The 57671-nt window shown below is 46.2% G+C and carries 47 protein-coding genes (2 of these 47 cut by a window edge); 36 read left to right on the top strand and 11 right to left on the bottom strand.

Going from position 1 to position 57671, the window contains the following annotated elements:
• A protein-coding gene (locus ACFS25_RS20055; protein ID WP_381504519.1) for a GH3 auxin-responsive promoter family protein crosses the window boundary here: on the bottom strand, nucleotides 1–338 show its beginning. It extends 1165 nt beyond the left edge of the window; 338 of the gene's 1503 nt are visible here — the first part of the coding sequence; its start codon is at nucleotides 336–338; its stop codon lies off the left edge, out of view.
• Nucleotides 339–574: 236 nt separating this feature from the next.
• On the opposite strand from ACFS25_RS20055, the gene ACFS25_RS20050 reads away from it, so the two are divergent.
• From ACFS25_RS20050 to ACFS25_RS20005, 10 genes are all read left to right on the top strand, one after another.
• Entirely contained in the window at nucleotides 575–1600 is a 1026-nt protein-coding gene (locus ACFS25_RS20050; RefSeq protein ID WP_381504517.1) for a rod shape-determining protein, read from the top strand.
• Between the two features lie 37 nt (nucleotides 1601–1637).
• Nucleotides 1638–2474, top strand: coding sequence for a rod shape-determining protein MreC (gene mreC / locus ACFS25_RS20045; protein ID WP_381504516.1), 837 nt, complete (start codon nucleotides 1638–1640; stop codon nucleotides 2472–2474).
• A gap of 94 nt (nucleotides 2475–2568) precedes the next feature.
• Nucleotides 2569–3075, top strand: a complete 507-nt coding sequence (locus ACFS25_RS20040) for a hypothetical protein (RefSeq protein ID WP_381504515.1) — start codon at nucleotides 2569–2571, stop codon at nucleotides 3073–3075.
• A gap of 22 nt (nucleotides 3076–3097) precedes the next feature.
• A complete protein-coding gene (locus ACFS25_RS20035; RefSeq protein WP_381504513.1) occupies nucleotides 3098–3580 on the top strand; it encodes a GAF domain-containing protein in 483 nt (160 codons plus the stop codon).
• 99 nt (nucleotides 3581–3679) lie between these two features.
• Nucleotides 3680–4132: a DUF4890 domain-containing protein gene (locus ACFS25_RS20030; protein WP_381504511.1), complete on the top strand. Its 453-nt coding sequence runs from the start codon at nucleotides 3680–3682 to the stop codon at nucleotides 4130–4132.
• A 158-nt stretch (nucleotides 4133–4290) separates the two neighbouring features.
• Complete coding sequence (locus ACFS25_RS20025) at nucleotides 4291–5361, top strand: NHL repeat-containing protein (RefSeq protein ID WP_381504509.1); 1071 nt, start codon at nucleotides 4291–4293, stop codon at nucleotides 5359–5361.
• A 15-nt stretch (nucleotides 5362–5376) separates the two neighbouring features.
• On the top strand, nucleotides 5377–6915 hold the full coding sequence (locus ACFS25_RS20020) for a c-type cytochrome domain-containing protein (RefSeq protein ID WP_381504508.1): 1539 nt from the start codon (nucleotides 5377–5379) through the stop codon (nucleotides 6913–6915).
• 263 nt (nucleotides 6916–7178) lie between these two features.
• Nucleotides 7179–10673: a DUF1553 domain-containing protein gene (locus ACFS25_RS20015; protein WP_381504506.1), complete on the top strand. Its 3495-nt coding sequence runs from the start codon at nucleotides 7179–7181 to the stop codon at nucleotides 10671–10673.
• A 47-nt stretch (nucleotides 10674–10720) separates the two neighbouring features.
• Nucleotides 10721–12172, top strand: coding sequence for a DUF1501 domain-containing protein (locus tag ACFS25_RS20010; RefSeq protein ID WP_381504505.1), 1452 nt, complete (start codon nucleotides 10721–10723; stop codon nucleotides 12170–12172).
• A 73-nt stretch (nucleotides 12173–12245) separates the two neighbouring features.
• Nucleotides 12246–13379 carry a mechanosensitive ion channel family protein gene (locus ACFS25_RS20005; RefSeq protein ID WP_381504504.1) on the top strand — a complete coding sequence of 378 codons (1134 nt, stop codon included), beginning with the start codon at nucleotides 12246–12248 and terminating at the stop codon, nucleotides 13377–13379.
• 18 nt (nucleotides 13380–13397) lie between these two features.
• Here ACFS25_RS20005 and glpK read toward each other — a convergent pair whose 3' ends face one another.
• Nucleotides 13398–14900 carry a glycerol kinase GlpK gene (glpK, locus tag ACFS25_RS20000; RefSeq protein WP_381504502.1) on the bottom strand — a complete coding sequence of 501 codons (1503 nt, stop codon included), beginning with the start codon at nucleotides 14898–14900 and terminating at the stop codon, nucleotides 13398–13400.
• 64 nt (nucleotides 14901–14964) lie between these two features.
• A complete protein-coding gene (locus tag ACFS25_RS19995) occupies nucleotides 14965–15690 on the bottom strand; it encodes an MIP/aquaporin family protein (protein ID WP_381504500.1) in 726 nt (241 codons plus the stop codon).
• A gap of 227 nt (nucleotides 15691–15917) precedes the next feature.
• Here ACFS25_RS19995 and ACFS25_RS19990 point away from each other — a divergent pair, with 227 nt between their 5' ends.
• From ACFS25_RS19990 to purB, 19 genes are all read left to right on the top strand, one after another.
• Nucleotides 15918–16889: a zinc-dependent alcohol dehydrogenase family protein gene (locus ACFS25_RS19990; RefSeq protein WP_381504499.1), complete on the top strand. Its 972-nt coding sequence runs from the start codon at nucleotides 15918–15920 to the stop codon at nucleotides 16887–16889.
• Between the two features lie 207 nt (nucleotides 16890–17096).
• Nucleotides 17097–17807, top strand: a complete 711-nt coding sequence (locus tag ACFS25_RS19985) for a MotA/TolQ/ExbB proton channel family protein (RefSeq protein WP_381504497.1) — start codon at nucleotides 17097–17099, stop codon at nucleotides 17805–17807.
• 78 nt (nucleotides 17808–17885) lie between these two features.
• Entirely contained in the window at nucleotides 17886–18278 is a 393-nt protein-coding gene (locus ACFS25_RS19980; RefSeq protein WP_381504496.1) for an ExbD/TolR family protein, read from the top strand.
• A 167-nt stretch (nucleotides 18279–18445) separates the two neighbouring features.
• Complete coding sequence (locus ACFS25_RS19975) at nucleotides 18446–20026, top strand: FAD-dependent oxidoreductase (RefSeq protein ID WP_381504494.1); 1581 nt, start codon at nucleotides 18446–18448, stop codon at nucleotides 20024–20026.
• 55 nt (nucleotides 20027–20081) lie between these two features.
• The gene (locus tag ACFS25_RS19970; RefSeq protein ID WP_381504492.1) at nucleotides 20082–20903 is read left to right on the top strand and encodes a 3'-5' exonuclease; all 822 of its coding nucleotides are present in this window, start codon (nucleotides 20082–20084) and stop codon (nucleotides 20901–20903) included.
• 239 nt (nucleotides 20904–21142) lie between these two features.
• Nucleotides 21143–21487, top strand: coding sequence for an NADH-quinone oxidoreductase subunit NuoK (gene nuoK / locus ACFS25_RS19965; RefSeq protein WP_018620220.1), 345 nt, complete (start codon nucleotides 21143–21145; stop codon nucleotides 21485–21487).
• Between the two features lie 91 nt (nucleotides 21488–21578).
• On the top strand, nucleotides 21579–23507 hold the full coding sequence (gene nuoL, locus ACFS25_RS19960; RefSeq protein ID WP_381504490.1) for an NADH-quinone oxidoreductase subunit L: 1929 nt from the start codon (nucleotides 21579–21581) through the stop codon (nucleotides 23505–23507).
• Between the two features lie 56 nt (nucleotides 23508–23563).
• On the top strand, nucleotides 23564–25042 hold the full coding sequence (locus ACFS25_RS19955; RefSeq protein ID WP_381504488.1) for a complex I subunit 4 family protein: 1479 nt from the start codon (nucleotides 23564–23566) through the stop codon (nucleotides 25040–25042).
• A 69-nt stretch (nucleotides 25043–25111) separates the two neighbouring features.
• Nucleotides 25112–26518 (top strand): NADH-quinone oxidoreductase subunit N, encoded by a 1407-nt coding sequence (locus tag ACFS25_RS19950; RefSeq protein ID WP_381504486.1) that lies wholly within the window; start codon nucleotides 25112–25114, stop codon nucleotides 26516–26518.
• Between the two features lie 134 nt (nucleotides 26519–26652).
• Nucleotides 26653–27141, top strand: coding sequence for a GtrA family protein (locus ACFS25_RS19945; RefSeq protein ID WP_381504484.1), 489 nt, complete (start codon nucleotides 26653–26655; stop codon nucleotides 27139–27141).
• A 151-nt stretch (nucleotides 27142–27292) separates the two neighbouring features.
• Nucleotides 27293–27493, top strand: coding sequence for a hypothetical protein (locus ACFS25_RS19940; protein ID WP_381504482.1), 201 nt, complete (start codon nucleotides 27293–27295; stop codon nucleotides 27491–27493).
• A 65-nt stretch (nucleotides 27494–27558) separates the two neighbouring features.
• Nucleotides 27559–28173 (top strand): sprT domain-containing protein, encoded by a 615-nt coding sequence (locus ACFS25_RS19935; RefSeq protein WP_381504480.1) that lies wholly within the window; start codon nucleotides 27559–27561, stop codon nucleotides 28171–28173.
• Nucleotides 28174–28286: 113 nt separating this feature from the next.
• Nucleotides 28287–31628 carry a type IX secretion system sortase PorU gene (gene porU / locus ACFS25_RS19930; RefSeq protein WP_381504478.1) on the top strand — a complete coding sequence of 1114 codons (3342 nt, stop codon included), beginning with the start codon at nucleotides 28287–28289 and terminating at the stop codon, nucleotides 31626–31628.
• A gap of 116 nt (nucleotides 31629–31744) precedes the next feature.
• Nucleotides 31745–32947 carry a type IX secretion system outer membrane channel protein PorV gene (porV, locus tag ACFS25_RS19925; protein WP_381504603.1) on the top strand — a complete coding sequence of 401 codons (1203 nt, stop codon included), beginning with the start codon at nucleotides 31745–31747 and terminating at the stop codon, nucleotides 32945–32947.
• A 126-nt stretch (nucleotides 32948–33073) separates the two neighbouring features.
• Nucleotides 33074–34354 carry a M16 family metallopeptidase gene (locus tag ACFS25_RS19920; protein WP_381504476.1) on the top strand — a complete coding sequence of 427 codons (1281 nt, stop codon included), beginning with the start codon at nucleotides 33074–33076 and terminating at the stop codon, nucleotides 34352–34354.
• A 157-nt stretch (nucleotides 34355–34511) separates the two neighbouring features.
• Nucleotides 34512–35162 carry a glycerol-3-phosphate 1-O-acyltransferase PlsY gene (gene plsY / locus ACFS25_RS19915; RefSeq protein ID WP_381504474.1) on the top strand — a complete coding sequence of 217 codons (651 nt, stop codon included), beginning with the start codon at nucleotides 34512–34514 and terminating at the stop codon, nucleotides 35160–35162.
• 132 nt (nucleotides 35163–35294) lie between these two features.
• Nucleotides 35295–36656, top strand: a complete 1362-nt coding sequence (locus ACFS25_RS19910; RefSeq protein ID WP_381504601.1) for a dipeptidase — start codon at nucleotides 35295–35297, stop codon at nucleotides 36654–36656.
• Between the two features lie 56 nt (nucleotides 36657–36712).
• Nucleotides 36713–38032, top strand: coding sequence for a DUF1207 domain-containing protein (locus ACFS25_RS19905; protein WP_381504472.1), 1320 nt, complete (start codon nucleotides 36713–36715; stop codon nucleotides 38030–38032).
• A gap of 82 nt (nucleotides 38033–38114) precedes the next feature.
• Nucleotides 38115–39455, top strand: coding sequence for an adenylosuccinate lyase (purB, locus tag ACFS25_RS19900; protein ID WP_381504470.1), 1341 nt, complete (start codon nucleotides 38115–38117; stop codon nucleotides 39453–39455).
• 70 nt (nucleotides 39456–39525) lie between these two features.
• On the opposite strand, the gene proC is transcribed toward purB, so the two are convergent.
• The 7 genes from proC to ACFS25_RS19865 form a co-directional block, all read right to left on the bottom strand.
• Complete coding sequence (gene proC / locus ACFS25_RS19895) at nucleotides 39526–40329, bottom strand: pyrroline-5-carboxylate reductase (protein WP_381504468.1); 804 nt, start codon at nucleotides 40327–40329, stop codon at nucleotides 39526–39528.
• A 178-nt stretch (nucleotides 40330–40507) separates the two neighbouring features.
• Entirely contained in the window at nucleotides 40508–41644 is a 1137-nt protein-coding gene (locus ACFS25_RS19890; RefSeq protein WP_381504466.1) for a redoxin domain-containing protein, read from the bottom strand.
• Nucleotides 41641–43131: an Asp-tRNA(Asn)/Glu-tRNA(Gln) amidotransferase subunit GatB gene (gatB, locus tag ACFS25_RS19885; protein WP_381504600.1), complete on the bottom strand. Its 1491-nt coding sequence runs from the start codon at nucleotides 43129–43131 to the stop codon at nucleotides 41641–41643. Before gatB ends, ACFS25_RS19890 begins: the two co-directional genes overlap by 4 nt.
• A 96-nt stretch (nucleotides 43132–43227) precedes the next feature.
• The gene (locus ACFS25_RS19880; RefSeq protein ID WP_381504464.1) at nucleotides 43228–44064 is read right to left on the bottom strand and encodes a phytoene/squalene synthase family protein; all 837 of its coding nucleotides are present in this window, start codon (nucleotides 44062–44064) and stop codon (nucleotides 43228–43230) included.
• Nucleotides 44065–44180: 116 nt separating this feature from the next.
• On the bottom strand, nucleotides 44181–45653 hold the full coding sequence (locus tag ACFS25_RS19875; RefSeq protein ID WP_381504462.1) for a phytoene desaturase family protein: 1473 nt from the start codon (nucleotides 45651–45653) through the stop codon (nucleotides 44181–44183).
• A 334-nt stretch (nucleotides 45654–45987) separates the two neighbouring features.
• Entirely contained in the window at nucleotides 45988–46503 is a 516-nt protein-coding gene (locus ACFS25_RS19870) for an RNA polymerase sigma factor (RefSeq protein WP_381504460.1), read from the bottom strand.
• A gap of 350 nt (nucleotides 46504–46853) precedes the next feature.
• Nucleotides 46854–47822 carry a KpsF/GutQ family sugar-phosphate isomerase gene (locus ACFS25_RS19865; protein WP_381504458.1) on the bottom strand — a complete coding sequence of 323 codons (969 nt, stop codon included), beginning with the start codon at nucleotides 47820–47822 and terminating at the stop codon, nucleotides 46854–46856.
• Nucleotides 47823–47929: 107 nt separating this feature from the next.
• On the opposite strand from ACFS25_RS19865, the gene recQ reads away from it, so the two are divergent.
• From recQ to ACFS25_RS19850, 3 genes are all read left to right on the top strand, one after another.
• Nucleotides 47930–50140: a DNA helicase RecQ gene (recQ, locus tag ACFS25_RS19860; protein ID WP_381504457.1), complete on the top strand. Its 2211-nt coding sequence runs from the start codon at nucleotides 47930–47932 to the stop codon at nucleotides 50138–50140.
• Between the two features lie 130 nt (nucleotides 50141–50270).
• Nucleotides 50271–51557 (top strand): phosphoribosylamine--glycine ligase, encoded by a 1287-nt coding sequence (gene purD / locus ACFS25_RS19855; RefSeq protein ID WP_381504455.1) that lies wholly within the window; start codon nucleotides 50271–50273, stop codon nucleotides 51555–51557.
• 100 nt (nucleotides 51558–51657) lie between these two features.
• A complete protein-coding gene (locus ACFS25_RS19850; RefSeq protein ID WP_381504453.1) occupies nucleotides 51658–52854 on the top strand; it encodes a PSP1 domain-containing protein in 1197 nt (398 codons plus the stop codon).
• Nucleotides 52855–52923: 69 nt separating this feature from the next.
• Here the strand turns inward: ACFS25_RS19850 and ACFS25_RS19845 are convergent, their stop codons facing one another.
• Nucleotides 52924–53283 carry a BlaI/MecI/CopY family transcriptional regulator gene (locus tag ACFS25_RS19845; RefSeq protein ID WP_381504451.1) on the bottom strand — a complete coding sequence of 120 codons (360 nt, stop codon included), beginning with the start codon at nucleotides 53281–53283 and terminating at the stop codon, nucleotides 52924–52926.
• A gap of 110 nt (nucleotides 53284–53393) precedes the next feature.
• On the opposite strand from ACFS25_RS19845, the gene ACFS25_RS19840 reads away from it, so the two are divergent.
• The 4 genes from ACFS25_RS19840 to dnaG form a co-directional block, all read left to right on the top strand.
• A complete protein-coding gene (locus tag ACFS25_RS19840; RefSeq protein ID WP_381504450.1) occupies nucleotides 53394–53870 on the top strand; it encodes a gliding motility lipoprotein GldH in 477 nt (158 codons plus the stop codon).
• 17 nt (nucleotides 53871–53887) lie between these two features.
• Nucleotides 53888–54526, top strand: a complete 639-nt coding sequence (locus ACFS25_RS19835) for a phosphatase PAP2 family protein (protein ID WP_381504448.1) — start codon at nucleotides 53888–53890, stop codon at nucleotides 54524–54526.
• A 106-nt stretch (nucleotides 54527–54632) separates the two neighbouring features.
• Nucleotides 54633–56525 carry an amidophosphoribosyltransferase gene (locus ACFS25_RS19830; protein WP_381504446.1) on the top strand — a complete coding sequence of 631 codons (1893 nt, stop codon included), beginning with the start codon at nucleotides 54633–54635 and terminating at the stop codon, nucleotides 56523–56525.
• A 210-nt stretch (nucleotides 56526–56735) separates the two neighbouring features.
• On the top strand, nucleotides 56736–57671 hold the beginning of the coding sequence (gene dnaG, locus ACFS25_RS19825) for a DNA primase (protein ID WP_381504443.1). Its footprint extends 1143 nt past the window's final position; 936 of the gene's 2079 nt are visible here — the first part of the coding sequence; it begins with the start codon at nucleotides 56736–56738; the stop codon falls past the right edge of the window.

Here is a 57671-nt window from a genome sequence, read left to right as displayed (position 1 = left end):
TGGGTAATCGGGATGTATTTAGTGCCGGATGTAGTGCCAGAGGTTTTGGCAAAATATAGGGGTTTTCCTTTCCAGAGCACGTCTGTTCCACCCGCCAGAATTTGCTCGATGTACGGTTTTAATTCTTCATAATCCCGAACAGGAACCGCTTGCCTGAACTCCTCAACCGTCTGCACGTCTTTAAAGCGATGATCCTTACCAAAAACCGTAGCCTGGCCACCATCCATCAATCGCCGAAACCAGCGTTGTTGAGCCTCGGCGGGTTGATACATCCAGGCTTGCTGTCGTTCCACAATTAACCTGGCTAATGGCTTACTTACGACTGAACGAATTCCCATAATGGCACAAAGGTAAGGCTTATTTAAATGATGAATGATGAATGAATAAGGATGAGTAGAAAGCATTGATTTACTGAATCATTCGCTACTTGCTATGTATCATATGACTTACTGTCATCTAAAAAAAGCAATATTCTATTAGGGGGATAGGCACTGTTTGTCTTGAATAATCTATATTTTTGTGCACTATTCAATAAAACTGTACTTGTTAATAAGACGTTCTACGTCAACCTATAATGGGACTTTTCAATTTTTTAACCAGCGACATTGCTATCGACCTGGGTACAGCAAATACCTTGATCATTCACAAGGATCGGATTGTGGTAGATGAGCCGTCAATTATTGCAATGGACAAGCTCACCGGAAAAGTGCTGGCCATTGGGCATAAGGCCATGCAAATGCACGAAAAGACCAACGAAAATATTAAGACGATTCGCCCGTTAAAAGATGGCGTTATTGCCGATTTTACAGCCGCCGAACTGATGATTCGGGGTATGATTAAGATGATTGATACGGGCAACAAGTTGTTTGCGCCCTCTCACCGGATGGTCGTTTGTATACCATCGGGCATTACAGAAGTAGAAAAACGAGCCGTTAAGGATTCCTGCGAACATGCGGGAGCCAAGGAAGTCTATATGGTACACGAACCCATTGCTGCGGCTATTGGTATCGGTATCGACATTACCCAACCCAACGGTACAATGATTGTTGACATTGGGGGTGGTACAACGGAGATTGCGGTAATTGCGCTTTCCGGTATCGTTTGTGAACAGTCCGTTCGTATCGCGGGCGACGTTTTCACCCGCGACATTGTGGATTATATGCGTCGGGAACACAATTTGCTCATTGGGGAACGCTCCGCTGAGCAAATTAAGATGGAAGTTGGCTCGGCTCTGCCCGAACTCGACAACCCACCGGCAGATTACGAAATCCGGGGCCGTGATTTGATGACTGGTATTCCGAAGGAAATCAAGGTAACCTACAGCGAAATTGCCTACGCGCTCGATAAATCGATCTCCAAGATTGAAGAAGCAACGATGAAGGCTTTGGAAATTTCGCCACCGGAATTATCAGCTGATATTTATACGAATGGTATTCACCTGACTGGGGGTGGGGCTCTTCTACATGGTCTCGACAAACGGTTGGGCGCTAAAACCAAGCTGCCGATTCACGTTGCTGATGATCCGCTCAAGGCGGTCGTGAAAGGGACGGGTGAGGTGATCAAGAATCTGGAAATGTACCGATCTGTATTAATTAGTTAATGTAGTGCCGGATCGCCCGGGCGATCCGGTAATATACATGGGAGAGTTAGTTGATTTTTTTGTTCGAAGCCGGAACTTCATTTTATTCGTATTGCTGGAAGTACTTTGTTTCTACTTCATCATCAATACCAGCAATTACTGGAGTGCTACTTACTTCAATACCTCGAATCGGTATGCTGCTCAAATACTGGCATTGTCAAACGCGGCTAATGAATACGCCAGGCTTCGACAGGTCAATGCCGATCTGGCACTGGAGAACCAATTACTCAATACGCAACTGGCTAAACTGCTCCAAAGCAAACCAGCGGCTCCAGCAGAGTATCGGGCCGATTCTGCTTTTGCCGACCGGTTTAAATTTACCGTAGCCAAAGTGGTTGATAACACAACGCAGTTCGCCAACAACTATATCACAATTGATAAAGGCACCGACGATGGCATTAGACCCGGTATGGGTGTTATATCGCCAACGGGTGTGGTGGGGAAAGTGCGAGTTTGCAATCATCATTTTTCGGTCGTCACGTCCATTTTGCATTCGGAGTTTTTAGTATCATCGAAACTGCCAAAAGCGAATGAAATTGGCTCAGCCCGGTGGGACGGTGGTGACCCGCATCTAATTAAGCTGATGGATATCTCGCGTTACAAGCCCGTTAGTAAAGGCGATTCGGTGGTAACGTCGGAGTTTAATTCAACTTTTCCTCCCGGAATTTTGGTTGGTCGCGTCCGTACGATTGGTGTTCAGCCGAACCAGACGTTCCATGATATTACGCTCAATCTGGCTACCAATTTCAGCAATCTATCCTTTGTGTACGTTGTTGAAAATCGTCTGCAAGTCGAGCAGGAGCAGTTAGAAAAACAAATTGAAAACGAAAAATAGGTGCAATGTGTAGGGTCGTAAGGCATCCGTGAATGAGCAAGCAGGTAATTCATGTATTCTTTAACACTCACCCCTTACGCCATAAGACTATAAAATGACCCTGCGCGAAATTCTGTCCACGTCGTTTTTATTTTTGCTGTATCTGGCACTGCAAATCCTGCTGGTGCGAAATCTGGTTTTGTTCGATTACGCATTCTGCTTCATTTACATTGCGTGTATCCTGCTTTTACCGAATGAAATAAGCCTGACATGGCTGCTGCTTATTGGCTTCGTGACGGGCCTTATTGTCGATACGTTTTACAATACATTAGGCATGCATGCAGCCGCTACGGTGCTGATGGCCTATTGTCGACCATTGATTGTTCGATCACAAATTGATGTACCGGGTTTAGAGACAAGAATTGATTTTTCGTTGCGGGAACTAGGTATTGGTGCCTTTTTTCGATATGTGTTCATATTAGCTCTGGTTCATCACACGGCCCTCTTTTTTATCGAAGCCAGCAGTCTGACGCTGATTATTCCAACGCTAATTCGGGTGGGAGCCAGCACATTGTTTACAACCGTAAGCATTGTATTAATTCAGTTTTTTACGCGAAATTAGCGTTCATTCGAATGCTGAAAACATGGCTGAAACGCTCACACTTCCCCAAACCACAGACCGGCAGGCCATTTATGACAGCCTGATTCCACAGATAGCTGCGCTTGTTGAGGGCGAACCGGACCTAATTGCTAATCTGGCCAATATTGCGGCTGCGCTCAAAGAAGCTTTTGGTTTTTTCTGGGTTGGATTTTACCTCAAAAAAGCCAATCAATTAGTCTTGGGACCATTTCAGGGGCCAATTGCCTGTACACGCATTGCGTTTGGCAAGGGCGTTTGTGGGGCCGCATACACACGCCAGGAAACGATCCTAGTGCCAGACGTTGAGCAGTTTCCGGGGCATATTGCGTGTAGTTCAGCCTCCAAATCGGAAGTAGTGATCCCCGTGTTTGATCGTGGTGGGAACGTGACGATGGTGCTGGACGTGGATAGTGATTTAGTAAACGACTTCAATGAGATTGACGTAGCCGGGTTAGAGCAGATTGCAGGGTTGATAACGAAGCTCTGACTAAGGAGTGGGTAATTAATATGTAATTAAATTCATCCCGGTAGTTAAACCGTAGACCAGGTCGTATCGTCTTAGGTTCAGATTTAACCGCCAAGAACCATGTTTAAGAAAATCGCTCTGAGTGGATTACTGCTCTCTTTGTTCTCATTTCCTTTAGTAGCTCAACAAACGGCAACGCCCGACGCGCCTGTCCAATCCAATACCCGGATGGGCAAAAGTCGGCCTATGCAGCAGCAAATGGGCGATCCGGCCACCCGCGCAAAAAAAATGACTGATCGCATGACGAAGCAACTGGGGCTTGATCAGGCTACGTCGCAAAAAGTATATGATGTAACATTAGCCCGTGCTCAGAAGGTAGATGCAATTCAGGCCAGTTCCGATGATAATCGGGCGAAAGCACAATCTCTGAAAGCGAATGCTGATGATTTTAAGGCTAAACTAAAAGGCATTCTAACACCTGACCAGTTTACCAAACTCGAATCTATGAAAGGCCATATGCGTAATGGCCGGGGCAGACCAGATGGTGGCAGTGATGTCAAGGATCAAAACTAAACCTGAGTTAACAGATAAAAGAAGCGACCAGATGCCAAATGTTAGTTAACGTTTGGCATCTGGTCGCTTCTTCTGGCAAAGGGACAATTTGTACGGTTTGCATTTACAGTATGTCTTGCGTACTTCCTCCTTTTCCTCTGAAACTTGGTACTCGTTTCATGGCCTATTCCTTATCACGACGGTTATTTATCAGACAGGCATCGTTAGTAAGCGCGGCTAGTATTACGGTGCCGACGTTACTATCGGCTCAATCACGCAAAAGTGAACTTGATCCAACCGTGTTGGGACATAACGGTTTCCAGTATCGGGTAGTACCGGGTTGGGGAGTTTTAGACGCTGGCAAGAATCCCGTCAATGACTGCCATGAAATGGTACAGGATGCCAAAGGACGAATTATCCTGTTGACGAACGAGACAAAAAACAATATTCTGATTTACGATAAATCAGGAAAATTACTCGAAAGCTGGGGACACAGTTATCCGGGTGGGCATGGTTTGACACTTGGTGGAGAGGGTAACGATCAATATTTACTTCTTTGCGACACTGATCGCCATCAGGTTATAAAAACTGATCTGAAAGGCCGCGAATTAATGAAAATAGAGTACCCGAAGGAAACGGGAAGATATGATTATCCAGCGCAGTACAAACCAACTGAATCCGCTATCAATCCCGTCAATGGGGACATTTATGTGGCGGACGGTTACGGGTTAAATTACGTGATGCAGTATGACAAAACGGGTAAACTCATTCGCTATTGGGGTGGCAAAGGTGAGACTAACGACACCTTCGATTGCTGCCACGGTATTGTAGTTGACCACCGTGTGGCTGCTAACCCAACGCTGCTTATCACTGACCGTCGGCATAATGCGCTAAAACGGTTTACGCTCGATGGAAGATACGTATCTACTATTGCTTTGCCGGGTTCGTACGTATGCCGTCCGGTTATTCATGGGTCCACTATTTACGCAGCCGTGTTTCGCAGTACTTCCGATGCCTATCCTGATTCGGGCTACATCACAATTTTAGATAAGAATGACCGTGTTATTTCAACGCCCGGTGGCTCCGAACCGATTTATCAGGATGGCAAACTCGCCGAGCAACGCAAAGACCGTAGTAGTTCAGTCTTCCTTCATCCGCACGATGTGTCAGTCGATGAAGATGATAGTATTTACGTTGCTCAGTGGGCTTCTAAAAAAACATATCCTATCAAACTGGAGCGAGTTGCCTGATGGTGCTGCCTAACTATGAATAAGCTGATTTTATTGCAAGCTAATTCTTCATCCCCATCCGACTGGGTATTGTTTTTTGGGCATTTTCATCCGCTGATTGTTCACCTGCCTATCGGGTTTCTGCTGATTGCTGGTCTCCTCGAACTTGACCGATTAACTCGGCGCAACTCCGTTAGCCCGCATACTATCACACTAATTCTGTTTTGGTCGGCTGTCAGTGCGACGATGGCTTGTGTGTTTGGCTACATGTTGTCGTTGGGTGGAGGCTACGAGGCCGAAACGCTAAACGACCACATGTGGCAGGGTATTGGTGTCGCTGTATTTGCCTGGATTGCCTGGTCGGTGAAGTCAGAGAATTTGGGCCGTATTTTCCCCTTCGCGCAACTGATATATCTGCCAGTTTTAGGTGTGTCTTTACTTCTATTGCTGGCCGCCGGGCATCAGGGTGGTAACCTCACACATGGCTCAGATTACCTGACGCAATACATGCCTGAGTCGATTCGGACGCTGGCAGGCGTGCCACCTACCCAGAAAGAAATAAAATTCGAGCCAATCACCGATCTGAACCAAGCGATGGTTTATCAGCAGATTGTGAATCCAATTCTGCATAGCCGTTGTGTACAATGCCATAACGCCGGGAAATCGAAGGCGGGTTTGCGATTGGACACGCCTGATATGATCAAGAAGGGATCAGAAGATGGTCCGGTGTTCGTGGCCGGAAAAGGTACAAGTAGCGAATTGATAAAGGTTTGCCTGTTGCCCGAAGAAGACGATCACCATATGCCGCCCAAAGGCAAAAATCAATTAAACGAATCTCAGATAGCTTTACTGACGTGGTGGATTGATCAGGGTGCGCCGTTCAACAAAAAAGTAGCCGAACTTACCATAAATGATGCTATCCGTCCGGTACTGGCTGCGCTTGGTGGTGGGCCTAATGCCGCGAGTGGCGCAAATGTAGCGGCAACTAATGGATCGCCCGCACCCGAATCACCCGTTTTAACAATGAAAGTCCCGGCTGCTGACCCAACGATTATTGACGAATTGAAGAAAACGGGTTTATTGGTGCTACCTCTGTCGAAAGAACAAAACCAATTGGAAATAAGCGCCGTTAATGCGCGCACCTTCAGCGATGCTCAAGCGGCTTTACTACCCAAACTAAGCGCTCAGATCGTTTGGCTCAAACTGGGTGATACGCAGATTTCGGATGCGACGATGGTGCAGGTAGCCAAACTGAAAAATCTTCAAAAACTGCACGTAGAAGAAACAAACGTGACAGATGCGGGTCTGAAACAGCTAAAAAGTTTACTTAATTTAGAATATCTGAATCTTTACGGCACGGCTGTTACGGATGCTGGTTTGACCGAATTAATAGGGCTGAAAAACTTAAAAACCGTTTATCTCTGGCAGACCAAAGTAACAGAACAAGGCATTGCAAACCTGAAAAAAGCTATGCCTAAACTTGAGATTATCGGTGGTATTAGTAAGCAGACTATTGCCGAATTCGCTAAAGCCACATCGACCGAGTCAAAAGCTAGTGACTCGAAGAAAAACTAGCTCAAATTCCATCTAGGGTTCTCCGCGCACTAGAAAAATCATACTTATGTATGGTTTAATCTTGAAATAGAACTGAAAAGGTGCTGAGGATTGTTCTGCCAGTGAGCTTCTTTTTATAGATAAAAGCCATCCGTTGTCAGCAACATTGAGTGGAGCCTATGGAACGCTAAAATAGGCTGGCAACAAGATAAGATAGTACGATTTTTACGTATATTCCTTTGCTACTTTTGTAGAATCATTTCACAATCAATCAGTTCCTTGGTATGCCCGCTTGGTATGACATGCGATTTCGGTACGTTCTCCTCAGCGCCACGGCTGGCCTGTTTAGTGCGTCGATTTGGTTAACGGCCTGCCAAAGTTCAGTTGAAAAGCCAGCCGATATTGTTGTCGCCGAAGCTAGTCTGCCCGAGAAAGTTGATTACAATTTACATGTAAAACCTATTCTGTCTGACCGTTGCTTTGCGTGTCATGGCCCCGACAAGGCTAAACAACAGGCTGGTTTACGGTTAGATACGCCCGAAGGTGCCTATGAAGCGCTGGCAAAAAGCGGCCATACAGCTATTGTTCCGGGAAATTTAGCCAAGAGCGAGCTAGTTAACCGCATCATCAGCACCGATCCGGACGTGATGATGCCAACGCCGAAATCGAACCTTACTCTAACTACGGAAGAAAAAGCGATGCTTATTCGCTGGGTAGAGCAAGGTGCGGAGTACAAACAGCATTGGTCGCTCATTGTGCCGACGATGCCGGAGATTCCGAAGATAAAGGACGAAAAGTGGATCAAAAATGACATTGACCGATTCATTCTAAAAAGGCAGGAAGCCCAAAAAATGAGTCACGCGCCTGAAGCTGACAAGACGACCTTGATCCGTCGTGTCACTCTTGACATGATAGGTTTGCCGCCGACACCTGCCGAAGTGGATGCTTTTCTGGCCGACAAATCGCCCAATGCCTACGAAAAAGTTGTAAATCGGTTACTCGGTAGTCCGCACTATGGCGAGCGTCAGGCGGTTGAATGGCTCGATGTGGCCCGCTACGCTGATACGGATGGTTATCAGGATGATGGCTTGCGAACGATGTGGCCTTATCGTGATTGGGTGATCCGGGCGTATAACCGGAATTTATCATTTGACCGATTCATTACGTGGCAGTTAGCCGGTGATTTACTCACTCATCCCAATCGGGATCAACTTATTGCAACTGCCTTCAATCGAAATCATCAGCAAAGTCAGGAAGGCGGCATTGTGGATGAAGAATACCGGATAGAATACGTGGCCGACCGAACCAATACGTTTGGAAAAGCTATGTTGGGCCTGACTGTGGAGTGCGCTCGGTGTCATGACCATAAATATGATCCCATCAGTCAGAAGGATTATTATTCGCTGTTTGCCTTTTTTAACAGCAATAATGAACGCGGTCAGATTCCGTACAATGGCGAAGCCGCGCCCACCATTACTCTGACAAAGCCTGAAACGGATGCAAAACTGAAATTTATCCGCGAACAACTTAGTCCAATTCAGCAACAACTCAACCCGAATCGTCCTGATTACCAACAACGTTTCGGGCAATGGTTGGCACAAACTCGCTCCGTTTCGTCAATGGATTCTGGCCTGTTGGCCCATTACACCTTCTATGAAGCTGACCGGACTGATATCGGCGCGTTTGTAAAAGCGGAGAACGAGAAGCGGAAACTTGAGGACGAAAAGAAAAAACAGATCGACGAAGCAAAACGTAAAAAAGAAGGCATAAATAAAGCCACAAAGTCCGACGGTAAGAAGCCGGAAAAGAAAGAAATTCATAAGCGAAAAACGAAGGAAGAACTGTGGAAAGACCCGCGCAATGCATTTGCCAATGCGGTGAGTGACACACTTCCCGCTCGGTTAGGGGGCGATCCTGATAAGGTACCCTATTCGGTGCCCGGTCGTTTTGGTAAGGCGCGCTTTTTGGCTGGTGACAGTTTTATTGAATTACCCGGAAGTTTTGGCGCTTTCGAGCAAAATGAGTCATTTACGGTCAGTAGTTGGTTCAATCTGGCCAAGTCTGGTATGGCTCTTACGTTAATGGGACGAACCACCGGACCGATGGATGGACAGCGTGGTTATCAACTTGACCTGTTAGACGACGGGCGGCTGAAACTCGCCTTTAACCATGTTTGGCCTGCTAATGCCATTGACATTGAATCGATGGATAAAGTACCGGTTCATCAGTGGTTTCAGGTTGCTTTTGCCTATGATGGAACGGGTCAGGCAAAGGGTATCACTCTGTATTTGAACGGCCTGCCTATCCGCACCAAAGTGGTAACGGATCATTTGCTACATAGCATGGTGTATGGCAAAGATCGAAGTCATTGGGTGCAACACCCGTTTTATGTGGGCCGGATGCACGATTACTTTTATAAAGACTTTGCGGTCGATGAACTTCGCATCTATAGTCGTTGCCTGACTCCGCTGGAAATGCCAAAATTGGCTGGTCAGCCTGACGCGCTCATGGCCGCTCTCCAGACACCCATTGCCAGCCGGACACCTGCGCAGCGAGCGGGTCTATACGGGTATTATGTTAAGACGGTAGACCCCGTTTATCAGGCAGCTTATGCCAAAGTTATGAAACTGCGCGGTGAGCAAATCAAGCTTTACACCAACTCCGATCAGGTAATGGTCATGCAGGAACGATTGGTGCCGCGCGAAACGCACTTGCTGAAACGGGGTGCCTACGATGCGCCCGGTGAGGTCGTGACACCTGCCGTGTTGCATAGCTTGAATCCATTTCCTGAAACGATGCCCAAAAATCGGCTTGGGTTGGCGAAGTGGCTGCTAGCGCCCGAAAATCCGCTTTTCAGTCGGGTTATGGTGAATCGGATGTGGCAACAATATTTTGGACAGGGTCTGGCTAGAAATAGCGACGATTTCGGTAACCAGGGGGCTTTGCCAAGCCACCCCGAATTGCTGGATTATCTGGCTATAAAGTTTCGTGAAACGGGAAGCCCGTCGTACGGCGGTCGGTCGCAGGGCTGGAATACGAAGGCGATGCACAAACTAATTGTTATGTCGGCTACGTACCGCCAGTCGTCAAGTGTTTCGGAAAAAGCGCGAGAAAATGACCCTGACAATATTTTCCTCTCGCGTGGTCCAAGTTATCGGATGGCAGCCGAACAGGTGCGCGATATTGCCCTGGCAGCCAGTGGTTTGCTAACCCAACGTCTGGGCGGACCAAGTGTTCGCCCCTATCAACCGGCTGGTATTTGGGAAGCGCTGGCTACACGAAATGCTGTGAAATATATTCAAAGTCAGGGAGATAGCCTGTATCGTCGGTCGATGTACACGATTTGGAAACGCTCGTCGCCTGCACCGATGATGCTTAATTTCGATGCGGCTGAACGACACACTTGCGTAGTCAAACGGCAGAAAACAAGCACCCCCCTTCAGGCCCTTATTACGCTCAATGACCCTCAATTTGTTGAAGCCGCCAGAGTGTTAGTCCAGCGCCGGAAAGAAAGTGGAGAAACGGATAAATCGGAATTGATCAATCAAATCTTTAAAGCGGTAATAAGCCGTCCGGCTCGACCCGAAGAAATGACGCTAATGAAGCAATTTTATACCGAAGAACTGGCAGATTTTAAACGAAATCCTAAACGGGCTAGGGAGTTACTATCAGTAGGTAAATATCCCCTTGATGAAAAACTCAACCCATCTGAGTTAGCGGCCTGGACAGTGGTAGCCAGCACAATTATGAATTTCGACGAAGCAATAATTAAACGGTAATAATCGTCACTAGACACTGAAATTACTACCCGTTGATAAAAACAATAATGGACATTCAGGATCAACTTCATGACCAACTCAGCCGCCGGACGTTTCTGGGACAAGCCAGTGCAGGTTTAGGTACTATTGCGCTGGCATCGCTGCTGAATCCAACGAATCTATTTGGTGGTACATCACCATCCGAAAATCCTGTTGTGGGCAAGCCGCACTTTCCACCAAAAGTAAAGCGTGTTATCTATCTATTCCAAAGTGGAGCGCCCTCGCAACTGGAATTATTCGACTATAAGCCGAAACTCGAAACCATGTGGGGGCAGGATTTGCCTGAGTCGGTGCGTAATGGTCAACGTTTGACGGGTATGAGTGCCGGACAAAGTCGTTTTCCGCTGGCAGCGTCGAAGTACAAATTTGCCCAGTATGGTCCCAGTCAAATGTGGCTCAGTGAACTATTGCCGCATACGGCTCGTATTGCCGGAGATCTAACGTTTATTCGCTCACTGCATACCGAGGCCATCAACCATGACCCTGCCGTAACGTTTTTCCAAACGGGAAGTCAACAGGCGGGGCGGCCAAGTATTGGTTCATGGATTAGCTATGGATTGGGGTCTGATAACCAAAATCTGCCTGCTTTTGTGGTGCTTCTTTCTAAAGGACGGAATGGCGATCAACCACTTTATGCCAAACTCTGGAGCAATGGTTTTCTGCCATCGGTACATCAGGGCGTGGTGTTTCGGTCGGGACCAGACCCGGTTTATTACCTCAATAATCCGCCCGGCGTCGATAAAACCAGTCGTCGGCGGATGCTCGATTACCTAACCAAACTGCATCAGGAGCAATACAAGCATGTGTTGGACCCGGAAATTAATAACCGGATGGCTCAGTACGAAATGGCGTACCGAATGCAGACATCGGTGCCTGAAACCCTCGACATTTCGAAGGAGCCAGATTATATTTTCGACATGTATGGGCCTGACAGCCGAAAGCCCGGTACGTTTGCCGCCAATTGCCTGCTAGCGCGAAAACTAATTGAAAAAGATGTAAAGTTTGTGCAGTTATACCATCAGGGATGGGACCAACACGGCAACTTGCCCACCGACATCAAAACGCAGGCAAAAAGTGTTGACCAGCCCTCAGCCGCCCTTATTATGGATCTGAAACAGCGTGGTTTGCTCGACGATACGCTTGTAATTTGGGGTGGCGAGTTTGGACGGGGAGCCTATTCGCAGGGGAAACTTACCCGCGATAATTACGGGCGTGATCACCATCCACGAGCATTCTCGGTCTGGATGGCTGGTGCCGGTGTTAAAAAAGGGATGGTTTACGGCGAAACCGACGACTTTGGGTACAACGTTATTAAAGAGCCTGTTCATGTTCATGATTTTCAGGCTACTATACTGCACCTTCTTGGCATTGACCACGAAAAACTGACATTCAAAAGCCAGGGCCGACGTTACCGCCTGACCGATGTACATGGGAAGGTAATAAAGCCGCTGCTGGCGTAGGAGAGAGGTAGTTTATAAATTGTAAAATGGACCTACAAGGTTGTAAAAACTTTGTAGGTCTTACTTTTGCGCCATGCTACAACAACTTGATTCATGGACACGAGCCCTAATCCGCTGGTTTGGCTACGTACCTAACCGCGATTTGTCGGGTTGGGTATTACTCATAATAGCCGTATTACTGGGGTTAGCGGTCGATTTGGTTGTGACGCAGACGATTCGGTTCGTTGCTCGTCGTCGCTCATATATGGCGCTGACTTTTCTCAAGACCCACGTTCGCTGGTCATTCTGGGTATTTATGCCGTCGTTATTTTTCCTGCTGGCGACTAATATTCAATCAGAACGATTTTTACGTCGGCATCCCATCGCCGACAAAGCCGCCGAAATTCTATTTTTAATTGCTGCGATCTGGTTAATTATTCGGTTGCTAAAAGTTGCCGAATTACTACTCATCCATGAGTATGACACGACTAACGACGTCAACTTATCGCAACGGAAGTTCGTAACACAGGTGCGGTTTGTGCGACGAACGATAGCTATCGGGGTTTTGATTATTGGAGCCTCCCTACTGCTGATTGCCTTTCAGGGAAGTCGCAAAGTGGGATTGAGTGTACTAACGTCGGCAGGGGTAGTATCCGTAGTGATCGGTTTTGCCGCACAGAAAACGCTGGCCAATCTGCTGGCTGGGATTCAGATTGCCTTTAATCAGCAGATTCGCCTGGATGATGCCGTGGTGGTTGAAAAAGAATGGGGTCGGATTGAAGAAATTAACCTGACGAGTGTTATCGTTCGAATATGGGACCGTCGTCGGCTGATTTTGCCTATTACTTATTTTGTCGAGACTCCCTTCGAAAACTGGACTCGCTCCGATGCGTCTATTATTGGTTCCATCTTCCTATATCTGGATTATAACGTAGCCATCGACAAACTTCGGGAGAAGGCCCGCGAACTGGTCGAAAATGATCCACTCTGGACCAGAGAAAGTTTTGCGGTACAGGTAACGGACACGCAGCCTACCTGCATCGTTGTACGGGTATTAATGTCGGCCCGCGATGCTCCCTCGGCGTTTGATCTGCGCTGCCACATGCGCGAAAACCTCATCGCTTTTCTCCGCGACGAATACCCGCAAAGCCTTCCCCAAACGCGCTTGATGTTAGCCGAAGAACTGCGGCCGAAGGAAGACCAGAAGGACGAGAAAGTAGTTTCCTGAAGCTGCCATTCCTGCATTTTAGTCCTCCCAGCCAAACGAACGCTCAATAGCCTTTTGCCAGCCGTGCATAAGCCGCATCCGTTGAGCATCGTCCATGTTTGCCTCGTAAGTCCGGGCAACACCCCAGTTCTGGCGCAGATCGTCTAAATTTTGCCAATAGCCAACTGCCAGTCCAGCGGCATAGGCAGCGCCAAGAGCCGTTGTTTCTGTCATACGGGGGCAAACGACGGGTCCATTGAGCATATCAGCCTGAAACTGCATAAGTAATGAATTGACGACCATGCCGCCGTCAACGCGTAATGATTTAAGCGATACACCCGCATCTTTCTCCATCGCCCGAACTACATCGACGGTTTGATAGGCCGTAGCTTCCAGAACAGCCCGCGCCAGATGGCCTTTGGTAACGAAGCGTGTTAGACCCGCGATAACACCCCGCGCATCGGCTTTCCAGTGGGGAGCATAGAGACCTGAAAAAGCGGGTACGAAATAAGCCCCACCATTGTCGTCCACCGAACGGGCAAGTGCTTCAATGTCAGTGCTTTTTTTGATAATGCCCAGATTGTCCCGTAGCCACTGCACCAGTGCTCCCGTAATAGCCACGCTGCCTTCCAGCGCATAATGAACCGGCTCATGTTGAAATTGATACGCTACCGTCGTCAGCAGTCCGCAAGTGGAGACGCGGGCTTCAGTGCCGGTATTCATGAGCAGAAAACAGCCTGTACCATACGTGTTTTTAGCCTGTCCCGGCTCATAACATGTTTGACCAACGAGGGCTGCTTGCTGATCGCCTAAAATACCCGCTATAGGCACACCGGGCAATACTTCAGACGATACAGTGCCATATACCTCACTACTTGGCCGTATTTGTGGCAACATAGCGCGGGGCACTGTAAAATCATCCAGCAAACTGTCATCCCAACTAAGGGTTTGGAGATTCATAAGCTGTGTCCGGCTGGCGTTCGTCACATCAGTAAGGTGCAGACCTCCATTTGTGCCGCCCGTCAGATTCCAGACCACAAACGTATCCATATTACCAAAGAGCGCTTCGCCCTGTTCGGCATCAACTCGAAGACCCGGTACATTATCCAGCAGCCATTTGAGTTTCAGTCCGCTGAAATACGTCGCTAAAGGGAGACCCGTTTGAGGACGGAAACGATCCTGCCCGTAGCCGTTAGCCGAAAATTCTGTAACCAGATCGGCGGTGCGCATGTCCTGCCAAACGATGGCGTTATAGTAGGGTTTTCCTGTTCGGCGGTTCCAGACAACGGTGGTTTCGCGCTGGTTGGTAATACCTACAGCGGCAATATCCTGTACAGAGAGTTTTCCTTTAATGCGGGCTAACGCAATAACTTCTAATGTGTTACGCCAAATTTCTTCGGGATCGTGCTCCACCCAGCCGGGTTGCGGATAAATCTGTTTGTGTTCCTTCTGAGCCAGTGTCACAATCTGACCCTGCCGGTCAAATACGATGCAACGGGTACTGGTAGTTCCTTGGTCAATGGCAGCTATATACTGGGGCATGAGAATGGTTGTAGAAAGAGAGACCAGTTGAAAAATAGTTTCACACAGTTTCTAACGGGTAACGTTACAAGGTGAACCAGCGAATCAGCAAACCGCCAACAACAGCGCCAGCCAGCGACCCTACTACGGGAACCCAGGCGTAACCCCAGTCCGATGAGCCTTTGCCCGAAATTGGCAGAAGTGCATGAGCCAGACGTGGGCTAAAATCGCGGGCGGGGCTCATCGCGTAGCCCGTTGTGCCGCCGAGAGACAGACCAATGCTCCACACTAAAATGCCGACAAGATACGGTCCGACACCAATAGCTAGCTCGCCTAAATGTTTTGACGATATACCCGCCAGACCAAGTATTAGTACTAAGGTTGCCAGTAATTCACTCAGGAAATTTGCTCCCTTGTTTCGGATGGCCGGGCTGGTAGCAAAGCAGGCTAATTTGGCCGCCGGGTCGGGGGTAGCTGCCCAATGAGGGAAGTAATGTAGCCAAACTAAGATTGCTCCCAGAAAAGCTCCCATTAATTGTGCCGAGATATAAGGTATTACGTGGCTAAAGTCATTGGTTGCTACGGCGAAGGCAACTGTAACGGCGGGGTTTAGATGAGCATCTATGCTCCCAAACGCTTTGGCAACAAAAACGCCCATCGCTACAGCGAAAGCCCAGCCTGCCGTAATGACAATCCAGCCAGATGATTCACCCTTTGTTTGCCGAAGAACCACGTTTGCCACAACTCCATTACCCAGCAGAAGCAGCACCATTGTACCAATTAATTCACCTAAAAAGGGAGACGTTTGCATTAGTAGTGAGTAGTGATTGAGGGTTGATGAGCTATAGATAAGGCATCATCTACACCAGCTATACTCACCAACAATCAATCACTTCATTCAAGGTTTAGGAATAGTTTGTGCGAATTAAGTGATATTTTTGACCCCATTCCAAATACTGAACCAGAATCTCAGTTGATTCACTCTTTACTGTATCAGTAGTAGCTTAATCATCTGTTTGCTAACGTGCTCATTAACAAATGAAAAGCATCATTTTTGACCAAATCGGCAAACCCGCCAATATTCTCAAACTCATTGAGGTTACACTGCCTGAACCGGGGCCAAATGAGGTGAGAATCAAGGTTATTGCCGCACCAATAAATCCGTCAGACATCATGTTCGTGCAGAACCTGTATGGCATCAGACCCCAGTTACCTTCTGGGGCGGGTTTTGAAGGCGTAGGCATTATAGACGCCCTGGGCGAGGGTGTTCAGATGGAAACGGGGATGCGGGTGAGTTTTACCAGTGTTGGAACTTGGTCGGAGTATGCTATTGCGCACCAACGGAGTCTGATTCCAGTACCCGATGCTATGTCGGATGAGGTCGCGGCTCAATTATTTGTAAATCCGTTTACTGCCTATGCAATGGTGCAGGACTCGGGTGTGCCAGAAGGTGGCTGGCTCATGATAACGGCAGCCGGATCAGCCTTCGGTAAACTAGTCATTCAACTCTGCGCCATGCGGGGTATCAAGACCATTGGCACTGTCCGGCGAGACGATCTCAACGACGAACTAAAAGCACTTGGTTTAACACAAGTGATTAATACGGAAACGGAAAATATGGCGGCTCGCGTCAAACAAATCACGGAGGGTAACGGCGTAACCTGTGTACTCGACTCTGTTGGTGGTCATACAGCTACGGAAGCCTTCAAGTGTATGGCTAGAGGTGGTACAATGCTTATTTATGGATTGATGAGTTTGCAGGATCCTATAATGAATGCGGGATTAATAATATTTAGAGAATTAACCGTCAAGGGTTTCTGGCTTACCGACTGGATGCGCCGGGTTGACCGCCAGACCCGGCAGGAGGTAGCCCAAAACGTAATTAGTTTACTGACATCGGGAAAAATTCAATTACCTGTCGAAGCATCCTATTCACTTGACCAGATTGTCGAAGCCATCGAACATACCGAACGTCCTGGACGCCGGGGAAAGATTTTGATGAAACCCTAGTAAACTCCTGTCCTTCGTGATGCGGTTTCAGGCGTAGTCTACTCGCTATTGATGGCATGTTAGCGATCCCTAGGCTCACTTTCGCTAAGTTTCTATTTTGATTAAAGCGAGCTTCATTATATTTGACAACAATATACGGAGAAACCAGCGCGTTTGTTTCAATAACGACTACTGGTTTACCCTCATCCACTTACCCGACTCGTTCGTATGCTCTTGCTCCAGGTTCCGGCTATCGATACTACGGCCGCATCACTGTCGGCCACTACGGCTGCTCAACCCCAAAGTTTGCAACTATTTGACTTGGTAGCCAAAGGCGGTTGGGTCATGGTTCCCATCGCGTTTTTGTTTTTCTCTGCTCTCTATCTAATCCTTGAGCGGTATTTCGTAATTCGCTCTCAGAGTCGTTACGAGGGCAATTTCATCGATAATATTCGGGATATGGTGGCTCAGGGAAATATCAAATCAGCCGAATCATTTGCTAAGAACCAGCGTACGGCTATGGGACGCGTGTTCGAAAAGGCTATTGGGCGCATTGGTTCGCCTATCCGTGAAATTGAAAGCACAATCGAAACGGTTGGTCAGATTGAACTGTCTCGTTTAGAACGGAATATGGGTTATCTGGGTATTATAGCCGGTATCGCCCCGATGATGGGCTTTATCGGGACTATTTCCGGGATTATTCGTATTTTCTACGATATTTCGCTGTCTGATAACATTAGCGTTGGCATCATTGCCGGTGGCTTGTACGAAAAAATGATTACGTCGGGAGCTGGTCTTATTGTAGGAGTTATTGCTTATACGGGCTATCACCTGCTTAATATGATGATTGAGCGGTTTACGCTTGCGCTGGAAATAAATGCCTTCGAATTTATTGAAGTGCTTCAGAAACCAACTACTGAGCCTGCCCGAATGCGGTAAGGTAGAGCCGACCGTTACGGTTGGTTATGTAAGACGTTAATTTGGCAATAGCTGACCGTCACGGTTGGCTCTATACCTATGAAACTCCGAAGAAAACAAAAATTTGCTGCCGAAGTTGCGACCTCTTCGCTGAACGACATCATGTTTTTCCTGTTGTTGTTCTTCCTGATTATTTCGACGGTGGCTAACCCGAACGTAATCAAACTGATGCTTCCCAAAGCTTCGGCGACACAACAGTTGAGCAAAAAGCAGGTGACGCTGTCAGTCGACGAAAACAAAAAGTATTTTATTGATAAAAAACCGGTTGAGCCTGCTAATCTGGAAACCGAACTCAAAACGATGATGGCTGGTATTGCCGAACCAACCGTTGTGGTGCGTTTTGACAAAACCTTAACGGTACAGGATTTGGTAGATGTACTGCAAACCGGTGCTAAACTGAACATCAGAATGGTAATGGCGACCTCGAAATAACCATCAGAATTGCCTGGCAGTAACAAACCGGTAGTCGTTCACCAAGAAATAATTAAATTAAAGAGTTGATATACTTTCGAGTCGGTGCATAAACATGCACCGACTTTTTTGTTGGATTAAATCAATTCATTCGTCTTTGTGGTTTAATAAAACAAACTTAACCACTCATGATAGCTGACTACACCGAAGCCCCCGTTTGCCATATCGATGATCTGATTGATGGTGAACTAAAAGAAGTTCGCGTGGGCGATACTGATATATTATTGGTTCGTGCCGATGGCCAGTATTATGCACTCCACCCTAAATGTTCTCATTATCAGGGTCCTTTGGTAAAAGGTTTGCTTAATGGTCACCGGCTCGTTTGCCCCTGGCACAATGCCTGCTTCGATGTTAGAGATGGTCATCGGTTGGAAGCTCCGGCCTTGAACGGGTTGCCTACACATGAAGTACGCATAGAAGGCGATCAGGTATTTGTGCGGCTGACTACGGATAAAGAGAGTCTGGAAAATCCAATGTCTGCACCCGATGAGGCTAATCCTGAAACCTACGTCATCGTTGGCAGTGGGGGAGCCGGGGCATTTGCCGCCGAAGGAATGCGTGAGGGTGGTTTTACGGGTAAAATCGTGATGCTGACCGAAAGCTCAGAAGGGCCCTATGATCGCCCAAACTGCTCGAAAGATTACCTCCAGGGCAAAGCACCGGATGAGTGGATGGCACTTCGCACGGATGAGTTTTACAAAGATTATGGTATCGAAGTCCGAACAGGCCAGCATGCAACGGCTCTTGATCCGGTCATGAAACGCATCGAACTCGCTTCTGGCGAAACGATCACATACGACAAAGCACTACTGTGTTCAGGCGGTAAGCCGAACATGTTGCCGGGAGTAGCGTCAGATTTAAACGGAGTTTATGCTCTCCGTAGTTTGCACGATAGTCATACCTTGAGAAAATTAGGCCAACAAGGAAAGCGTGTTGTTATCATTGGCAGCTCGTTTATTGGGCTGGAAGGAGCCATGAGCCTGCGTAAGTTAGGTAGTGAAGTTGATGTAGTTGGTTTGGAAAATACTCCTTTTGAGAAAATCCTGGGTGAGAAAATTGGCCACGTTGTGCAGGGTTGGCATGAGAAAGAAGGCATCCGATTTCACCTCGGTAGGCAAGTTGATCATTTAGAAGGCGATGACACAGTCAGTGCAGTAATACTTGATAACGGCGAACGGCTTTCTGCCGATTTTGTCTTGCTGGGTTTAGGCGTTAAACCGCGTACTGATTTTCTGAAAGGAATTGCGCTTGAAAAAGATGGGGGTGTTAAAACGGACGCGTATTTAAACGTGGCGGATGATCTATATGCCGCTGGTGACATTGCTCATTACCCAACATCCAGTGGTTTACAACGCATTGAGCATTGGAAAGTAGCTGGTCAGCAAGGCCACATAGCGGGCTTGAACATGGCCGGAAAAGAAACGCCTTATCTGTTGGTGCCGTTTTTCTGGAGCAATCAGCAGGGTAAGCGGATTAACTACATCGGTCACGCTACTAAGGTGGACGATATTATTTACGAGGGTGATCCGGAGAAAGACGATGCATTTTTGGCATTATATGTCCAGGATGGCCAAATAAAAGCGGCTGCCGGCCTTAAACGCGATCAGGACATTATTGCCATTCGGGAGTTGATGCAGGAAGGCCGAATGCCTTCGGTCGAAACCGTTCGGCAAGGAGTTCAGTGGGGGAAGGTGTTGAAAATAGACTGATTCCTCCAAAACGTGTTTACCTTTGTAACCTGGCCGCGCAAAACTCGGTTTGGTTATGACACATCAACTTGTACTCAAAAAGCCGCTCGCTTTCTTCGACCTCGAAACGACCGGCATCAACATCGCCAAGGACCGCATTATTGATATCTGTATTATTAAAGCGTTGCCCGGTGGCGAGGCAGTCAGTAAAACACAGCGTGTTCATCCGGGTATGCCAATTCCGCTGGAGTCGAGTCTGATTCATGGTATATATGATGATGATGTTCAGGATGCGCCCCCATTTAAGGCCGTTGCCCGGACATTGGCGCAGTTTATTGATGGCTGCGATTTGGCAGGCTTCAACTGCAATCGGTTCGATGTGCCGCTTTTGGTCGAAGAGTTTTTACGAGCCAACGTGGATTTTGATATGAAAAACCGGCGGTTGGTAGATGCCCAGCGAATTTTTCACCTTATGGAGCCGCGTAATCTTTCGGCGGCCTACCGCTTTTATTGCAACAAAGAACTAGTTGGCGCACATGGCGCCGAAGCCGATACAATTGCCACCCTCGAAGTGCTCAATGCACAGGTGCAGCGGTATATGGGTATGGTGGCCAAATCTGACAGCGGGGCGGAAGTCGTGTTCGAAAATGACGTTGACATGCTTCATAGCCTGACCGCCAACACGAATATTGACCTCGCTGGACGAATGATTGTCAACGATAAAGGCGAAGAGGTATTCAATTTCGGGAAAAATAAAGGTGTGCCCGTATTAGAAGTACTCAAGAAAGAACCTTCTTTCTACGACTGGATATTAAAAGGCGAGTTTCCACTTGATACAAAACGACGGCTTACCGAAATTCGACTGCGAATGTTCAGTACCAGTAATGGGAAGCGATAAATTATCGCCTGTTTTGATGTTACTATCACTTTAATACAGCCGGAATAATTGGGCTATTCGTACCCGGAATACGCAATAGTTGCCTAGTGGAAAACAGATTACCGTAACTGGGTAGCCCATCAAGTATGACAGTGTTTTTACCAATGTTTTGTCATAAGCCTGTATAGAGACGAAAAACACCTTTACACCAATGCCGAATAATCTTTACCTTTGCGATACTTTCTATTAACCGGCAAGCCATGCAACCCACGCAGGACGTCCTCATTCCGGAAGTCATTCAACAAATACCGCTTACGTACTACCTGATTCTCAGTACCGCACTGTTCGTTATTGGTATTATTGGTGTACTAACCCGGCGAAACGCCATCATTATCTTCATGTCCATCGAGTTAATGCTCAACTCGGTCAATTTGTTACTAATTGCCTTTTCGTCGTATCGCTCCGACTCTGCCGGGCAGGTATTCGTCTTTTTTATTATGGCCGTTGCTGCCGCCGAAGTATCGGTTGGATTGGCCATTATTGTTATGATTTACCGCAATACCCGCTCTATTGATGTAGGATTGCTCAATAAATTGAAATGGTAATGTATGATTGGATATTAGTAGAGGCCTTTGGCCTGTCTATCACCGCTCTGGCGGTCCAATCATTTGCTCAATCACTCATTCACTATTATTCATGCGACTAGAATTACTCTGTGCGTTAATTCCGCTCTTTCCGCTAATTGGATTTATTATCAATGGCATTGGCTTTCGTCGGGTACCAAAGGGCTTGGCGGGAGGAATCGCAACAGTGGCCGTGCTGGCCTCATTTGTGTTGTCAGTAATTCTGTTCCGATCGTTTGTTGGCAATGAGAATCAGGCTGGCGCTGCCGAACCCATAGTTGCCACACTCTTTGACTGGATTAGCGTTGGCGATTTGCATATCAACTTTTCGTTTCAGATTGACCAGCTATCCCTGCTGATGTTGCTGATTGTAACGGGTGTTGGCTCGCTGATTCACGTGTATAGCATTGGCTATATGAGCCACGACGAAGGATTTGGTAAATTTATGGCCTTCCTGAATCTCTTTATCTTCTTCATGTTGCTGCTGGTGATGGGGTCAAACTACGTCATCATGTTCATTGGCTGGGAGGGTGTAGGATTATGTTCCTACCTGCTTATCGGCTTCTGGAATAGGAATATCAGCTTTAACAATGCTGCCCGTAAAGCCTTTGTCATGAACCGAATTGGTGATTTGGGTTTCCTGCTGGGCATTTTCATGCTTATCAATACCTTCGGATCGGTCGAGTATCTGGACATCTTTAAACAGGCTACGAGCTTAGAAATAGGCGATAAGACAATTCTTGCCATTACGCTTTTGCTGTTTGTGGGAGCAATGGGTAAATCGGCGCAGATTCCACTCTATACATGGCTTCCCGACGCGATGGCCGGTCCTACGCCAGTTTCGGCCCTGATTCACGCGGCTACCATGGTAACGGCGGGTATCTATATGGTTGTTCGCTCTAATGTGCTGTATACACTTTCGCCGTTAACACTCGAAATTATTGGTGGCATTGCCATAGCGACGGCTCTATTAGCGGCTACTATTGGCCTGCTGCAAAACGACATCAAAAAAGTATTGGCTTACTCAACTGTCTCGCAGTTGGGGTATATGTTCCTCGGACTAAGCGCAACGGCTTATACAGCAGGCATGTTTCACGTTATTACGCATGCTTTCTTCAAAGCCCTTCTATTCCTCGGAGCCGGTAGTGTTATCCATGCCATGTCTGATGAGCAGGATATTCGAAAAATGGGTGGTCTACGGAAAGTGTTGCCTATTACGTTCATTACATTCCTGATTGGCACGATTGCCATCTCGGGCCTGCCACCCTTCGCCGGGTTTTTCTCGAAAGATGAAATCTTGGCCCACGTTTTCGAGCACAATAAATTGCTTTGGGCATTGGGTGTCTTTGGTTCCGGTCTAACGTCCTTCTATATGTTCCGGCTGCTGTTCCTGACCTTCTTTGGTGAGTTCCGTGGTACAGAAGAGCAACGGCATCATTTGCATGAGTCACCCAGCACGATGACTATTCCGTTGATTGTCTTAGCCATTTTATCAGCTGCTGGTGGCGCACTGAACCTGCCGGGCGATGGCTGGCTGAGTCATTTTATGGCCCCCTTATTTGAAGGTTCACGGCAGGTGAGCCCCGAAGCTTTTGCTGAATCGACGGTTGAGTCTAGTACCGAATATATATTAATGGCCGTTTCGGCGGGCGTTGCCTTGTTGGCACTGATTATCGCTTACGTGATGTATATCAGCCGTCAGGCAATTCCGGCCTCTGAATCGACTGAGCGATCGCTGCCAGAGCAAGTTGTGTACAACAAATATTACGTAGACGAATTATACGAAGCTATCATTATCCGGCCAATTCGTGGGCTGGGCGATGTGTTGTATAGTTTTGGCGAAGGACTTGTCGATGGCATTGTAAATGGCATAGCTTGGCTTGTTCAGAAAAGTTCGGCGCAGTTGCGATTGTTACAAAGCGGCTCAATTGGCTTTTACGTGTTGGCAATGGTCGTTAGTATTGTTGTCATTTTTGCCCTGCGGTTCTTCATTCGGTTATAAGGTTATATACAACAGACAGGCGCTGTAGTGCAGGTTGCCCATCATAAATCATTAATATGCTCACCCTATTCCTCATTCTTTACCCTGCCATAGCGGCTACCCTGATTTTTGCTTTTCGGGGAGAACGGATAAAACAGGTAGCTATGGTAGCTGCTTTAGTTGAGTTTGCTTTTGCCGGTTATGCCTTTCTGGGATTTCGACCCGATGCCAGTTCGCAGTTTGGTTTCGATTATCCGTGGATTGGCTCGTTGGGAATCCGTTTAAGCGCGGGTATCGACGGCATCAGCGTGTTGCTGGTTTTATTGACGGGGCTATTGGTGCCGCTCATCATATTATCAACCTTCAACCGAACCTACAAACAACCCGCTACCTTCTACGCGCTTATGCTATTCATGCAGGCTGCGCTGATGGGCGTTTTCACCGCCCGCGATGGGTTTCTATTCTATTTTTTCTTCGAAGCTGCGCTGATTCCGATTTATTTTCTGGCGGCTATGTGGGGTGGGGAAAATCGAATTCCAGTCACCTTCAAATTCTTCGTTTATACTATTTTCGGGAGCCTATTTATGTTAGTCGCTCTGGTGTATCTCTATTACCAGACTCCAGCGACAAACGTAGCTGCCCACTCATCGGCTATTGCTGACTTCTACAAACTTAGCCTAACTCCGGAATCACAAAACTGGGTTTTTTGGGCGTTCTTTATTGCCTTTGCTATCAAGATGCCCGTGTTCCCTTTTCATACATGGCAACCCGATACGTATGTTGAATCGCCAACGCCTGCTACGATGTTGTTGGCTGGTATCATGCTCAAAATGGGTGTCTATGGCCTGATTCGGTTTATCCTGCCTATTGTGCCGCTCGGCGTTGAAACCTGGGGAAAAACTGCCATTATTTTAGCGGTTATTGGAATCGTTTATGGCGCAATAATTGCCATTCGTCAGCGCGACATGAAGCGACTCATTGCTTACTCGTCGTTTTCGCACGTTGGCTTGATGGCGGCTGGTGTATTCTCCCAAACCGAAACGGGTATGCAGGGCGCACTGGTACAAATGCTGGCGCACGGTATCAATGTTGTGGGTCTGTTTTTTGTGGCCGATATTATTTTCTCCCGTACGAACACCCGCCAACTCGACCAACTTGGGGGCATTACCCAATCGACACCAAAACTGACGGTTTATTTTATGATTATGCTGTTAGGTAGTGTGGCCTTACCGCTTACAAATGGCTTTATCGGTGAGTTCCTTCTGCTACACGGTGTCTTTACCTATAACCACTACCTGGGCTTAGCGGCTGGATTTACCATTATTTTTGGTGCCGTTTATATGCTCCGTATGTTCCAGAAAAGCATGTTCGGACCAACATCATCCCGAACCGAATCATTTACTGATCTAACCCTTTCTGAAAGCTGGGTATTTATTCCGCTGGTCGTAATGGTATTCTGGATCGGCATTTATCCGAACTCATTCCTGAAAGTAACCGAACCCGCTGTAGCGAACCTGATGAAATACATCGGCACGACGGCGGTGTCAATGAAATAAGCCATCAGTAGCCGAGTCGAAAATTAGCGACTAGCCACTCAATACCATTAATGACTAACCACTGAAAGCATGCTTCCCATTGTTCTGTTATCGGTTTTTGGCATAGCGCTGCTGTTTCTTGGCTTCCTGAAGTCAAAAGCAATTCTACTGCCCGCAACCCTATTGTTTTTGCTTATCATACTGGCCGTCAACTTTCTTGACTGGAATAAAACATATCTGTATTTCAATGATATGCTGCGAACGAACAACCTCTCGATGGTATTTACCGCCATTGTTCTGGGGTCGGCATTCCTTGTAATCGCGTTGTCGGGTAGTTTAATCGAAAGTGAAGAAGCACAACCAGCCGAATATTACGCTATTATTTTGTTCTCGTTGGTCGGGGCAGTCATGATGATTACTTTCGAGAACCTGATTATGCTGTTCGTTGGTGTCGAAATTCTGTCAGTTGCCATGTATGTATTAACGGGTAGCGATAAGCATAACCTGCGCTCAAACGAAGCCGCTCTGAAGTATTTTCTCATGGGCGCCTTTACCACAGGCATTATGCTATTTGGTATGGCTCTCCTATACGGTGCCACGGGTTCATTCACAATAGCAGGCATCGGTGCTTATGCCGCCCATCCACAAGTAGGACTCTCTTTGTTGCTTTATGTTGGTTTGCTGATGCTGTTAATTGGTTTGCTATTTAAAGTATCTGCAGCGCCATTTCATTTCTGGACGCCCGATGTTTACGACGGGGCCCCCACAATTTTTACCGCATTTATGTCAACCGTTGTTAAAACGGCTGGCTTCGCTGCGTTATTCCGCTTGTTGTCTGTTTCATTTGGTGGTGTATACACGTTCTGGTGGACCCTTCTGGCCATTATCGCAGCGATCACACTTCTAGTGGGGAATGTTACAGCCGTCTATCAGAATAGCTTCAAGCGCATGTTGGCTTATTCCAGTATTTCACACGCGGGCTATTTGCTGATTGGTATAGCGGCTTTGGGAACACAGACGAAGCAAGCTATTGTCTTTTATTCGCTTGCCTACTCGGTTGCAACAATTTCGGCTTTCGGAATATTGTTACTTATTGCTCAGCAACGTAGTACGCAAACAATTTCTGGCGAAGGGATAGCAACTGAAAACTTCGATTCCTTTAATGGTTTGGCCCGCCAGAATCCATTTTTGGGTTTTGCTATGACTGTATCAATGCTATCGCTTGCCGGAATTCCATTGACAGCCGGTTTTTGGGGTAAGTTCTATATATTCTCAACGGCTGTTGAGCGGGGACAAATCTGGTTGCTTGTCGTCGCGGTGCTTATGTCGGCCGTTGGTATTTATTACTATTTCCGCGTCATTATTGCTATGTACTTCCGGGACGGAGCAACGGAGCCTATTCGCGTAGCTCCATTTTATGGCTATGTGTTGTTGGCGGCTACAATCATAACACTAGGACTGGGTATAGCACCCGGCCTCCTACAAGGTCTATTCTGAAATAGCATGTAATTTATAGGTGTCCCGTACCCTAAGTAATAATTTATAGTTTGCTATTGAATGTGTAGTTTTGTAATGTTTGGTAGCTAAACAACAATAAGTTGGACATTTTTTTGTCAAGTAAAATACCTAAAGTGAGCAGTAACGACCAGCCTAAATATAAAAACTACAAAAGTTTTTTCTCGTTCTTCTTGACGGCTCTATTCGGTGCCTCTGTTAATTTTTTTAGTCAGATATTCTATCGCAAGTCTTTTGATTATTCTACCAGTGTTTTTCTGGGCTATTTAACGGCTACAATTGTTAGTTTCGTTCCTACTAAACTCTTCGCATTCTCAGCCCAACAAACGGGTAATACAGCGCGTGAGATGATTAAGTTTGGCATTATTGCGCTAATAGCCTGGGGTGTTCAGGTGGGCGTTGCTGTAGCCACACTTGAATGGATTGCAAACCCACATTTTCCGAAAGTTAGTATGTTCTGGCGCGAGAAAGGTTCGCACGTTGTTGGTATGGGATTCAGCTTCTTAGCTAATTATTTCGGTCATAAAATGTTGACCTTCCGCAACACAGGCGTATATGATAAAATCCGCTCTCGCTCGTCCAGACAGGAAGAAAAACAATTTTAATAAAAATAGCCTGCTTCAATTAATTCAATTTAAAATAGGATTATTCTAGTGGTAATCCTTGTTTAATTGAAATTAGTGGGCCATGTGATTGGATTGCTCTGGAAAAAACTATATTTGCGGCCAGGAACCTAAAATAGATCACTGAAAAATAATGAAAAAATTATTCGCATTATTGTTCGTTAGCAGCATGCTGACGTTCGCGGCTTGCCAGAGCAAACCTAAAACCGAAGAAACTACAACAGATTCGACAGCTGTAATGTCAACTGACACGACAACGATGGCTACGGATTCAGCTTCGACCATGTCGACTGATTCAGCTTCGACTATGTCGGCTGATAGCGCGAAGAAGTAATTTCTCTTCTCGTCAAAAGTTAAAAAAAAGCCTTATTTTTATAAGGCTTTTTTGTTTTCCACACCTTGATCGACCCGTTTACAACCTATTTTCCTCCAATTGCTGCTCCCTATTGTCGTCAGCTTTGGCAGCACTATAACTTCAACTTCCGAGTTGTTAAACCGCGCCGGACACGTCTGGGTGATTTCAGAGCACTTCCCCATGCTCAGACGCAGATTACGGTAAATGCAAACCTCAATCCGTATGCTTTCTTGATTACCTATGTTCACGAAGTAGCCCATGCGGATGTAAACCGTCAATATAAAAAGAGGGTACAGCCTCACGGTAACGCCTGGCAAACAGCTTTCCAACGGCTTATGCAGCCGCTTTTGACCGAAGCCGTTTTTCCAGAGACTATCCTGAAACCACTTCAACGCTATATGGCTAAACCAGCGGCCACAACCTACGCCAATCCAGCTCTTATGATAGCATTACGGCAACTGGATGTTGTGGTAACGGATGCAGTTGAAGAAAACAAAGTGCTTTTGTGTAATGTGCCTGAAGGAAAGGCATTTCTGTTTGCTAAAAAGACATATATACGAGGTACGCTTCGACGAACTCGTGTTGTTTGTAAAGAAGTGTCGTCGGGTAGATCATACGCAATTCTGGCGCACGCATGGGTTGAAATTAACGGACAATGAAAATTGGTAAATGTATAAATGGACTGGCGAAAAGGCTGAAGCAACCGCTTTGGGCAAAGATGGCAGTGGTTTTCAGTGTACATTATTTCGTGTTTATAATTCATTCAGAAACGTTGGCACAGTCAGTCTTAAAGGCGGGCCTCTGGGTGAAAATTGGCGTTACACAATCGGGCGCGTACCGGATTAGTCAAGCTCAATTAGCTCAGCTTAATCCTGCTTTTGCCACTGCCGATCCACGCCGGTTACGGCTTTATGGAAATGGAGGAGCTGTTTTACCCCAACCTAATGCTATTCCACGTCCATCTGATTTAACCGAAAATGCAATTCAGGTAGTAGGTGAGGCTGACGGTCGATTCGATGCGGGCGACGCTCTATTGTTTTTTGGTCAAAGTCCGCACGTCATTCGCTACGATTCGACCGCCCGGCGTTTCATGCATCAGATCAATGTGTATTCAGACACAACCTTCTATTTTTTGACAATTGGGGAGGTGCCCGGTCTACGCATGGCTGATAGACCGGCTGGTTCCTTGTTAGCAACACCTACAATCACAACGTTTGACGATTACCAGTATCATGAGCAGGATTTGTTGAAAGTTCCGTCGGTACGCTCTGGCCGGGAATGGTTGGGCGAGTATTTAACTATCGACACGACACAGACTTTTCCTTTTGATGTAGCTGGAATTGTGTCAGGTTTGCCTCTCCGATTGACAGCTTCGGTAGTGGCCGGGGCTACGTCGTCAACTCAATTTCGACTTCAAGCCAATGACCAATTGGTTGGCACAATGGCCATGTCAGCTATATCCGGTTACGAATATGATTACCAGGGCGTTGCGCGGACAGATACTTTTTTAGCTAAACTAACGAAGGTCGAAAGTCCAATTCGTTTGGCATTGACATTCCGGAAAAATGGACAGTCTTCAGCGCAGGGTTATCTTAATTTTCTCTCGTTGCAAACTCGGCGCGAGCTCCGGCAATACGATAAATCAATTTGGGTACGCCGATTGTTGGCCGGTCAATACGCTGTTCAGCAGGCAAGTACCAGTTTGCGCGTTTGGGATGTAACGAATCCACTCGTTCCTAGTATGCAGGAATATGTATTGTCTGCTACGCAAGCAGCTAGTTGGTCGGCTGTCCGACTTAGCGATTATTTTCTGTTCACTGAAGCGCAGTACTTAGCGCCCGTATCGCTGATAACAGTAGCTAATCAGACTATACGCGCCCAACCTGTACCCGACTTGCTTCTTGTAACACCGGCCTCCTGGCGTGAACAGGCTGAACGATTGGCTCAGTTTCGGCGTGACCATGATCAGCTTTCCGTTTTGGTTGTCACAACGCAGCAAGTCTACAATGAGTTTGGATCTGGTCAACCTGACCCAACGGCCATCCGGGATATGGCCAGATATTTTTACCAGCAACAACCCACTAAAATCCGGTACCTGTTACTTTTCGGTGATGCAACTTATAATTACCGAAACATAGGCGGGCTACTTAGCCCAACGCAGTTGGCTAATATGGTTCCGGTTTATGAAAGTCGAGAGTCATTACACCCGGTTCTGAGTTATTCGTCCGATGATTATTTTGGGTTTATGGATACCAGCGAAGGAGAATGGACTGAAAATCAGACTGGTGACTATAAAATGGATATTGGCGTTGGTCGGCTACCTGTAAAATCAGTAGACGAAGCCAGTACGATTGTTGATAAACTCATTCGCTATACGTCTGATCCAACGTTAACGGGCGACTGGCAAAGTCGATTGATGTTCGTCGCCGATGATGGTGATTATAATATTCACCAGCAGGATGCCGATCAAATGGTGAGAAGCGTTGAGAGAACAGCCCCGGCGTATCGACCGCAACGTGTATTTCTGGATGATTATCCCCAAGAAAATACAAGTGATGGACAGAAAGTCCCGGTCGTAAACCAAATCATCAATCAGGGGATGGCTGACGGACAACTCATTATCAATTATAGCGGACATGGTGGAATTTTGGGCCTTGCCGACGAACAGATTGTTACACTTCAGGATATTCTTTCCTGGAAAAATCGCCGATTACCGTTGTTCGTAACTGCTACCTGTCAGTTTGGACGGTATGATGATCCTAGTGTTACGTCTGGTGCCGAATTGACTCTATTGAGCCGAACCGGCGGAGCAATTGGCCTGCTAACGACAACGCGGCCCGTGTATGCCAACACCAATCTACTACTGAATCAGGCATTTTATGAGGCTGTTTTTAAACCAATTAATGGTCAAATGCCTCGTTTGGGTGAGGTAATGCGCAGTACAAAAAATAATAGTTTAAGTGGTCCTGTTAACCGCAACTTCGCACTCCTCGGGGATCCATCTATGCGCCTGGCCTACCCGCAAGCCCAGGCAGTACTTACGCAAGTGAATAACAAAACCGTAACGGCTAACCGAATTGATACGCTCAAGGCATTGCAAACAGCTGAACTGTCGGGCGAAATCCGACAACAAGGTCAACGGCTCTCAAACTTTTCGGGTCTCCTCCGGCTAACGTTGTATGACAAAACGACTACGCATACAACGCTGGGATCTGAAGCGGATAGCCCTAAAATGACGTATCAGGCGTTTTCTAACCCGATTTTTACCGGACAGGTGCTCGTGAAACAAGGGCAATTTACCGTTAGGTTTACTATGCCTAAAGATATTGATTATATCGTTGGCCAAGCGAAAGTATATCTCTATGCTGTACAGGCCGATAGTGTACTAGATGCGGTTGGAAGTTATGATAGTCTTCTTGTTGGTGGCAGTGTTCTTGCAGATAGTGTAGATAATCAGCCGCCAACAGTGTCCCTCTCGATAATTGGAGGAACACCTGAAAACGAAGCCATACGGGTGGCGGGGCCAGATGTAACGTTGCGGATTAGTTTAGCCGATAATCGGGGAATCAATATTGCCCAGTCGGGCTTGGGGCATGAACTTACCGCCCGGCTCAATGCTGAACCTGTAGTTATTTTAAACGAAAGCTACGTTGCCAATGGTGCCGATGGACGACAGGGTGAAGTTCAGTACACGTTTCGGGACGTAGCACCAGGAACGTACACGATTCAGGTTAAAGCATGGGATATTAACAATAATTCAGCGGAGGGCACGTTGACCATAATAGTTTCGGCACGGCCAGGGCTGGAAGTAAACCGATTACGAGCCAGCCCAAACCCGGTTACTGCTCAAACGTCATTAGTGGCCGAGTTGAATCGCTCAGGTGAGCCGCTAGACTGGACATCGAGTATATATGATCTTACCGGACGATTGATAAATCAGCAAAAAGGTCAGTGTACAGATTGTGAAGCAATAATAGATGCTGGAACCTGGAGCGGCCTTACCAACTCAGGGCAGTCTTTACCAAATGGTCTGTATATTGTTCAGTTTCAAGTCCGTTCAGCGGTAGATGGTACAGTGGCTAACGGTACGTGTCGGTTACTTTTAACCAAATGATTTCACAGACTTAAAGTATCTCGTTTTTTCTAATCCAACCTTTCATTGTAATTTTGACCGCACAGGACTGCCATTCTCACTATCACCGGTCGCTGTCGTTGACCAACACACTTAATATGAAGCGCAATTTTTTCCATGTTCTTCTTGGCGTTTGTAGTTTTTTCCCGTTAGTCGTTTCTGCCCAAGCTACAGTAACTGCTCTTAACGGCCAGCAGCTAAATATTCCAACCTCCTCGGTACCTTTTCTGAACTTCACGCCCGATGCCCGTTCTGGTGCGCTGGGTGAAGCTGGTGTAGCGCTGGGTGATCCAGATGCCAATGCTGTCTTCTGGAATCCTTCGAAACTAGTTTTTGCCAAACAGGATAAAGGCGCTTCAATTTCCTATACGCCCTGGCTGCGTAATCTGATCGGTGATATGTATTACACTTATCTGAGCGGCTACAGCAAAGTGGGTAAGAATTCGGTGGTAGCTGGTTCATTGATGTATTTTGACTTAGGAACAGTTGATTTTACAACGGCTACCGGCGTGGCAGCGGGTACATTTAACTCCCGTGAGTATGCCATTACGGCTTCGTTTGCTCAACGCCTTTCGGAGAATTTTTCGCTTGCCGTTGATCTAAAATACCTCAGTTCTAACCTTGCCGCAGGAAGTAGCAATCCAGGTCTGAAACCGGGGTCGACCGCAGCCGCTGACATCAGTGCTTATTACCACAACGAAGCCCGCGACAATGCTACGGGTAAAGGAATTGGTTGGGCCTTTGGCGGCATGATTTCTAATCTTGGTGGGCGGATAAACTATGGCGGAACCCAAAGCTATTTTATTCCTACTAATCTGCGTTTAGGAACTAGTCTGACCTTATATGCTGATCAATACAACAAGTTTAACTTTGTACTGGACGGTAATAAACTGATGGTTCCAACGCCTAATGTTCAGCTTGTTAACGGGGTTCTCACGAATGTAAATGCTAACAAAGATTATTTTAGTTCGGTGTTTGGCTCATTTGCTGATGCACCGGGGGGCTTTAGTGAAGAACTAAAAGAAATTACAATTTCAACTGGTCTTGAATACTGGTATAACGATCAGTTTGCGGCCCGCGTAGGGTATTTTAACGAATCGAACCAGAAAGGTGGCCGTAAATATATAACGACGGGTATTGGCTTAAGACTGCAACAGCGCTTCGGTGTTGACTTCTCCTATTTGCTTCCCGTAAAACAAGGTAGTCCCCTGTCTGAAACCTTTCGAATTTCACTCCTGTTGAACTTTAACAAAGGCACCAAAATAGGTGACGATGAAGCCTTAACAGACGATTCCAACTAATTAATAAGAGGAAATAAAAGGCCGGGCTATCGAAGCGGAGGGAAAGAGTGAACTGAACTATCAGGCTCCACTATTTCCCTCCGCTTTGGCGGCTCGGTTTTCATATTTCGCTCTTTGTTATAACAAATGACGCTAAATAGAACTCAGTCGCCTGACTTCCAGGCTATTCAGGAAATACAATTACCAGCGGTCCAATTTCACCGCTTGGATAATGGTATTCCATTGCATTTGATTGCCGTTTCCCAACAGCCAGTTTTGCGATTAGAGTGCGTATTCAACGCCGGAACGTGGTATGAACAAGTTCCGGGCAGCGCGTTTTTTGCCATGAAAATGTTGTCTGAGGGAACACCGTCTCGTTCATCGGCACAGATTAACGAATATATTGATCGGTATGGCGCGTTTTTAGAGTTAAGCAGTGGCCCCGATAGGGCTAATGTCGTGATTTATTGCCTGACGAAATTTCTGCCTGATGTGTTGCCGCTTCTTCGGGAGATGCTTACCGAACCAACTTTCCCACAGAAAGAATTAGACGACCTTCGCAACATTACACTTCAAAACTTGCGGGTCAATTACGAGAAGAATGCTTACCTCGCCGGTGTGATTTTTCGCGAAAAACTGTTTGGTGCTGATCACCCGTACGGTCGTAGTCAACGACCGGAAGCAGTTGAAAACCTTACCCGGCAAGGGGTGGCGGATTTCTTCGAGCGGGTTATTCGTAACCGGCCCTTTCAGGTGATTCTGGCCGGACACGCTACTGAAAATGAAGTGTTGGCCATTAATCGTGAGTTAGGTCAATTGCCTGTTCGCACAGATATATTGCCTTCATTTGCCGGTACTCTGCCACTTGATGACCATTTGCCGGTGCTCGCCGAAAAACCCGACAGTATACAATCGTCAATTCGGGTAGGTCGGCGGCTGTTTACAAGGTCGCATCCGGATTTTTTTAAAATGCTCGTCACTAACGAAGTTTTAGGCGGCTACTTCGGCTCAAGGCTGATGAAGAATATTCGGGAGGAGAAAGGACTTACCTATGGTATCTCGTCAAACATGCCATCCTTTCAGCGGGATGGGTACTTCCTGATCGGTACGGATGTCAATAAAGACAATACGCAACAAACATTAGACGAAATCCGCAAGGAAATCCGAATTCTGCAAACAGAGCCGGTCTCGACTGATGAATTAGAGACTGTGCAAAATTATATGGCTGGTGAGTTTGTTGGTTCACTCAATACGCCCTTCGAAATCGCTGACCGGTACAAAGTGATTTTGCTGGATGCTATGCCCACCGATTTTCTGACGACTTACATCCAGAAAGTGCGCGCGATTACCCCAACCGACATTATGGAAACTGCTACTCACTATCTTGCTACCGATAGTTTACGCGAAGTAGTCGTGGGTGGAAAATAGAGATAATTGAAAAATTCATTCAATAGTGGATTTTCATCGTTTACAAAGGTTGGCCGTTTAATAACAATCTCTTAATTTTGGGGTTACATTGTTTCCATAAGGGCGATTGAACAGTCGGTGGGCCCTTTTATCTAGTAACTACTCACTTATTTTGTTGATGAATATCCTCATCATTAGCATTACAACGGTAATAGCTTATTTATTAGGTTCGATTCCTACCGCAGTTTGGTATGGACAGGGCTTCTTTAACCTTGATATTCGTCAGCACGGTAGTGGTAATGCCGGAGCGACAAATACGCTTAGAGTATTAGGCAAACGGGCCGGAACCATTGTGATGCTGGTCGATGTACTGAAAGGGTACACGGCCGCAATTTTGTCGTCATTGCTTTGGTACGCCGATGTAATTACTGAAAATGAAATTCTGACTTTCAAAATCGTTTTTGGCTTAGTGGCCGTTATGGGCCATTTGTATCCCGTTTTTGCCAACTTCAAAGGTGGTAAAGGTGTAGCCACCCTGCTGGGTATGATGTTGGCAACTCATCCCGAAATGGCAGTTGTCTGCATCGGTATTTTTCTGTTGGTTGTCATTGCCTCACAGTACGTATCATTGGGATCGATTATGGCAGCATTGGCTTTTCCGGTGTTGCTACTGCTCCGAATTTTCGGTCAGAAGGAAAGCCCTTTGCTGATCGTATTTGGCTTTGTTATTTTCTTATTGGTTGTCTTGACGCACCAAAAAAACATTGGACGACTGTTGCGCGGCCAGGAAAGTCGTACTGTCCTCATTCGGCTGCGGAAAAAGCGATAAGCCTAAAAACCTATTCCAGATAATAATCAACGTCCCGTCGTTGCGCGAAAAGTGCGTAACTTCGGGGCGAACTTTTTAAGGCCCTGACTGTCCGCCAGCAACATGACCGGACAACCATTGGCTATCGACTTGATGACTACTTACCTCGAAACTAACAAGCAGCGTTTTTTAGACGAATTGTTGGAACTGCTGCGCATTCCGTCGGTTTCGGCCGATTCCAGCTTTAAAGGCGATGTTCGTCGGGCCGCCGAATTCGTTAGAGACAAACTGAAGGAAGCTGGCTTGGATAATGCTCAACTTTACGAAACGCCCGGCCATCCCATTGTTTACGCTGAAAAAATAGTAGACGCGAACAAGCCAACCGTGCTGGTTTATGGCCACTACGACGTTCAACCCGCTGACCCCTACGAACTATGGAACACGCCCCCTTTTGAGCCGACGATCCGGAATGAACGAATTTACGCACGTGGGGCATGTGATGATAAAGGTCAGTTTTACATGCATATCAAAGCTATTGAAGCTATGATGGCAACGGATGGCCTGCCCTGCAATGTAAAAGTGATGATTGAAGGTGAAGAAGAAGTTGGCTCCGACCACCTCGGCCTATTCGTGATCGAGCATCGGGACATGTTAAAGGCCGATGTCGTTCTGGTGTCAGATACGAGCATTATATCGAATGAAACGCCTTCTCTGGAGATAGGTCTGCGCGGCCTGTCCTATGTAGAAGTACAGGTGACAGGCGCTGATCGTGACCTGCATTCTGGCGTGTATGGTGGTGGAGTGGCTAACCCAATCAATGTACTGTGCGAAATGATTGCGTCACTTCATGACGAAAATGGCCGTGTCACCATTCCTGGATTTTACAACAACGTAACCGATTTGAGCGATGAAGAACGGGCAGAACTGGCGAAAGCTCCCTTCAACCTGACGGATTACAAACGCGACTTGGGTATTAATGATGTTAGGGGTGAAACTGGTTATTCGACCAACGAGCGCACATCCATTCGCCCAACACTAGATGTTAATGGTATTTGGGGAGGCTACACAGGCGAAGGAGCTAAAACAGTATTACCGTCCAAAGCATCGGCCAAAATTAGTATGCGTTTAGTGCCTAATCAGACGCCCGACGAGATTACAGATTTGTTTACAAACCATTTCATAGACATTGCGCCCAAAGGTGTCACAGTTACCGTTACTGCACATCATGGCGGCTTGCCCTATGTAACACCCGTCGATTCAATTGAATTTGAAGCCGCCAGCAAAGCATTTGAAGATGCCTGGGGTAAAAAGCCGATCCCGACTCGGGGCGGGGGAAGTATTCCAATTACGGCGCTATTCGAACAAGAATTAGGCATTAAGTCCATTCTAATGGGTTTTGGGTTAGACAGCGACGCTCTGCACTCACCTAATGAAAGTTATGGACTGTTTAATTTTTACAAGGGTATCGAAACCATTCCTTATTTCTATAAAAACTACGCTGAACTTAAACAGTAGTTTCCTTTGCCAAGTATCCACCAACTTGCTTAGGTTTTAATCCCGCCCTTCACTTTATGAAAAAAACGCTGTCGGTTCTTTTACTAAGCTATTTAGTAGGAACAGGAGCTCTGGCGCAAACGCCTACGACGCCACCTGCCCGCGTCTTAACACCCGCTGAGCAGCGGCAAAAAGAAAAAATAGATCGCGAGGTCCAGCGCGAACGTCAAATTCGGGCTGAATGGGCGCAGAAGCAGCGTGAATACGAAGCCAAACAGGCCGAAAAAGAGAGACAAAAGCAAGCCAAAAAAGCGGGAAAGGTACTTGAACAACCAGCGGTAGTACAACCGGCAACTGTGCCTGTAACAACGCCAGCCGTCAGTAAGCCGTCAGAACCTGTACCGACCCTTGTCGAGCCAACACGAAAGGAGCGGAGAAAAAAAGATATTGTTCCTGAACCAAGTTCTTCACCTGCGAGTGTTCCAGCTATAGAAATGGCCCCAGTTCCCGTTAAAGTAGCCCGGCCCGAACGTGTTAAGCGGGAAAAGAAACCCCAGCAAGTTGATTCGGTTGCTGTTGTATCCGAGGGTAACCGCGACTTAACAGTTAGTCGCCCTCGGCACGAGTTTCTGCCTAAAGGACATTTATTTGACCCGATTTTACTGGACCCCCTCGAAGCACAAACCTACGGTAGTATTTTGCCCGCTTACTGGACCGAGGGGCAAAAATATAAGGGCAGTATTGTGCCATTTGCCTTTGGGTTTGCCAAGCCTTTTTACCGTCGAACCACTGAACCCGGCCGCTCTGAAGAGTGGGTACTGGATTTAGCTTCGTTTACGCAGTTTGAGGCTTATCACGACTATACGTTAGGCAAAGCGCGTCGGCAAATTATGAATACTGATTACAAAATCAGCATAATTTACAATATCCGGCGCGGGGAAAATAACTACCGTTTTCGGGTTTATCACCTCTCTTCTCATCTTGGAGACGACTATATCTACCGTAATAAAATTACCGCTCCCTCGCCTAATTCGGTCAACTATGAGTTACTGGATGCAACCTATAGTCGGGTCGTGAATAACTGGCGGTTATATGGCGGACTCGGTGTTGTGTTACGTAAATCTGAAGAGAGAAAGCCATTGAGTGCACAATTGGGGGCCTTCTACAAAAAACCATCAACTCGCGCGGCCCGGTTGGTAGGGGGCGTAGATATCAAATTCTGGCAACAGACCGATTTTCGGCCAGGGATTCATGGGGGCGTTGGCGTTGAGTTAGGGCGCACCCAGAATAACCTGACTTTTCTGCTGGAAGGCTATTCAGGTTTCAAACCCTATAGCCAGTTTGAAAGCCAGCAAACGGCGTGGATAGGCATTGGTTTGTATCTGAACCCATTCTGATTTACGAAAAGCCTATCGGAGCCGCCCGCAAACAGCGTGGATAGGCTATTCGTTAATCAGAATGTAAATCATAAATTAGTACATGGAATTATCTGCATTAACGGCCATATCGCCTGTTGACGGTCGCTATCGGTCACAAGTTGACGCGCTGGCTCCTTATTTCTCTGAACTTGGTCTTATCCATTACCGCGTTCGCATTGAAATTGAGTATTTCATCGCCCTTTGCGAATGGCAAATTCCACAGTTGGCCGGTATTGATCCATCTCAGTTTCCGGCTCTTCGTTTATTGTATGAAAACTTTACCGAAGCCGACGCATTGCGAATTAAGGAAATTGAGAAAACGACGAATCATGATGTTAAGGCGGTTGAATATTTCATAAAAGAGAAGTTGGATGGTTCGCCGGTTGAACCATTTCTGGAGTTTGTCCACTTCGGTCTAACCTCGCAGGATATCAACAACACGGCCATTCCACTGCTACTAAGCGATGCGCTTGATACGGAGATTGTTCCCTTATACCGGGAGGTGTTTATGCGGTTGCAAGTGTTGGCTGAACAGTGGAAAGACATACCCATGCTAGCCCGAACGCATGGTCAACCGGCTTCGCCAACACGTTTAGGTAAGGAGTTTTTGGTATTCGTTGAGCGGATTGAAAAGCAACTTCACTTGTTATCCGATATTCCAACCGCGGCTAAGTTTGGGGGTGCAACAGGCAATTTCAACGCTCATGTCGTTGCTTACCCAGGTGAAGACTGGAAGAAATTTGGGGATAAATTTGTAGAAAGCCTGGGTATGGTCCGTAGTCAGTTTACTACCCAGATTGAGCATTACGACATGCTGGCGGCTACGCTTGATTCGTTCAAACGGTTAAATACAATCCTGCTTGACCTTGATCGGGACATCTGGACGTATGTATCCATGAACTATTTCAAGCAAAGGCTGAAGGAAGGAGAGGTAGGTTCATCGGCGATGCCCCACAAGGTTAATCCGATTGATTTTGAAAACTCAGAAGGAAACTTGGGCATTGCAAATGCTTTGTTCGAGCATCTTTCTGGCAAACTTCCCATTTCTCGGCTTCAGCGTGACCTAACTGATTCTACCGTATTGCGCAGCATCGGCGTTCCATTTGCGCATTCGGTTATTGCCTTAAAATCACTTTTGAAAGGACTTAGTAAGCTTGAGTTAAACCAGAGTGCAATTATTGCTGATCTCGAAGACAATTGGGCTGTGGTAGCTGAGGGCATCCAAACTATTCTTCGTCGAGAAGGGTATCCAAAACCGTATGAAGCGCTAAAAGCCCTGACTCGAACGAACGAGAAAATTACGGAAAAAACTATCCGTCATTTCATTGAAGAGCTTAACGTATCGGAACCCATAAAAGCCGAACTTCGGGCAATCACGCCGTTTACATATACGGGTTTGTGATATCTCCGTCCCGGTCGGTGTTAAGGAAACGCTATCTCCTTGCCGACCAGGACAGGCGGTATTACAACGACTATCCCTTCGATAATTCTGTTGACCGTGCTTGGGCAGCTTTGATTCCCGCAACGAGTGTATCAGCAAGCGCACCAGTCTCAAACGCGCGTAGAGCCGCTTCGGTTGTGCCGCCTTTGGAAGCTACAGCTTTGATGAGTTCATCCAACGATTTGTCGGACGTATTGATAAGGTGATAGGCCCCAAGCATGGTTTGCTTAACCAATAAAGCGGCTACGGCATCATCGAATCCCATTTGCTTGCCCGCATCAATCATGGCCTTCACAACGTAATAAAAGTAAGCCGGACCGCTACCACTGAGAGCCGTCACCGCATCGAGCATAGACTCATCTTCGAGGAAAATAGACCGGCCAGTCGCATTAATCAGGTTCTCAACACGGCGTAAATTAGCTAAATCTACTTCTTTGGCGGATGTAAAACCGGTTATGCCCATACCAAGCATGGCGGGGGTATTAGGCATAGCCCGTACCACTAACATATGCCCTAATTTTTCCTGAATCTGTGCAATGGGAATCCCCGCCATAATCGACAAGATAACTTGCGTCGGTTTTATAATAGCCCGAAGTGCTTCATAAACGCTGTTAAAATCCTGGGGTTTGACCGAAAGAATAATCAGGTCTGCTTCGCCAACACGCGGGCCGATTGTATCGACGACAACGCCTGCTTTTTCGTGCCTAAGAGCCGTGGATCGGTCAGCGCTTTTTTCGATCAGGAGCAAGTCTTCTTTTTTTACCAAATCATACTGCAAAAACGACTTGGCGAAAGCCATTCCCATATTGCCGCAACCAACGATAGCGATTTTCATAATTTCCTGTCCTGACTCCGGCCACCGGGTCCGACGTTAAGATGAAACTTTAACCTTTTTAGGCAGTACGTTCAATTTCTCCTGCTTTGGGACCGGGTGGCCGGTGCCGTGACAAAAGAAAAGGGTCAGGTTCACAATCGCGAACCTGACCCACAAAACTAATGACTTGCGATTGACTCTATTGGCCCCCTTTTAAAATTTCTTCTAATTTTTGCTCCAGAGCCGGTCCTCGCAGATTCTTGGCAATGATTTTACCCTCTTTATCGAGGAGGAACGTAGCTGGAATGGCTTGAACTCCATATTGTTGAGCGGCTGCCGACTGCCAGAACTTCAAGTCTGAAACGTGTGTCCAGGTAAGATTATCGTTGCGAATGGCTTTTGTCCAGTTGGCTTTTGCCTGATCGAGAGAGACACTGTAAATGGCGAATCCTTTGTCCTTGAACTTGTTGTACATTCTAACCACGTTCGGATTCTCAGCCCGACATGGACCACACCAGGATGCCCAGAAATCAATCAGAACATATTTTCCACGTAGAGAGGATAGCGGAACCGGCGTTCCGGTTGTGTCGCTCAAGCTAATTTCGGGGGCACGTGCGCCAACCGATACGCCTTTGATTCGGGTAACCCGGCCAATCAGCGATTTGGCGTGTGGGCTGTTTGGATTTTCTTTTTCAAACCGTTGTGCCAGCGATTCGTAGATAGGGAAATCGCTCTCGATGTTAATGAAATTCAGTGCGAACAAGGATACCAAAGATGTTCCCATAGCAGGTAGCATAGTCTTGACTTTATTCACAACATCCTGCTCAGCGGTTTGGTACTCCTGTTCAATTTGAGCAATTCTTTTGTTGTCTTTCTTCTCTGTGGCTGCGGCTACCTGTTTATTCCAACTGGTCACTTTAGCTTCCATATCAGTGCGAAGGGTATTTAACTTTTCATAGTACTCCATGTTTTTGGAGCCTGTGATAGTTGCTTTTCCAACCTGTCCGGTTTTGGCGTCCATCTGGTAGCCATCGGCTATAACGTTCAACGTTTCGCCCCCTTCAACCAGGAGAGCCATTTTTTGACCTCCGCCCACATTTAACACAAATATCTCACCACCATTGGCTACTTTGCTTGTTATGGTAAATGTGTTTCCCGCTGCGACTTTTGTTGAGTCGAGCTTGTGAGTTGGCTGAGAGTTCGTTTCCAGATAGACAAAGCTGCCCGGCGTTGCTTTATTGATTTTGCCCGTTACTGTAAATGGCTTTGTCGTTTGAGCATCGGCCGTGAGGCTGAAAACCACCAAACTGGCCACACTAAGAAATAAGTTTTTCATATTGTCTGTAATGTCTTTACTAACAACTCATTTACCAATTTGGGGTCGGCCGAACCTTTCGACTTTTTCATGACCTCGCCAACAAATAAACCCAATAAATTTTTCTTGCCTTTGCGGTATTGTTCCACTTTATCGGGCCAGGCTGCCAGTACCTCTTCTACCAACGTTTGCAACGTGTCTGTATTGCGATTCTGCACCAAACCATGCGCTTTAGCTATATCGGCGGGTGACCTGTCTGGTTGCTCAATCATCAAGCTAAATACGTGTTGACCGGCTGTTTGGCTTATCGTTCCATTGTCAATTAGCGCAATTAAATTCGCTAATTGTTCTGCCGGAATTGGAAACTGCCGGTCGCGAAGAGCTTTTTCATTAAGTTGACCTTTCACCGGACCCATAATCCAGTTTGACGCAGACTTGTAGTTGGAAGTATGCAAACAAACAGCTTCATAGTATTCAGCTAATTCTTTAGCATCGGTCAATAAAGCCGCGTCATAATCGGGTAAACCATAGATGGTCGTAAATTTCTGGTGTAATGCTGCTGGAAGCACGGGCATCTGAGTTTGAATATCGGCTAGCCATTCATCCGAAATAACGACTGGCGTTAAGTCAGGATCGGGGAAATAACGATAGTCGTTCATAGTTTCTTTCTCCCGCATGGCGTAGCTAAGCCCGCTTGCCGCATCGAACGTGCGTGTTTCCTGCGTAATGCGCCCGCCAGATTCCGTTAGTTCAACTTGCCGCAAAAATTCACTATCTACGGCCCGCATTACATTTCTGATTGAGTTCAGGTTTTTCACTTCAACCTTCGTGCCGAGATGTGTTGCACCTTTGGGCCGAATTGAAACGTTTACGTCACAACGTAGCGAACCCTCTTCCATATTACCATCGCAGATGTCTAAATACCGAACCAACCGTCGCACTTCGGTCAGGTATTGACCTGCTTCGTCGGCTGTGCGGAGGCAAGGGTCGGTTACCATTTCAATAAGTGGGGTTCCGGCGCGGTTATAGTCTAGTTGCGTTACCCATTCATCACCATCGTGGATGGATTTTCCGGCATCTTCTTCGAGGTGGATGTGATGAAGCTGAATAGTTGTCTGGTAAGGCTGTCCGCTGATAGGATCTTTTACATTGACCAAAATACCTCCGCCAACACAAATTGGTCCTTTGTCCTGCGACAGCTGATAACCCTTAGGTAGATCTGGATAAAAATAATTCTTACGGGCAAAGACGTTGTGCCGTGTAATCGTACTGCCACAAGCTAAGCCCATGCGAATAGCATAATCGACCGCTTTACGATTCAACTTGGGTAAAGTGCCTGGGTGTCCCAGCGTGATGACACTAATATTCGTATTTGGGTCGGCTCCGAATGCATTAGCGTCGGAGGCAAAGATTTTGCTTTGTGTAAGCAACTGGCAGTGTACTTCCAACCCAATAACGGCTTCGTATTGAGACAGCACTTCCGGGGAGATAAGCACTTCGTCCACCATTGACATAAAGTAAATGATTTTGGGCAAAGATAGCGAAAAGCCATGGAGGGTTAAGCGTTAATAGGGGCAGAACAGCAAGTTACAGAACTGTATAGACTAAAGCACATTTAACCGATATTTGAGATACGTTTGAGCTAGCAGGGCGAGTTTTTGGGGATTTGGCACCCTAACTCGTTCACTCTGAATGCGAGCGGCCGACAACTGCTTAATTTTGTTGAATAGCGTTTGGTAATATATATAAGCTAAATAAACGCCCATTCTGGCCCCTCGTGGCAGATTCATGATTCCTACATATGCCTCGTCGAAGTCATGCTGAATATCAGCTTCAATAAGTTTCTTGGTATCGCGACTGAAATTATTCAGATCAACACCGGGGAAGTACGTACGCCCTCGGTCAACAAAATCGCTTTTCATGTCCCGCAGAAAGTTCACTTTTTGAAAGGCTGATCCCAGTTTGCAGGCTGATTTGCGCAGACGGTCAAACTCAGTACAATCACCTTCGCAAAAGACCCGCAGGCACATTAATCCAACAACTTCGGCTGAACCATAAATGTATTCATTGTAACCATCGGCGTCATATTCCTGATAGTACAGATCCATTTCCATACTTTTCAAAAAGTCATCAATCAATTGATGTTCAATCTTATACTGACTAACAACTAGTTGAAACGATTGTAGTATAGGATTTAGGCTTATACCTTCCTCTATTGCCTGATAGGTATCGTGTTTGAAGCGTTGGAGTAGCGTTTTCTTGTCGTAGTCGTGGAACGTGTCCACAATTTCGTCGGCATACCGAACAAATCCATAAATGGCGTAGATAGGCAAGTGAAATTTACGGTCGAGCGTTTTAATACCTAACGTAAACGACGTACTGTAATGCTCTGTAACTAATTTACTGCATTCCAGCGCGGTTTTGTTGAACAATGCCATCATCGGCTTTAAGGGAATAGGGTTAATAGAGGAATCAGAAAAAAATAGGTCAGCAAAAAAGAAAACTGAAATCAGAACTCATTTTCTTCATTGTTGAGGCTTAGGTCTTTGCTCTAAAACTAACTAAATTCTTTAGCAACCTCGTCTGCCACCACTAGTCCAGAAATAAGTGAGGGAGGAACGCCCGGCCCTGGCACAGTGAGCTGACCGGTGTAGAACAAGTTGTTCACCCTTTTGTTCTTTAATGATGGTTTTAGTAGCGCAGTTTGCCGAAGCGTGTTGGCTAAGCCATAAGCATTTCCCCGAAAGGCGTTATAGTCTTGCTTAAAATCGCTGTGTGCATAACTGCGTTTAAAGACCAGATGACTACGAATATCCTCGCCAACATAAGTTTCGAGCCGGTCCATAATTAGGTCGAAATAGTATTCGCGGGTGCTTTCATCATCCGTGAGATCGGGCGCAACGGGAATTAGCAGAAACAAGTTTTCGCAGCCTTCCGGGGCAACACTCGGGTCTGTTTTTGACGGAGCCGATGCGTAAAACAATGGTTTGGTAGGCCAGCGGGGCGTTTCATAAATCTCCTGCGCGTGAAGTTTAAAATCTTCATCGAAGAATAGATTGTGGTGTTGCAATCGGGGAACGCGTTTGTTGACACCAAGATAAAACAACAATGATGATGGAGCCATTACCCGTGTTTTCCAGTAGGAATCATCGTAATTTCGATTCACGCTATCAATCAGGCTTGTTTCGACGTGATTATAATCGGCACCCGCCACAACGACATCAGCTTCGAAAATACCTTCGCTGGTTACAACTCGGTGCGCTTTACTTTTGAATATGTCGATTTTCTGAACGGTCTGGTTTAGCAAAATCTTGACACCTTTCTCTTGGGCCAGACTCACCATAGCCTTCACAATTTCGTGCATTCCGCCCATAGGATACCAGGTTCCCAACGCCATTTCAGCATAATTCATCAGGCTGTACATGGCGGGCGTATTTTCGGGCGTAGCGCCTAGAAATAACGCTGGAAACTCGATGATCTCCAACAGACGTGGGTGTGTGAAAAACTTTCGGGCGTGAGTGGCAAATGATTGAAAAACATCCAGGCGCGTAACGTCATACAGTAATTTCAGGCTCATAAACTCAGTGACCGACCGGCTTGGCTTCCAAACGAATTTATTCATGCCAACCTCATACTTGTAGGCTGCCTGTTTTAGAAATTCCCGTAACCTAAGACCGCTACCGGGTTCTATTTGCTCGAACAGGACTTCTAAATTATCTAAACCGGCTGGTAAATCAACAGCCTCATTGGGTCCGAAGACAACCGTATAGGAAGGGTCAAGGCGAACGAGCTTATAATAGTCAGACGGCTTTTTACCGAAACGGGCGAAATAGGTTTCAAATACGTCGGGCATCCAATACCAGCTTGGCCCCATATCGAAAGTGAAGCCTTCGGCCTGAAAAACACGGGCACGCCCACCGGCTATACTATTTTTTTCGAGGAGAGTAACGTCGTACCCTTTATCGGCAAGACTGGTAGCAGCGGCCAGCCCGGCAAACCCGGCTCCTATAACAAGAACGCGTTTGGGCATTGATAGCGGAATAATTGATTGGAATACTGAAGAAGCAATTGATGAAGATATTTGTTTGAGCGAAACTACCTAAAATTTCCACCCTTCGGGCTACATGAACTTTTTATGAAGTTAAAAACTGCTACAAATGGAATTATAGAAAGTGCTTTAGCCGTAAATCGAAAGCAGAGCCTGTGCTTTCGATAAATTTTAAAACAAAAATGTATCGATATGACTTAGTTAAAAATAAAAAGGTTGGGTAGAAATCTACCCAACCTTTCGAACCTTCCTCTTTTTTAACCAAAAACTACTCAATCAATAAATCTTAGACGAAAGACTTTCAAAAAAGTCTCGCTTAAGCGTTAAAATATGCATAAACTTTTAGTTGGCCTTTCAATTCCTTACGGGCAATGTGAATTCTGTTCTTCACCGTACCAATGGGGATGTTTAGTTTTGCTGCTATCTCGTGGTATTTAAAGCCCCGGAAGTGCATCATAAATGGAGTCTTGTAAGTGTCATCTAAGCCATTCACAGCGCGATTGATATCATCCTGTGCAAATGACGAGTATGCCATATTATCAGTACTGCTTTCTATCGAGTTGATATAGTGCAGGTTATCAGTTGTATCGATGAAGGTATTCTTTCGCACCATGCGTTGGTAGTTGGTGATGAATGTATTCTTCATTATGGTGTATAACCAGGCTTTCAGGTTCGTACCGTCTGTATACTTATCGCGATTGGTGAACGCTTTCAGCAATGTATCTTGTAATAAGTCATTTGCATCTTCAACATCTTTTGTCAAACGAAGGGCAAATGGACGTAACGATTTAGACACTTTGCCAATATGGTTAGTAAATTCGAGAGCGGTCATGGCTGTTTAAGTTTTTCTGTTGAATCAGATATATTCATCCAATAGACAAAAACGGAACCAGTCTTTTTTTGAAAGAGAATAACTCTACAACTATTTAGGCTAAGTGTCTGTGATGCATAACCTTAGTGGAAATTAAATTTGGATTATGCTACCTGTACAGTATAAAGTATGAGTGTAGACTGTGGAATATTTCCCCCATTGTGGGGAATCCACACTGTGGATTTTGTTTAACAACTCTTTGAATACATTAAACAGAATTAATCTAAGCATCAGATGCCCTGGCTGGCGGATGCTATGCGGAAGAGGCATTTTAATGCCTTCTGCTGGGTTAAAACGCACTTGTCTGGTGGTTAAACCAGCCCCTCTCGTAGTAAATCGTGTAGATGTATAAAACCCAGTACCCGACGCTCTTCAGTTACGACAAGCTGTGTAACATCTCGTTCCTGCATTAATTGTAAAGCCGCTACAGCGTATTCGTCGGGACCCACACAAACGGGCATGGATGTCATAACATCCTGTGCGTAGAGTTGCCAGAACAAATCATGATCGTAGGCCATTCGCCGGATATCACCGTCTGTTACAATACCAACCAGCAAACCGGCTTCATCCACAACAGCCGTTGCGCCTAATCGATTGGCCGAAATAGTGAAAATTACGTCTTTCACAGAGGTACTGAGCGATACCTGGGGGCACTGATTATGTGGAAAAATATCAGCCACTTTCAAATATAGCTTTTTGCCAAGCGATCCACCAGGATGGTAACGGGCAAAATCCTGCCGCGTAAACCCACGAATTTCCAACAGACTAATAGCCAGCGCATCGCCTAAAGCCAGCGCAACAGTTGTACTTGTAGTAGGAGCCAGATTGAGCGGGTCGGCCTCGTATTCGGCATAGGCGTGAAGAATGTAATCAGCATGTTGAGCCAAGTACGAGTCGCGGGCACTCACAAGTGCAATTAGACAAACGCCCATTCGCTTCAATAAAGGTATCAGCACCTTAATTTCGGCTGTATTACCGCTCTTCGAAATTAGCATTACCACATCATCATTCTGAATCATGCCCAAGTCGCCGTGAATAGCATCGGCTGCATGCATGAACAAGGATGGTGTGCCCGTTGAGTTCATGGTAGCCACGATTTTCTGGCCAATAAGCGCGCTTTTTCCTACACCCGTTACCACCAGTCGACCTGATGTATTTAGTATCGTTTCAACCGTTGCATCGAATTGTTCATCGAGCAAATCAACAGCGTTGCGGATTGCTTCGGCTTCGGCTAACAAAACCGAACGGGCAATAGTCTTGGGATTTTTTATTACTTTCAACGTCAGTTTTGATAATCAGGAATGGTTTGCTGTGTATATTCGCTAACTTTATAAAGCAAAGATAAGGCAAGCATATAGAGTAAAGTAACTTTTGTACGATTTGTAGAATGATGCAGGTTGATCAGTCGGTCAATACGACACTTAAAGAGCGGCTAAAAGAAATTTTTGGGTATAGTCAGTTCCGGGGCGAACAGGAAGCTATTATTCATAGCATTCTGGCAGGTCGAAACACCTTCGTTATCATGCCCACGGGTGCTGGCAAGTCGCTATGTTATCAACTGCCCGCTATTGTGAGCGAGGGTACCGCCGTTGTTATTTCGCCCCTTATTGCCCTGATGAAGAATCAGGTTGATCAACTAAACGCGTTTGGTATTAATGCGCAATTCCTTAATTCGACGCTCTCAAAGGCGGAGATTAATAAGGTTAAAAGGGATACGCTTAACAGCACCCTTAAGTTGCTTTACATTGCGCCCGAGTCGCTGACCAAGGAAGAAAACTTGGATTTTTTAAAGAAAGCGAACATCTCGTTCGTCGCTATCGACGAAGCACACTGTATCTCTGAATGGGGGCATGACTTCCGGCCAGAGTACCGTAAAATTCGGGGTATCGTTGATAATATCGGCAACTTGCCCGTTATAGCACTTACGGCAACAGCTACGCCCAAAGTGCAGCAGGATATTCAGAAGAACCTGCAAATGGAGGATGCAAATTTGTATAAGACATCCTTCAATCGAAAGAATTTATACTACGAGATAAAGCCGAAGGTCGACGCTAAAAAGCAACTCATTAAGTACATAAAACAAAACAAAGGAAAGTCGGGAATCATCTACTGCCTGAGTCGAAAGACGGTTGAAGAAATTGCAGAACTCCTTCGCGTTAATGATGTAAAAGCGTTACCCTACCATGCTGGTTTGGACCCGGTAACACGAATGAACAATCAGGATGCTTTTCTGAACGAAGATGTGGACGTTATCTGCGCCACTATTGCGTTTGGCATGGGTATTGATAAACCTGACGTTCGGTTCGTCATTCACTACGATGCGCCAAAATCGCTCGAAGGTTATTATCAGGAGACAGGCCGGGCCGGACGTGATGGGATGGAAGGCAACTGCCTGATGTTTTACAGCTACGACGATATCGTTAAGCTCGAAAAATTCAATAAAGACAAGCCCGTTACCGAGCGTGACAACGCAAAGCATCTGCTGACCGAAATGGTCTCGTACGCAAATCTTGGTGTGTGTCGTCGTCGGCAGCTACTTGGTTATTTTGGAGAATTTGTGGATAAAGATTGCGGGTTCTGTGATAACTGCCTGAAATCGTCGGAGAAATTTAAAGTGCAACATGAGGTTGTTCTGGCGCTACAAACAGTGCTGCAAACGGACCAACGTTTCGATGTGGCCCACTTAGCCGATGTGTTGACGGCCACTGGTAACCAATATGTGACTAGTTACGAACACGATAAACTCCCCGTATACGGTAAGGGACGGGAGTTCAATGAAGAGTGTCACTATTGGTGCTCGCTTATTAAACAAATTACGATTTATGGCTATCTCGAAAAGGATGTTGATAACTACGGCATTCTAAGACTGTCACAGCGTGGGCTGAATTACATCGAAGATCCATACCCGATCATGTTATCGAAGGATCATGATTATGAGCAACAGGCTATCGATATAAAAGACGACGAAGACAAAGATTCGTCTCCGTCGTCTGGTGGCGTAGCGTATGACGAACAACTGCTGGGACTGATCAAAGCCCTCAGGAAGAAAGTCGCCAAAGAGAAGAACCTGCCGCCCTACGTTATCTTTCAGGAGACATCCATGGAGGAGATGGCGACAACCTACCCCACTACGCGTGAGGAGATGGCGCAAATTAACGGCGTGGGGATGGGTAAGGTCCAAAAATTTGGCCGGCAGTTCATCGACCTTATTACGAAATACGTCGAAGAAAATGAAATAGAGACGGACAAGGACGTAGTTATAAAGTCTACCGTTAATAAATCAAAAGTCAAGATTTTTATTATCCAGCAGATTGACCGGAAGGTTGATTTAGACGAGATTGCTGAGTCGAAGTCGTTGGCAATGGAAGACTTGATGGAGGAAATTGAACATATCTGTTACTCCGGTACGCGACTCAACCTCGATTACTACGTTAATCAGGTAATGGACAAAGACCGACAGGACGAAATTTTCGACTATTTCATGCGGGCCGAAAGCGACAACATCGCGGTGGCTATGCACGAATTTGGGGGCGACGATTTCACCGAGCAAGATCTACGCTTAATGCGTATAAAATTCCTGTCGGAAGTAGCTAACTAAATGATAGATAATGACGGGCTGGCGTTTCAGCGATGAATGATGAACTAGCTTAGGCTAGCTGTTATTTTTCGCTGAAATGCCAGCCCGGCCATAATTCATCATCGCACCGGCGACCCGGTCATTATTTTCTATGAATATACTAATACTAGGATCGGGTGGGCGCGAACACGCCTTTGCCTGGAAGTTAGCGCAAAGTCCATTGTGTACCAAGTTGTTTGTTGCACCGGGTAATGCTGGAACCGCGCAGGTAGCTACCAACTTACCCATTGGCTACAATGATTTTTCGGCAGTTGCCAAAGCCGTTCGAGACCAGGAGATTGACCTTCTGATTGTTGGTCCAGAAGAACCATTAGTGAAAGGCATTGTCGATTTCCTTCGTAAGCAACCTGATTTGTCTAGTTTACGTATTGTCGGACCCGATGCAAATGGTGCGCAATTAGAGGGAAGTAAAGATTTTTCCAAACAATTCATGAACCGCTACGGCATTCCTACGGCTGCGTCGCAAACGTTCACGGCTGAAACGCTTCAGGAAGGGCTTGACTATTTGGGGAAACATTCGTTGCCAGTTGTAATAAAAGCTGATGGACTGGCGGCTGGTAAGGGTGTTATTATTGCCGAAACGCTGATTGATGCACAAACAGCTCTGCGTGAAATGATTGACGGACAAAAGTTTGGCGAAGCAGGAAGTAAAGTTGTAATAGAGCAGTTTTTGCGGGGCGTTGAATTGTCGGTATTCGTTCTAACTGATGGCGTCAACTACAAAATTTTGCCCGAAGCTAAGGACTATAAACGTATTGGCGAAGAAGACACAGGTCCTAATACGGGCGGTATGGGGGCGGTTTCGCCAGTAGTTTTTGCTAGTAAAGCTTTTTTACAGAAAGTTGAGGATAAGGTTGTGAAACCAACATTGGCGGGATTGCAACAGGAAGGTATTAAGTACCAGGGATTTATTTTTATCGGTTTAATGAAGGTAAACGGTGAGCCTTATGTAATCGAATACAACGCGCGCATGGGGGATCCAGAAACCGAAGTTGTACTGCCCCGAATTCAAAGCGATTTTGTTGAATTGATGGCCGCTACTGCTGATGGCGAACTTGACAAAGTTGTGATTCAGGTATCACCCCAAACGGCTGTAACAACGATGCTTGTATCAGGTGGTTATCCCGGTGATTACGAAACCGGTAAAATCATTTCAGAGTTAGGGCGTTTAGAAGATGTAATGGCGTTTCATGCCGGAACGCTGGAAAAAAACGGTCACGTGTTGACCAATGGTGGGCGGGTGCTGGCTATTACGGCTCAGGCCAATTCACTTGAAAACGCCGTCAGGAAGTCGCAGGAAGCGGCCCGGATGGTACAATTTGACGGAAAGCAGTACCGAAAAGATATTGGGGTTGACCTGATTCGGTATTCCGACTAACTGATTTACAGTACACGACCATGCGGGCGATCCCCGTTGTGAATTACGATTTTCGTGATTTTAATTCGTGTACCGTACGTCGTAAATTATATATAAATATATGTCTTGCAAATCATGTGCAACCGGTGGGTGTGGAACCCAAGGTGGCGCATCCGATGGTCAAAAAACGGCCACCACCGGATGTGGGAGCGGAGGGTGTAGCACCGGAGGCTGCAATAAATTGAACTCATTCGACTGGCTAAGTGACATCGCCATGCCAGGCCAACGATACGACGTAATTGAAGTGAAATTTAAGGGTGGACGGAAAGAATATCACCGTAATGTTCACCAGCTCGATCTTACCACCGGCGACTATGTTGTGGTTGAAATGCAATCGGGCTTTCATATAGGGTCGGTCTCGCTGCAAGGCGAGCTAGTGCGATTACAGGTAAAAAAACGAGCTGTCAAGATTACCGATGATACGAAAGTTGTTCATCGAATTGCGACCCCTAAAGATCTTGAACGGCACGAACAAGCTGTTCTACGTGATCTTCCAGCTCTATATCGCTCGCGCGAAATTGCCCGTGAGTTGAAGCTCAATATGAAACTGTCTGACGTCGAATTTCAGTCAGATAGTACAAAAGCAACCTTTTATTATTCGTCGGAAGAGCGTGTTGATTTTCGTGAGTTAATCAAGATGCTGGCGGGTGAATTTAAAGCCCGAATCGAGATGCGGCAGATCAGTCTTCGGCAGGAAGCCGGTCGACTCGGTGGTATCGGATCCTGTGGGCGCGAACTCTGCTGCTCAACATGGCTAACGGATTTTAAAAACATTGCTACCTCGGCGGCTCGGTATCAGAACTTGTCGCTGAATCCGGCGAAACTGTCAGGCCAGTGCGGACGCTTAAAATGTTGCCTGAACTACGAATTAGATACTTACATGGATGCCTTACGTGATATTCCAACGATTGAAAAACCGCTGGAAACGCAGAAAGGACGGGCCTATTTACAGAAGACCGACATTTTCCGTAAACTCATGTGGTTTGGTTATGGAGCCGAAAGTACCTGGTATCCACTGCCTATCATTCGTGTCTTGGAAATTGTTGAGTTGAACAAAAACGGTGTTGTTCCCGAATCGTTTGACGTGTTGACACCAGTGGGCGAAAAGGAGCATGCTACGGCAGCCACTCTCAATAGTGATCTACAGAAGTTGGACGCCAAGTATACTGCCCGGACGCCTGCTAAGAAGAAAAAGAAAAAGTCCAGAGGTCCGGAAGGTAATTCACCAAGGCCTGAACCGAACGATAAAATATCCTGATAACTAACCCCGATCTAACTAGTCGGGGTTAATTTTTGCTGATTCGTCAACTTAATTTTTGCTATCTGCTTACTTTTTCTCGATCATGGCCAGAATCTCCCGAAGTTCATCGGCTGAGATTTTTTCATGCTGAGCAAAGTAACTCACTAAGTTTTTGTATGAATTATCGAAATAATCATCGACTACTTTCTTCAATACAAACTGGTTCTGGTAAGCTTCTTTACTAATAATAGGGTAGTATTCGTGCGTGTTGCCGTAGGCTTTGTGACCAACGTAGCCTTTCTCTTCAAGGTTTCGAACAATGGTCGATACTGTATTATAGTGCAAGGGAGGATTGATAAACTGTGGAACCATATCCTTCACGAAGCCTTGCTCCATTTTCCAGAGTACCTGCATTACCTCCTCTTCTTTAGCGGTTAACTTTTCCATAAAACAAATCTAAACTATTCTTATCGTTTTGTAACTATTCAAGTAGTTTTTTGCCGTTTGAAAAGCCAGCAGTCCCGTCGTAGCTTTGCAGACTATTTCGAGTTAGGTTTATGAGACGATTGGGATTGGTACTATGTATAGCGTTGCTGATCGGCGGCTGCGACACAAATGCAGTTTATAAAGAATATACCGATATCGAGGATGGGAAATGGTACATTAAAAACGCGCCCTCGTTCTCGTTCGAGATCACTGATGCGTCTCAGCCCTACAATATTTATTATAATCTTCGCAACAGCCTGTCTTACGGCTACTTTAATCTTTATTTGACTCGCTATCTACGCGATGCTACCGGTAAGGAAATTGAATCCAGATTGGATGAATTGGTCCTAATGGACCCCAAAACCGGCAAACCCAATGGCGATGGGCTCGGTGATCTCTTTGATCACAAGTTTCTGATAAAGCGTAATTACCACTTTCCTAAGACAGGGAAGTACACCATGCAAATTCGGCAGTATATGCGTCAGGATCCGCTGCTCAACATTATGAGTATAGGCATAACTGTTGAAAAAGCCGCTCCTACCCATTAGTTCGATTATATTTTCTGATGTTACTTGATTTGTTACGTAAAAACCGGTTCTTTTTTGCTCCCTACGCGCTACTATTGGCTGTGGTTGGTATCCTGCAATCGTTTTATACGCAGGAGCAGCTAATGCAGTGGGTTAATAGTCGTAATAGCTCCATTGCCGATATACTTTTCCCATACGTTACTTATATGGGCGATGGGATTTTTTTTGTCGTTATCTGTATACTTCTATCAGTTTATAATTGGCGCATTGGGCTGATGGCTTTGGCAAGTTTCGTCTTATCATCATTAACATCCGAGTTTTTTAAGAAAATTATCTTTCTTGGTTCGCCCCGCCCTCTTAAGTTTTTTGAGCATTCAACCTTCAACTATCATATTGTTGAAGGTTTGGATATTTACAGCTATAACAGTTTTCCATCAGGCCACACCATAACGGCTTTTGCCATGTTCGGCCTTTTGGCATTTTTGGACAACTGGAAGAGTAGAGGCTGGTTTTGGCTGTCACTAAGTGTGTTGACAGGCTACTCACGCGTGTATCTATTTCAACATTTTGTAGAAGATGTTTTCGTTGGCTCCTTGATTGGCACCCTCTCATCGGTCATTATTTTTAGGCTAATGAGCCGTTGGGCTACGAAATCGCACCGTTTAGAGAATAATTAGTTTGTTGTTTTCTCCTATTTTTGTTTGACGCCCTGCCGAACCATTGCCAACGTAGAGCCGTTACCCCATTAGTGATTAAAATCAACGTGTTTCGACAAACTCTCTCGTGAGCGACGCCATCAAACATGAGTGCGGTATTGCCCTAATTAGGCTCCGCAAACCGTACCAATATTATATTGATAAGTACGGGACTGCGCTCTACGGAGCCAACAAACTCTACCTGCTAATGGAAAAGCAGGTTAATCGCGGTCAGGACGGGGCCGGGATTGCCAACATTAAACTCGATGTGCCAGCCGGGCATCGCTACATTAGTCGCTACCGCTCAGTCGATCAGCGACCTGTAACGGACATCTTCGAAAAGGTCAACAAAAAATTTCGCAAGGCACTCAAAGGCAATAAAGACAAGGCCAAAGATGCTAAATGGCTCCAGGAAAACATTGCCTTTACGGGTGAAGTTTGGATGGGTCATTTGCGCTATGGCACCCACGGAGCCAATGAAATCGAAAATTGTCACCCAATGCTTCGGCAGAGCAATTGGCGAAGTCGTAACTTAGTTGTGGCGGGCAATTTCAATATGACAAATGTTGAAGAACTGTTCGATAAACTCGTTTCACTAGGTCAGCATCCGAAGGATAAGGTTGATACCGTAACGGTAATGGAGAAAATCGGCCATTTCTTGGACGAGGAAAATCAACGCGTATTCGAGCGATTCAAGGGCATTTACGAAAACCCCGTTTTATCAGATATTATCGAAGATAACCTCGATATGCAACGTGTTTTGCATCGTTCCTGCCGCGACTTTGACGGGGGCTATGCAATGGTTGGTATGACCGGCTACGGTGCCGCTTTTGTGGCCCGTGATCCTGCTGGTATCCGTCCCGCTTATTACTACGCTGATGACGAAGTTGTGGTCGTTGCGTCGGAAAAACCGGCAATTAAAACCGCTTTCAACGTAGAATACAGTGCTATTCAGGAAGTTAAACCTGGCCATGCACTGATTATTGATAAATATGGTGAGTATGCCGAGCAGGAGTTTGTAAAACCAATCGAGAAGAAATCGTGCAGTTTTGAGCGAATTTATTTCTCTCGCGCTACTGATCCCGATATTTACAACGAACGCAAAACCTTGGGGAAACTGCTCATTCCGCAGATTCTCAAAGAAATTGATTACGACCTTGAGAATACTGTATTCTCTTACATTCCAAACACGGCTGAAACGGCCTTCTTTGGGATGGTGGAAGGTCTGGAGGATTATCTGGCCAAACAGCGTAAAAAAGCCATTATGGATGGCATCCTCTTTGAGGAGGAGCTAGATCGGGTACTTTCATTTCGCCCACGCATCGAGAAACTGGTTGCTAAAGACGTAAAATTGCGGACGTTCATCGCTGATGATTCGCAGCGTGATGATATGGTGTCGCATGTATACGACACTACATTTGAAGTTATAAAAAAAGGCAAGGATAATGTGGTCGTTGTAGACGACTCCATTGTGCGGGGTACAACCCTCGAAAAAAGTATCCTGCGTATGCTGGACCGCTTAGGTCCCAAAAAAATTATTATTGTTTCGTCGGCCCCCCAAATTCGTTTTCCTGACTGTTATGGCATTGACATGTCGAAGTTCAAGGAATTCGTTGGTTTCCGGGCCGCACTCGAACTGCTTCGTGAGCGGGGACTGGAGGAGTTGCTGGACGAAGTTTACGGGCAATGTGTATCGGCTATAGAGTCGGGTAATGCCAGCAAACAGAATTATGTAAAAGCTTTGTTTGAGCCGTTTACGCACGAAGAATTATCCCGAAAAGTAGCTCAGATTGTTACACCCCCCGACTTACAAGCTGAGGTTGCTGTTATATATCAGACAGTCGAAAATCTTCATAAAGCCTGCCCTAACCACTCCGGCGATTGGTATTTTACAGGTAATTATCCAACACCCGGCGGCAACAATGTCGTTAATAAAGCTTTCGTAAATTTTATGGAAGGCAAACTGGTGCGAGCCTATTAAGTATTTTTGTTCTACAAAAGCGAGGAGTGAGACAATGCTAATACCTAGTGTATGAGCATTGTCTCACTCCTCGCTTTTGTATTCTTACTCCTTTTACTACTTACTTATGAGATTACAGTGATGCCGCTTTTTCGGCTTTCATGCATGGGGTAGGCAACGGCCCAACTTTCGCCGTACATTTGATAAATCAAACTAATCTGCATTTGCCTAATGCGTATTCCTGAAGAAACTGTCGAACGAATCCGTCAATCAACCGACATTCTGGAGGTAATAAACGATTTCGTTTCGCTTAAAAAACGGGGTAGTAATTACATTGCCTGCTGCCCGTTCCACAACGAGAAGACACCGTCATTCAACGTCAATCCCACCCGGCAAATTTATAAATGCTTCGGTTGTGGTAAAGCGGGCGATGCCGTGCGCTTTGTGATGGATATTGAGAATATCGGCTACGGTGAGGCTTTGCGCTATCTGGCAAAAAAATACGGTGTTGAAATTGAGGAGCAAGAGCAAACACCGGAAGATTTATTGCGGCAAAATGAACGCGAGAGTTTACTTATTGTGCTAAACTTCGCCAAAACATTTTTTCAGGAAACACTTCAAACGACAGAGGAAGGTAAAAGCATTGGGTTAAGTTATTTCCGGGAGCGAGGTTTCACTAATCCCACAATCGAAGCCTTTGAACTGGGGTACACACTTGATCAGTGGGACGCGCTTTTAAAAGAAGGCCTACGCCGGGGATATAGCCGCGATTTGCTCGAAAAGGCCGGGTTAATTTTGATTAAAGAAGGTACTTCTGGTGTCGATAAAAAAACATTTGATCGATTTAGGGGGCGGGTTATGTTCCCGATTCATAATGTGTCGGGTCGGGTAATTGCCTTCGGGGCCAGAATTCTTAAAACCGACAAGATTCAGTCGGGTAGTGCTCCACCTAAATACCTCAATTCGCCTGAAACGTCCGTTTATCATAAAAGTCAGGTTCTATACGGTATCTTTCAAGCAAAACAGGCTATCAGGCAAGAAGATGTTTGTTACTTGACAGAAGGATATACAGATGTTATTTCGCTACATCAGGCCGGTATTAAAAACGTAGTTGCTTCGTCGGGTACGTCACTTACTACCGAGCAGATAAAGTTGATTTCTCGTTTT

The sequence above is a fragment of the Spirosoma flavum genome (assembly GCF_042686045.1).
GTDB classification, from domain to species: Bacteria; Bacteroidota; Bacteroidia; order Cytophagales; family Spirosomataceae; genus Spirosoma; species Spirosoma flavum.
Note: the sequence above shows the minus strand (reverse complement) of the source record. Positions and strands in the feature narration are given on the sequence as shown.

Excerpts from the sequence above, each read along its gene's own strand:
- ACFS25_RS20050 (WP_381504517.1), top strand. The coding sequence starts at position 575 with ATGGGACTTTTCAATTTTTTAACCAGCGACATTGCTATCGACCTGGGT.
- mreC (WP_381504516.1), top strand. The coding sequence starts at position 1,638 with ATGGGAGAGTTAGTTGATTTTTTTGTTCGAAGCCGGAACTTCATTTTA.
- ACFS25_RS20040 (WP_381504515.1), top strand. The coding sequence starts at position 2,569 with ATGACCCTGCGCGAAATTCTGTCCACGTCGTTTTTATTTTTGCTGTAT.
- ACFS25_RS20035 (WP_381504513.1), top strand. The coding sequence starts at position 3,098 with ATGGCTGAAACGCTCACACTTCCCCAAACCACAGACCGGCAGGCCATT.
- ACFS25_RS20030 (WP_381504511.1), top strand. The coding sequence starts at position 3,680 with ATGTTTAAGAAAATCGCTCTGAGTGGATTACTGCTCTCTTTGTTCTCA.
- ACFS25_RS20025 (WP_381504509.1), top strand. The coding sequence starts at position 4,291 with ATGGCCTATTCCTTATCACGACGGTTATTTATCAGACAGGCATCGTTA.
- ACFS25_RS20020 (WP_381504508.1), top strand. The coding sequence starts at position 5,377 with ATGAATAAGCTGATTTTATTGCAAGCTAATTCTTCATCCCCATCCGAC.
- ACFS25_RS20015 (WP_381504506.1), top strand. The coding sequence starts at position 7,179 with ATGCCCGCTTGGTATGACATGCGATTTCGGTACGTTCTCCTCAGCGCC.
- ACFS25_RS20010 (WP_381504505.1), top strand. The coding sequence starts at position 10,721 with ATGGACATTCAGGATCAACTTCATGACCAACTCAGCCGCCGGACGTTT.
- ACFS25_RS20005 (WP_381504504.1), top strand. The coding sequence starts at position 12,246 with ATGCTACAACAACTTGATTCATGGACACGAGCCCTAATCCGCTGGTTT.
- glpK (WP_381504502.1), bottom strand. The coding sequence starts at position 14,900 with ATGCCCCAGTATATAGCTGCCATTGACCAAGGAACTACCAGTACCCGT.
- ACFS25_RS19995 (WP_381504500.1), bottom strand. The coding sequence starts at position 15,690 with ATGCAAACGTCTCCCTTTTTAGGTGAATTAATTGGTACAATGGTGCTG.
- ACFS25_RS19990 (WP_381504499.1), top strand. The coding sequence starts at position 15,918 with ATGAAAAGCATCATTTTTGACCAAATCGGCAAACCCGCCAATATTCTC.
- ACFS25_RS19985 (WP_381504497.1), top strand. The coding sequence starts at position 17,097 with ATGCTCTTGCTCCAGGTTCCGGCTATCGATACTACGGCCGCATCACTG.
- ACFS25_RS19980 (WP_381504496.1), top strand. The coding sequence starts at position 17,886 with ATGAAACTCCGAAGAAAACAAAAATTTGCTGCCGAAGTTGCGACCTCT.
- ACFS25_RS19975 (WP_381504494.1), top strand. The coding sequence starts at position 18,446 with ATGATAGCTGACTACACCGAAGCCCCCGTTTGCCATATCGATGATCTG.
- ACFS25_RS19970 (WP_381504492.1), top strand. The coding sequence starts at position 20,082 with ATGACACATCAACTTGTACTCAAAAAGCCGCTCGCTTTCTTCGACCTC.
- nuoK (WP_018620220.1), top strand. The coding sequence starts at position 21,143 with ATGCAACCCACGCAGGACGTCCTCATTCCGGAAGTCATTCAACAAATA.
- nuoL (WP_381504490.1), top strand. The coding sequence starts at position 21,579 with ATGCGACTAGAATTACTCTGTGCGTTAATTCCGCTCTTTCCGCTAATT.
- ACFS25_RS19955 (WP_381504488.1), top strand. The coding sequence starts at position 23,564 with ATGCTCACCCTATTCCTCATTCTTTACCCTGCCATAGCGGCTACCCTG.
- ACFS25_RS19950 (WP_381504486.1), top strand. The coding sequence starts at position 25,112 with ATGCTTCCCATTGTTCTGTTATCGGTTTTTGGCATAGCGCTGCTGTTT.
- ACFS25_RS19940 (WP_381504482.1), top strand. The coding sequence starts at position 27,293 with ATGAAAAAATTATTCGCATTATTGTTCGTTAGCAGCATGCTGACGTTC.
- porV (WP_381504603.1), top strand. The coding sequence starts at position 31,745 with ATGAAGCGCAATTTTTTCCATGTTCTTCTTGGCGTTTGTAGTTTTTTC.
- ACFS25_RS19920 (WP_381504476.1), top strand. The coding sequence starts at position 33,074 with ATGACGCTAAATAGAACTCAGTCGCCTGACTTCCAGGCTATTCAGGAA.
- plsY (WP_381504474.1), top strand. The coding sequence starts at position 34,512 with ATGAATATCCTCATCATTAGCATTACAACGGTAATAGCTTATTTATTA.
- ACFS25_RS19910 (WP_381504601.1), top strand. The coding sequence starts at position 35,295 with ATGACTACTTACCTCGAAACTAACAAGCAGCGTTTTTTAGACGAATTG.
- ACFS25_RS19905 (WP_381504472.1), top strand. The coding sequence starts at position 36,713 with ATGAAAAAAACGCTGTCGGTTCTTTTACTAAGCTATTTAGTAGGAACA.
- purB (WP_381504470.1), top strand. The coding sequence starts at position 38,115 with ATGGAATTATCTGCATTAACGGCCATATCGCCTGTTGACGGTCGCTAT.
- proC (WP_381504468.1), bottom strand. The coding sequence starts at position 40,329 with ATGAAAATCGCTATCGTTGGTTGCGGCAATATGGGAATGGCTTTCGCC.
- ACFS25_RS19890 (WP_381504466.1), bottom strand. The coding sequence starts at position 41,644 with ATGAAAAACTTATTTCTTAGTGTGGCCAGTTTGGTGGTTTTCAGCCTC.
- gatB (WP_381504600.1), bottom strand. The coding sequence starts at position 43,131 with ATGGTGGACGAAGTGCTTATCTCCCCGGAAGTGCTGTCTCAATACGAA.
- ACFS25_RS19880 (WP_381504464.1), bottom strand. The coding sequence starts at position 44,064 with ATGATGGCATTGTTCAACAAAACCGCGCTGGAATGCAGTAAATTAGTT.
- ACFS25_RS19875 (WP_381504462.1), bottom strand. The coding sequence starts at position 45,653 with ATGCCCAAACGCGTTCTTGTTATAGGAGCCGGGTTTGCCGGGCTGGCC.
- ACFS25_RS19870 (WP_381504460.1), bottom strand. The coding sequence starts at position 46,503 with ATGACCGCTCTCGAATTTACTAACCATATTGGCAAAGTGTCTAAATCG.
- recQ (WP_381504457.1), top strand. The coding sequence starts at position 47,930 with ATGATGCAGGTTGATCAGTCGGTCAATACGACACTTAAAGAGCGGCTA.
- purD (WP_381504455.1), top strand. The coding sequence starts at position 50,271 with ATGAATATACTAATACTAGGATCGGGTGGGCGCGAACACGCCTTTGCC.
- ACFS25_RS19850 (WP_381504453.1), top strand. The coding sequence starts at position 51,658 with ATGTCTTGCAAATCATGTGCAACCGGTGGGTGTGGAACCCAAGGTGGC.
- ACFS25_RS19845 (WP_381504451.1), bottom strand. The coding sequence starts at position 53,283 with ATGGAAAAGTTAACCGCTAAAGAAGAGGAGGTAATGCAGGTACTCTGG.
- ACFS25_RS19840 (WP_381504450.1), top strand. The coding sequence starts at position 53,394 with ATGAGACGATTGGGATTGGTACTATGTATAGCGTTGCTGATCGGCGGC.
- ACFS25_RS19835 (WP_381504448.1), top strand. The coding sequence starts at position 53,888 with ATGTTACTTGATTTGTTACGTAAAAACCGGTTCTTTTTTGCTCCCTAC.